This is a genomic window from Microbacterium sp. 22195, from assembly GCF_052056515.1.
Classification (GTDB): Bacteria; Actinomycetota; Actinomycetes; order Actinomycetales; family Microbacteriaceae; genus Microbacterium.
Genome location: NZ_JBQEPE010000001.1, coordinates 1,370,414 through 1,426,879, shown reverse-complemented (window position 1 = coordinate 1,426,879; position 56,466 = coordinate 1,370,414). Strand labels below are relative to the sequence as shown.

Here is a 56,466-nt window from a genome sequence, read left to right as displayed (position 1 = left end):
CCCGGCATCCGGGAGGACGCCTTTCCTTCGGCGCCGACGTCCCGTCCGCGGTGGCTCATCCCCGTGGTCGCGGCGGCCGCTCTGATCCTCGGGCTCGGCATCGGCTGGATGACGGTGCCGCATCCCGTCGTGCACGCGGCGCCCGAGATGTCCGCCGAGCAGCAGAAGATCCAGCGCGAGATCATCAAGGCGGGAGAGGTGGACGCCGACACCCTCGAGTTCGCCGGCGAGAAGTACGGCGCCTCCGTGTGGACGGCCTTCCGAGGCAAGGAGCGGTGCGTCGTCATCGCCGCACAGAAGCAGCGCAGCACCGCGTGTGGCGGCACCGAGGGCGACCCCCGCAGCGACACCATCGCGGCCGGCGTGAACGGCCTTCAGGACGGTGGCACGACCAGATCGGTGAACGCACTCCTCGCCAAGACGATGAACGGGGAGTGGACCGTGTTCGTCCAGCAGTGGGAGATGGACGTCGACGACTACTCATGGCAGCAGCAGTACTCCGACACGGAGATGCGACTGGTCGGCGCGCTGCAGGACGCGGGCTTCGACGGCCAGAACCTGACGATCCTGGGCCGCGACGGCGACCTGCCGATCTGGTTCGATTACAACGGCGGCGGCTGCGTGGCCGTCGTCGATCCGGGCACGCTCGAGGTCACGAAGGCGTGCGGGGCGGACGGGTCGACCGATACCGTCGAGCTGCCCTACCGGGGGACGACCTACAGCGTGAGATGGACGGAGCGGCGCGGACCCGTCCTGACCATGATCCGCGAGGCGAAGGCGTCGACGTTCGTCTCTTGCGATGCGGTGACCGGAGAGTGCACCTCGAACGACGACAGAACGGGCGACATCGGCTGAGCCGCGCGAGCGGGATCCCTCAGACCCGGTCCGCGAGGATCGCCACGCGTCCGTCCGGTGTCCGGGTGAGGATCAGCGTCGCCTGCTGCGAGCCCTTCAGTGTCAGCTTCTTCCGGAACACCGCCGGGTCGATGTCCATGCCGCGCTTCTTGATCTCGAGTCGCCCGATGTCGTTCGCCCTGAGCGCCGCGTTGATGGTCTTCGGATGCACGGGCATGGTCTCTCGCACCCGGAACGACTGCACGAACGGGCTCGTCACAGCGGCGTCTCCGGTGAGGTAGGCGATCTGCTCGTCGAGCATCCCGGCATCCAGCATCCGTGCCGCGTCGCCGATCAGCCGCGCACGGATCACGGCCCCGTCGGGCTCGTGCACGAATGCGCCGAGCTCGCGGACCGGCACGTCCTCGGCATCCGACTCCGCGGTCAGCTCGTGGGTCTGCCCGCCGGCGACGATCAGCGCCGAGCGGCGGATGTCGTCGCGAGCGAGCGCGCCGCTCCACAGCACCAGCTCGACCACGCTGCCGTCGGCGCTGACCCACTGCGCCTCGACGTCGTCGGGGATGAGGTCGCGGTCCAGCCCCGGGCCGAGCTTGATCCCGGTCGGGTGGCTGCGTGCGACCTCGAAGCACCAGTCCAGAGACGGTGACCAGTCGGATGCCGACAGCCGGCGCGTCTCGCCGTGCCCGGCGGTGCGTCGGGCGGGGTCCAGCCACACCGCGCCGTCGGCGGGCACGTTGTCCTCCGCGAGACCAGTCCGCACCTCGGCATCCGCTCCGAACGGCGCGAGGTTGTACGCGGCGATCCCGGCTGTGACGGCGTCGGCGTCCACGGCAGTCACGGTCAGGCCCGCACCGGCGAAGGCGAGGCTGTCGCCGCCGATGCCGCAGCCCAGATCGGTGACCGCGGTGATGCCTGCCCGTCGCATCCGCACGGCGTGCAGCGTGGCGACGTTGAGCCGCGTGGCCTGCTCGAGGCCTGCCCGGGTGAACAGCATCCGCTCCGCGAACTCGCCGAACTTCGCCGCCGCCTTCACCCGCAGGTGCGCCTGCCCGACCACGGCCGACACGAGCTCGGGGGAGTGGCCGGCCGCGCGCAGCCGTGACACGGCGCGCGCGACGTCGCCGGACGACTCGACCGGCCCGACCTCGTCGAGCAGCGCGAGGCCGTCGCGGGTGAGCAGGGCGGTCAGCTCGGACATCTCCACCCGACCAGCCTACGGTCGTGCGTCCCGGCCCGCCCGATTGGCACTCGCATTGCATGAGTGCCAGCCGTCGGCATACACTGGAGTTAGCACCCTCGGCATGAGAGTGCTAACAGTCTTCTGATCTCAGTCACGAAAGAAGAGGTACACCGTGTCGGTTTCCATCAAGCCGCTCGAGGACCGCATCGTCATCCAGCAGGTCGAGGCAGAGCAGACCACCGCAAGCGGTCTGGTCATCCCCGACACCGCCAAGGAGAAGCCCCAGGAGGGCCAGGTCGTGGCTGTGGGCCCCGGCCGCATCGACGACAACGGCAACCGCGTTCCGCTCGACGTCGCCGTTGGCGACCGCGTGCTCTACAGCAAGTACGGCGGCACCGAGGTCAAGTTCGGCACCGACGAGTACCTCGTGCTCTCGGCTCGCGACGTCCTCGCGGTCGTCGTCCGCTGACGCTGACGTTCTCCAGGGCCCGGATGCATGGCATCCGGGCCCTTCGTCGTTCCAGGCGCCACTAGGCTTGATCGGTGAGCACGAAGAGCGCGGGGACGCTGTACACGATCGGGGCGTACCTGCTCTGGGGCGTCTTCCCGCTGTACTTCCTCCTGCTCGAACCGACCGGCCCATTCGAGGTCGTCGCATGGCGGCTGCTGCTCACGCTGGTGTTCTGCATCCTGCTGCTGGCCGTGACCCGCGGATGGGAGAAGCTGCGCATCATCTGGCGCCAGCCCAAGCTGCTGGCGCTCACAGCGCTGGCCGGTGCCCTGATCTACATCAACTGGCAGGTCTTCGTGATCGCCGCCATGAGCGGGCACGTGGTCGAGACGAGCCTGGGCTACTTCATCAACCCGATTTTCACGGTGCTGCTGGGCGTGCTGGTGCTGCACGAGCGCATCAGGATGGCGCAGTGGGTCGCGATCGGCATCGCTGCGGTCGCGGTGGGCGTGATCATCGTCGCCTACGGCGCCTTCCCGTGGATCGCCCTGTCGCTGACGGCGTCGTTCGGCCTGTACGGGCTGGTCAAGAAGAAGATCGGTCCATCGGTCGACGCGGTCAGCGGCCTCACGCTGGAGTCGTTCTGGATGATCCCGATCGCCGCGGTCATCCTCATCGTCGTGGCACAGGACGGCCACGGCATCACGATGGGCGCCGTGAGCCCGCTGCACACCGTGCTGCTCTCCTGCGCGGGCATCGCGACCGCGGTGCCGCTGCTGCTGTTCGCCGCCGGCACGCGTCGCGTCGACCTGTCGCTGATCGGCATGATCCAGTTCATCACCCCGATCATGCAGTTCCTGCTGGGCTGGGCGGTGCTGGGGGAGCCCATGCCCGCCGAGCGCTGGATCGGCTTCATCCTGGTGTGGATCGCGATCGCCGTGTTCGTCGTCGACCTGCTGGTGCAGAAGGGCCGAGGTCGCCGCGAGGCCGCCGCCGAGCTGGTCTGAGGGGATGCGCGGGATCGTTAAGGGACCGAGACCCGCACGCCGACCGCCGGAGTCCCACACCGCATAGGGTAAAGGCATCCGAAAGTGGTACTCCACGTTCAGTTACGCAAGGGAGCAACATGAACGCATTGAAGGGCTCGCGTCCGGCGAGGATCTTCGCAGGGATCGCGCTGATCAGCGCATCCGCACTCGTCATCTCCGGCTGTGCCAGCACTCCGGCATCCGAGAAGCCGACCGACGGGGGCAAGAAGCCCGCCGCCGACCTCACCCTCAAGCTGGGTTCGCTGCTTCCCGAGACGGGTTCGCTGGCCTTCCTCGGCGCCCCGATGGAGGCGGGCGTCCAGCTCGCCGTCGACCGCGTCAACGAGGCGAAGGCCGGCGTCACGATCACGCTCTCCACGGGCGACGAGGGCGACACCGACACCAAGGCCTACGAGACCTCGATCACCAAGCTGCAGAGCGAGGGCATCACCGCGATGATCGGTGCGGCGTCGTCCAGCGTGACCAAGCTGATCCTCGACGGCAACGTCGGCGCCGGCATCCTGACCGTCTCGCCGTCGAACACCTCGCCCGACTTCTCGGGCCTGAACCCGCTCTACTTCCGCACGGCGCCCAGCGACCTGCTGCAGGGCGAGACGCTCGGCAACCAGATCTCCGAGGACGGCAACAAGACCCTCGGCATCATCTACCAGAACGACGGCTACGGCACGGGTCTGGCGGAGGCCATCGAGAAGACGTTCGGCGAGTCCGGCGGCAAGGTCGTCGCGAAGTCCTCGTACAACGTCGGTGACGGCCAGTTCAACGCGCAGGTCGCCGAGGTCGCGGCCGCGAAGCCGGACGCCGTCGCGGTCGTCTCCTACGACCAGTTCGCGACCATCGCACCGCTGCTCAAGAACGCCGGCGTCAACACCGGCAAGCTGTACCTGGTCGACGGCAACCTGAAGGACTGGAAGGACCAGATCCCCGTGGATCTGACCGGTTCGAAGGGAACCCGCGCGGGCGCCGACCTGCCCAAGACCTTCATCGACGACCTGAACAAGGTCTGGGAGGCCAAGGGCAACAAGCCGATCGACGCCGTGACCTACTCCGCTGAGGCCTACGACGCGGTGACGCTCATCGCACTGGCGGCGCTCGAGGCGAAGTCGGTCGAGGGCAAGGACATGGCTGCCAAGATGCGCTCGGTCTCCGGTGGCGCCGACAAGGGCACGAAGTGCAAGACGTTCGCCGAGTGCGCCAAGCTGATCAACGACGGCAAGAAGATCGACTACGACGGTCTGTCCGGCGAGATCACGTTCGACGAGAACAACGACCCGAAGGGCGCCGCCATCGGCGTCTACGAGTTCGAGACGGGCAACGTGCTCAAGCGCATCAGCTGACGCACCCCCGATCCACGAGGAGAGCCCCGGATGCCTGGCATCCGGGGCTCTCTCCGTCCCCCTTCTCGCGTGCGCTGTCTAGGCGGCGTCCTGCCCCAGCGTGCCCAGGTACAGTCCGATCACCTTCGGGTCGTTCAGCAGATCCCGTCCGCTGCCCTCGTAGGCGTCCCGGCCCTGGTCGAGCACATAGCCGCGGTCGCAGATCTGCAGGCAGCGGCGCGCGTTCTGCTCCACCATGATGGTGGTGACGCCCGCACGGTTGATGTCCGAGACGCGGATGAACGCGTCATCCTGCCGCACGGGGGAGAGGCCCGCCGAGGGCTCATCGAGCAGCAGCACGGACGGATCCATCATCAGGGCGCGCGACATGGCGACCATCTGGCGCTCACCGCCGGAGAGCGATCCGGCGCGCTGCCCGAGACGCTTGCCGAGCTCGGCGAAGATGCCCGTCACGAACTCGAGCCGCTCGTTGTAGATCCGGGGGTTCTGATACAGCCCCATCTGCAGGTTCTCGGCGATGGTCAGCGACGGGAAGACGTTGTTGGTCTGCGGCACGAAGGCCACACCGCGCTTGACGAGCTTGTCGGCCTTCAGGCCCACGATGCTCTCGCCGTTGACCGTGATGTCCCCCTCGCGCACCTGGACCATGCCGAAGATCGACTTCAGCAGCGTCGACTTTCCGGCGCCGTTGGGGCCGATGATGCCGATCAGCTCGCCCTTGCGGGCGATCAGGTTCGCGCCGTTCAGGATGTTCACCCCCGGCAGGTAGCCGGCGTGGACCCCGGTCAGCTCCACCACGACGTCGTCGGTCATGACCGGTCCTCCTCTTCCTTGTCGAGTTCGGCTTCGGCCTCGGCCTCGGCCTCGATCTTCTCCCGGATGCGGGAGGCGAGCTCCTCCGAGGAAGTGGCTGCACCGCCGTCGACGACGGACAGGCGTCCCGTGACCACGCCCAGGTCCACGTCCTGGTGCGCGCCCAGATAGGCGTCCACCACGGCCTGGTCCTCCATGACCTCTTCAGGCGGGCCCTCGGCGACCACGCGGCCCTCGGCCATCACGACCACCCAGTCGGCGATGTGCCGCACCATGTGCATGTCGTGCTCGACGAAGAGCACGGTCATGCCGCGGTCCTTCAGATCGAGGATGTGGTCCAGCAGCGACTGCGTGAGGGCCGGATTGACGCCGGCCATCGGCTCGTCGAGCATCACCAGGTTCGGATCGCTCATCAGGGCTCGGGCCATCTCCAGCAGCTTGCGCTGCCCGCCCGACAGCGCAGCGGCGAAGTCCTTCTCCTTGGCATCGAGCTTGAAGCGCGCGAGGAGCTCGCGGGCCTTCGTCTCGATCTCGGCATCCTGCTTGCGCCAGAGGAACGGGAACATCGCCGCGAAGAAGCTCTCGCCCCGCTGATGAGGTGCGCCGAGCTTCATGTTCTCGAGCACGGTGAGCAGCGACAGCGCCTTGGTGAGCTGGAAGGTCCGCACCTGACCCATCCGCGCCACCTTGAACGACGGCACCCCGGCGAGGCTCTTGCCGTCGTAGGACCAGGTCCCCGCGTTGGGCTTGTCGAACCCGCAGAGCAGGTTGAAGAGGGTGGTCTTGCCCGCGCCGTTCGGCCCGATCAGAGCGGTGATCGCACCCCTCGGGATCTCGAGATGGTCGACGTCGACCGCGGCCAGACCGCCGAACCGGCGCTCCACCCCGTCGACGATCAGGATCGGGTCGACCTTCGCCACTCCGGGCGCTGCCGGCCCCTTGGTCAGACCGGTTGACTTCTGCCGCTTCACGCTCTCGGTGACGGGCTGGTTCTCACTTGACAAAGGTCATCTCCCTCTTGTCTCCGAGGATGCCCTGCGGGCGGAAGATCACGATCAGCATCAGCACCACACCGGCCAGGATCCATCGCACGATCTCGGCCTGGATCGACGTCATGGGCAGGTATCCCGCGGTGGCCATCTGCGGCAGGAGGTTCCCGAGGAACGAGAACACGATCCAGAAGAGCACGGCGCCGAGCGTCGGGCCGAGCACTGTGGCGGCGCCTCCCAGCAGCAGGATCGTCCAGAGGAAGAAGGTCAGCGACGTCGAGTAGCTGCCGGGCACCACGGCCGAGGGAACGGCGAACACGATGCCGCCCATGGCGCCGATGACGCCGCCGATGATCAGCGCCTGCATCTTGTACGCGAACACGTTCTTGCCGAGCGATCGCACGGCGTCCTCATCCTCGCGGATGCCCTTGAGCACCCGGCCCCACGGGCTGCGCATGAGCGCCCAGACGACCAGCACCGCGATGGCGAGCATGATGAGTCCGAAGACGCGGTTCCACAGCTCCACCTCGGTGTACGTGAACGGACCGAATCCGTACGTGCCAGGGGGGAACGGGTTGATCGAGCGGAAGCCGTCGCTGTAGCCGCGCAGACCCGCCGAGGAGTTCGTGTACTCCTTGAACAGCTCAGTCTGGAACAGCAGCCGCACGATCTCGGCGGCCGCGATCGTCGCGATCGCGAGGTAGTCCGCGCGCAGCCGGAGCGTCGGGATGCCGAGGATCAGCGCGAACAGCACGCCGCCCAGCAGACCGATGAGCATGCCCATCCACCACGGCAGGCCGAAGCTGAGCACGGAGATCGCGTACCCGTATCCGCCGACGGCCATGAAGGCCGCCATGCCGAAGTTCAGCAGGCCGGAGTAGCCGAAGTGCACCGCGAGACCGGTCGCCGCCAGCGCGTACGCGATGGTGGTCGGGTGCAGGAGATACGTGACGGTGTTGCCGAAGATCTGTCCCCAGTCCATGTGTCAGCCCAGCCTTTCCTTGCGGCCGAACAGGCCCTGGGGCCTGACCAGCAGCACCACGATCAGCGCGATCAGCGCGCTGGCGTACTTCAGATCCGATGGGATCCAGAGGGTGGAGACCTCCACGGCGATTCCGACGATGATCGATCCGATCAACGCACCGAAGGCCGAGCCGAGGCCGCCGAGCGTGATCGCGCAGAACATCAGCAGCAGCATCTGCATGCCCATGTCCCACTTCACACCGGGGCGGAAGTACGCCCACAGGATGCCGGAGATCGAGGCCAGGACGCCGGCCATGATCCACACGATGCGGATCACCCGGTCGACGTCGATGCCGGATGCCGCCGCGAGCTGCGGGTTGTCGGAGATGGCGCGGGTCGCCTTGCCGATGCGGGTGCGGGTGAGGAAGTACGCGACGCCGAGGATGGCGACCAGGCTCACGCCCATGCCGATCAGGTCGATGTACGACAGCGAGATCGGCCCCAGCTTCATCGGCTCCGGGCTCGCGCCCGGCAGCTGGTAGGTGCCGCCGCCGATGATGTACTGCAGCACGAATCGGAGCGTGAGCGAGAGGCCGATGCTGACGATCATGAGCTGCACGACTCCGAGGCCGCGCCGGCGCAGCGGGCGCCACAGGCCGGCATCCATCGCCCAGCCGAGCAGCGCGCCGGCGGCGATGGACGCGATCAGGCCGGCCCACAGCGGCAGGTGCCAGACCGAGGTCACGAGCAGGGCGGCGACACCGCCCCAGGTGACCATCTCGCCGTGCGCGAAGTTCGACAGCCTCGTCGTCCCGTAGATGAGCGCGGCGCCCATCGAGGCGAGGCCGAGGAGCAGGCCGAAGTTGATGCCCCCTACCGCGCGGGAGAGCAGCTGCTCGGTGAACGAGACCGTGACGCGTTCGCCCTGGCCGAGGAAGAGGTTGACGATCTTGGTGCCGGTCAGCCCGAACGCGGCCTCGAACGAGCCGCTCGTCCCGGCGACCGCCTTCACTCCCTCGGGGAGCTGCGCGGCGTCGACGATCACGCCCTTCGGCAGGGTGTCCTCGTCGATCGAGATCGTGTACGCGGCCTTCTTCGGCACGTACAGGCGCCACTTGCCGGAGGCGTCCGTCTTGGTCTTGCCTTCGAAGCCGTTCCCCTTGACCGAGAGCTTCACGTCAGGGATCGGCTTGTCCTTGTACGTGATGTTCCCGGCGAAGTAGAACTGGGTGATCTCCTGGCCGTCGGGTGTCGTGGCGGCCTGTGCTGAACCGACGGGTACGCCGAGCACGATGAAGGCGGCCAAAAGCGTCGCAAGCAACGCGATCAGCCCGTTCTGGGGGCGCCGAAGCGCCGCGGTTCTGAGTCCCACGCATCCTCCACATCGAGTGCTGAAGAACCGACACCGGGTAGCGGTCGGTTCTGGACGTCGCACTGAGCGTATCCCGCTCCAGGCCGCATCCGCACAACCGTGTCCGGATCGGAACGAAGCCCGGGAGTGTCGGACGGCCGCCGTCGTGCAGCGCTCTCGGAATATCCGCAGGCGTCAGCCGTTTAGAATCGATACACGACGGACACCGCTCCCGTCCCCGGCTGCAGTCGTCCCGCGCACTCTCGACAATCGATCGCGCCCCCGGCGCAGAGGAGCCAGTTTTCATGCCCCAGCACGACCCGTTCGGTTTCGTCGGACTCACCTACGATGACGTGCTGCTTCTGCCCGGGCACACCGACGTCATCCCCAGCGAGGCGGACACCTCCTCCCGCATCACGCGCCGCATCTCGGTCGCGACCCCGCTGCTCTCCAGCGCGATGGACACGGTCACCGAGGCGCGCATGGCCATCGCCATGGCGCGAGAGGGCGGCATCGGCATCCTGCACCGCAACCTCTCCATCGCAGACCAGGCCGCCGACGTCGACCGCGTCAAGCGCAGCGAGTCGGGCATGATCACCGATCCGATCACCACGACCGCCGACGCCACCGTCGACGAGGTCGACCAGCTGTGCGCCAAGTACCGCATCTCGGGTCTGCCGGTCGTCGACGACGAGGGTCGCCTGGTGGGCATCATCACCAACCGCGACATGCGCTTCGTGTCGGGCTTCGAGCGCAAGACCACCCTGGTCAAGGACGTCATGACCAGCGAGAACCTGGTCACCGCTCCCGTCGGCGTCGCCGCCGGCGAGGTGATCGCGCTGTTCGCCCAGCACCGCGTCGAGAAGCTGCCGCTCATCGATGAGAACGGCAAGCTCGCCGGGCTGATCACCATCAAGGACTTCGACAAGAGCGAGAAGTACCCCCTCGCCACCAAGGACGACCAGGGCCGCCTGCGCGTGGGCGCCGCGATCGGCTTCTTCGGCGACGCCTGGGAGCGCGCCGAGGCGCTGCGCGACGCGGGCGTCGACGTGCTGGTGGTCGACACCGCCAACGGCCAGTCGCAGGGCGTGATCGACCTGGTCAAGCGTCTGAAGGCCGACCCGACCTTCGAGCACATCGACATCATCGGCGGCAACGTCGCGACCCGTGAGGGCGCACAGGCGCTGGTCGACGCCGGCGTCGACGCCGTCAAGGTGGGCGTCGGCCCGGGCTCGATCTGCACCACCCGCATCGTCGCCGGAGTCGGCGTGCCGCAGGTGACCGCGGTGTACGAGGCCTCGCTGGCCGCGGGCCCGGCAGGCATCCCGGTGATCGCCGACGGCGGCCTGCAGTACTCGGGCGACATCGCCAAGGCGCTGGTCGCCGGAGCGGACGCCGTGATGCTCGGCTCCCTGCTCGCCGGCACCGACGAGTCGCCGGGCGAGATCGTCTTCCAGTCGGGCAAGCAGTTCAAGCTGTACCGCGGCATGGGCTCCCTCGGCGCGATGCAGACCCGCGGCAAGCAGACCTCGTACTCGAAGGACCGCTACTTCCAGGCCGACGTCCCCAGCGACGACAAGCTCATCCCCGAGGGCATCGAGGGCCAGGTGCCCTACCGCGGCCCGGTCTCGGCCGTCGCCTACCAGCTGATCGGCGGCCTGCGTCAGTCCATGTTCTACGTCGGCGCGCGCACTATCGAGGAGCTCAAGTCGCGCGGCCGGTTCGTCCGCATCACCGCGGCTGGTCTGAAGGAGTCGCACCCGCACGACGTGCAGATCGTCGTCGAGGCGCCGAACTACAACAAGCGCTGAGACACGCGTCGAAGAGGGCGGATGCTGCGGCATCCGCCCTCTTCGCATCTCCGCGAGGGGGTTCCGGATGTCGGATGCTCCGCGTAGCGTGCCGGTATGTGCCGCAGCATCCACACCCTTCACAACTTCGAGCCCGCCGCCACCTCTGAGGAGGTGCACGCGGCCGCCCTGCAGTACGTGCGCAAGATCGCCGGGACGACCAAGCCGTCCAAGGCCAACCAGGAGGCGTTCGATCACGCCGTCGCCGAGATCGCGCACATCACGCAGCACCTGCTGAACGACCTGGTCGCGACGCGGCCGCCGAAGAACCGCGAGGAGGAGGCGGCGAAGGCGCGTGCCAAGGCCGTCGCGTCGGGGCGCTACGCGGCCTGAGCATTGCGTCGTGTGACGCGGCGTTGCGAGGTGTGACGGCGCGCGAGCGCGGCATCCGGCCGCCGGGTTACCGTCGCCGCATGACACTTCTCAACGACCAGTTCACCGCCATCGCAGACGTCACCGCCGACGAGCGCGCCCAGCGCCTCGCCGACGCCGGGACGACCTGGAACGAGCGCATCGCCCGCGATGCCTCCAACGCGCAGCTGACCTACCGGGTCACCGGTCGCGGGGTCGGTTCCGTCGGCACGGAGATCCGTGCGGGCAAGCACCGCTTTCTCGTCGACGAGCCCGCGGCGCTCGCGGGCGACGACGCGGCCGCCAGCCCCGTCGAGTACGCGCTCGGCGCGCTGATCTCCTGCCAGGTGGTGGTGTTCCGCCTCTACGCGCAGGCCCTCGGCCTCACCATCGACGACATCGAGGTCACCGCTGAGGGCGACCTCGACGTGCGCAAGCTGTTCGGCATCGACGAGTCGGGCCGCGCCGGCTTCCACGACGTGCGGGTGAAGGTCGACATCACCGGCCCGAACACGGCCGAGGAGTACGAGAAGCTCCGCGCCGTCGTGGAGGAGCACTGCCCGGTGCTCGACCTGTTCGCGAACCCCGTGCCGACCTCGGGCGCTCTGGTCTGAGGCATCCCGCCCGCCTGCCGCCCCTCCCGCTTCGCGGGTCGCGACACCCCGCTTCGTCCACTGCGAGGCGACCATCCGCGACCCGCGAGGCGCGGTCATCCCGCCACTAGAGTGAGCGGCATGGGTTCACGGTCGAATTCGCTCAGCCGCGGGCAGGTCACCCGCTACGCGATCGGTTCGCTCGGCACGGGCGGTTTCGCGACGCTCCCCGGGCTGGTCCTCGTCTACTACCTGACCGACTCGCTGGGCGTCACCGCGCTCGCCGCCGGCGCGATCGTGACGGCCGCGAAGGTGTGGGACGTGCTGATCGATCCCGTGATCGGCGGCATCAGCGATCGCGCCCTCGCGCACACCGGAAGTCGCCGCCGCACCATGCTGATCGGCGGCATCGGGCTGCCGATCGCCTTCATCCTGACCTTCGCCGTACCCGCCGGGCTCGGACCGGTGCCCGCGGCGCTGTGGGTGCTGGTGGCCTTCATGTTCGCCGCCACCTTCTTCAGCCTGTTCCAGGTGCCGTACATCGCGCTGCCCGCCGAGCTCACGGACGACTACCGCGAGCGCACCCGGCTGCTCAGCTGGCGCGTGGTGCTGCTGACCTTCGCCATCCTGCTGTTCGGAGCCGGCGGCCCGGAGCTGCGGGCGATGTTCCCGCACGATCCGCTGCTGGGCTACCTGGTGATGGCGATCGTCGCAGCGGTGATCCTCGGGTTCGGGATGCTGACCTCCGCCTCGGTCGCTCCGAGCCGGCCGCTGCTGCCGGTGCGCCCTGGCGCGACCATCGCCGAGCACTACCGCGACGGCATCGCGGTGCTGCGCGAGAGCCAGCCGTTCCGGGCGCTGCTGGCGACGTTCCTGCTGCAGGGGCTGGCGACGGGGATGATGCTCGCTGCCGCGCAGTACGTGGCCCGCTGGGTTCTGGGTGACGAGACCGCGGTGACCCAGCTGTTCGTGGCGCTGATCGCGCCCGCGCTGCTGATGGCGCCGGTGTGGAAGCTGATCGCCGACCGCATCGGCAAGGAGCGCGCCTTCCGGCTGGCCAGCGCGGTGTTCGTGCTGGCGACGCTCGTGCTGGGCGCGATGGTGTGGATGCCGGGCTGGTGGATCCTCGCGCCGGTCGCCCTCGCGGGCGCGGCGTATGCGGGTATGCAGACGCTGCCGATGGCAATGCTCCCCGACGTGATCGCCTACGACCGCACCCTGCGTGCAGGGGAGGGGCAGGAGGCGAAGGGGAACGGCGGCGCGAACCGCTCCGGCATCTTCGGCGGCGTCTGGACGGCGGGAGAGACGACCGGCATGGCCCTGGGCGGCACGGTGCTCACGATCGTGCTGGCCATCACCGGGTACCTGGAGACCACGGTCGGGAGGACGGTCGAGCAGCCCGAGTCGGCCGTGGTCGGCATCGCGGTGTCGTTCAGCATCCTGCCCGCGATCCTGATGATCGCGAGCATGCTCACCCTCGCCAGGTACCACCTGCGCGAGCACGACATCGTGGGCACATCCGCATGACCGGCGGCACCACGAGCGATGTCCTGACGCGGCTCCGCGCCCTGCGCGAGGGCGACGCGCCGACGCACGGCGGTCGCGTGCTGTCGTACGTCTACGACTCGGGCGTCGAGGAGCTCGACGAGCTCGCAGATGCGGCGGCGCGACTGGCCCGCCCGCTGAACGGACTCGACCCGACCGTCTTCCCCTCCATCTCGGCGATGGAGCGCGACGTGATCGGCTTCAGCCGGCGGATGCTGCACGGCGGCCGCGCCGTGGTGGGATCGGTCACCAGCGGCGGGACCGAGAGCTGCCTGCTCGCGGTGAAGACCGCACGCGACCTGTGGCGCGAAGCGCATCCGGACGGCGGACGCCCGAGGCTGCTCACGGCGTCGACCGTGCACGCCGCCTTCCAGAAGGCAGCGCACCTGTTCGACCTGGACTGGGAGCCGGTGCCGGTCGGGACCGACGGCGCCGTGCGCGCGCAGGATCTCATCGACCGGATGGACGACGATGTCGCACTGGTCGTCGTCAGCGCCCCGGCGTACCCGAGCGGCGCGCTGGACCCGGTCTCGGCGGTCGCGGGCGCTGCGGCGGATCGCGGTCTCTCCTGTCACGTCGACTCCTGCTTCGGCGGGTTCGTGCTGCCGTGGTGGCCGGATCTGCCCGCCTGGGACTTCCGGGTGCGTGGCGTCACCAGCATCTCCGCCGACCTGCACAAGTTCGGCTACGCGCCCAAGGGCGTCTCGGCGCTGCTGCATCGGGGGCGACGCCGGCACCGGGCGCAGTTCTTCGCGACCACGCGCTGGGCCGGGTATCCGGTGGTGAATCCGACCCTGCTCGGCTCGCGGTCGGCATCCCCGCTGGCCGCAGGCTGGGCGATCACGCAGCATTTGGGATCGGACGGCTATGCGGAGCTGGTCGCGTCGATCCGACGCATCGCCGTCGCCGTGTGCGCGGCGGTCGACGGCATCCCCGGTCTGACGGTGATGGGCGATCCCGTGGGTCCCGCGATCGCCCTCGTCGCGGATACCTCGGCGCCGGACGTGACCCGGGTCGACCCGCACCGGCTCGCCGACGAGCTGGCCGGGTACGGCTGGAAGATCCAGCATCAGCCCGGCCTCGTGCAGTCCGATGGCGTGCGCATCCCGCACAGTGCGCATCTCACCCTCACACCGGTGCTCGAGCAGCGGGTGGGGGAGTTCACGGACGCGCTGCGTGCAGCATCCGATGCGGTGCGCGGCAGGCCGCAGGCCGACGCGCGGATGCTCCTCGCGGGGATGCGCGTGCTCGGCTACGGCGAGGGCGGGCGCGTGCCCGGGCCGAAGGCGGCATGGAGGCTGCTGCGCCTCGCCGGGGCGGGCAGCGTGTCCGCCGACCAGCCCATGTCGGTGCTGATGGCGCTGATCGAGGCACTGCCGCATCCGGTCGCCGAGGCGCTGCTGACGGAGCTGCTCGCGAGGCTGTCCGAGCCCCGCTGACGGCGCGCGCGACACGTCCTCGACCGATGGAAGAAGACAAAGGACGGTCCTGCGCCCGGATGGCCGGCATAAAGCTTCCTTCATGGGATGGACGGTCAGCGAATCGACAGCGGTGCGGTCCTGCGCATCCGGATGCTGATAGCCTGGTCGGCTCGCTGCTCGACAGGGCGGGCGGAAGGAGCCCGCTGTGGGCCACATCGACGTCAACACGATCGCGCTGACCCTCCCCGACGGACGCCCCCTGCTCGACGAGACGACGTTCCGCGTCGGCGCCGGATCCACCAGTGCGCTGATCGGTCCGAACGGAGCCGGGAAGTCCACTCTGCTGCGGATCATCCGCGGTGACCTCGCCCCCGACGGCGGCGCCGTCGTGATCGACGGATCACTCGGCGTCATGGACCAGTTCGTCGGACACGGCGACGCCGGAACGACCGTGCACGACCTGCTCGTGCGCGTGGCGCCCGCTCGCATCCGGATGGCGGCCGAGGCGCTGGATGCCGCGGAGAACGCCCTGATCGAGGATGACACCGAGCGCACCCAGATGCGGTACGCCACCGCGATCGCCGACTACGCGGATGCCGGCGGCTACGAGCACGAGACCGTGTGGGACCAGTGCACGATCGCCGCCCTGGGCGTCCCGTTCGAGCGCGCCCGCTACCGCGACCTCGACACGCTCTCCGGTGGTGAGCAGAAGCGGCTCGCCCTCGAGGCGCTGCTGCGCGGTCCCGACGACGTGCTGCTGCTGGACGAGCCGGACAACTACCTGGACGTGCCGGGCAAGCGCTGGCTCGAGGACCGGCTGCGCGAGACGCCCAAGACCGTGCTGCTCGTCTCGCACGACCGCGAGCTGCTCGCCCGAGCCGCCGATCGCATCATCACCCTCGAACCCGGGGGAGCGGGCGCCACCGCCTGGGTGCACGGAGGCGGCTTCGCCACCTACCACCGGGCCAGGGAGGACAGGCTCGATCGGCTCGACGAGCTGCGCCGGCGCTGGGACGAGCAGCATGAGAAGCTCAGGACGCTGGTCGCGACGCTCAAGGTCAAGGCCGCGGCGAACGACGGCTTCGCCTCGCGCTACCGTGCGGCCCAGACGCGCCTGCGCTGGTTCGAGGAGGCGGGACCGCCGGAGGAGCGTCCGCCTGCCCAGGACTTCGACATGCGCCTGCGCGGAGCCCGCACGGGCAAGCGCGCCGTCGTGTGCACCCGCCTGGAGCTGACCGGGCTGATGAAGCCGTTCGACGCCGAGATCTGGTTCGGCGATCGGGTCGCGGTGCTCGGCTCGAACGGCTCGGGAAAGTCGCACTTCCTGCGTCTTCTCGCCCGCGGCGGCACCGACCCCGATCCCACGCTGGGGCACCTGGTGGCGGCATCCGAGGCCCTGGAACCCGTCGCCCACACCGGCGCGGCCGCGCTGGGCGCGCGGGTCGTGCCGGGTCTGTTCGCGCAGACCCACGCGCACCCGGAGTTCGCCGGCCGCACCCTGCTGGAGATCCTGCACCGGGGTGACGACCGTCGCGCCGGGATGCCGCGCGACGCCGCGAGCTCGGCCCTCGATCGATATGGGCTGGTGCGTCAGGCGCAGCAGGCGTTCGATCAGCTCTCCGGCGGGCAGCAGGCGCGCTTCCAGGTGCTGCTGCTCGAGCTGAGCGGTGCGACCCTGCTGCTGCTGGACGAGCCCACCGACAACCTCGACCTGGAGTCGGCCGAGGCGCTCGAGCAGGCCATCGCCCGCTTCGAGGGGACCGTCGTCGCGGTCACGCACGACCGCTGGTTCGCCAGGTCCTTCGACCGCTTCCTGGTGTTCGGCCAGGACGGCGAGGTCTACGAGTCGGACGCGCCGGTGTGGGACGAGCGACGTGTCGTGCGGGCGCGCTGAGCGCGTCGACGGCGCCGGGTAGTCTGGTGGGGTGAGCATGGACATCGAGATCGGCCGAGGCAAGCGCGCGCGTCGCGCGTACACGTTCGACGACATCGCGGTCGTGCCATCGCGACGAACCCGTAACCCGGAGGACGTCTCCACCGCCTGGACGATCGACGCGTTCTCGTTCGACATCCCGGTGCTCGGCGCGCCCATGGACTCCGTGGTCAGCCCGCGCACCGCGATCATGCTCGGTCAGCTCGGCGGCCTCGGGGTGCTCGACCTCGAGGGCCTGTGGACGCGCTATGACGACCCGCAGCCGCTGCTCGACGAGATCGCGGCGCTCCCCGCCGAGCGCGCCACGACCAGGATGCAGCAGCTGTACTCCGAGCCCATCAAGCCGGAGCTCATCAAGCAGCGTCTGGCCGAGATCCGCGAGGCGGGCGTCACCGTCGCCGGCTCCCTCACCCCGCAGCGTACGCAGGAGCTGTACGAGACGGTCGTCGCCGCCGGCGTCGACCTGTTCGTGATCCGCGGCACCACGGTGTCCGCCGAGCACGTCTCCAGCGTGGCCGAGCCGCTGAACCTCAAGAAGTTCATCTACGACCTCGACGTGCCCGTCATCGTCGGCGGTGCCTCGACCTACACCGCGGCCCTCCACCTGATGCGCACCGGCGCCGCGGGCGTGCTGGTCGGCTTCGGCGGGGGTGCGGCGTCCACGACGCGCGTCACCCTGGGCATCCACGCCCCGATGGCCACCGCCGTCTCCGACGTCGCCGCCGCGCGCCGCGACTACCTCGACGAGTCGGGCGGACGCTACGTGCACGTGATCGCCGACGGCGGCGTCGGCACGTCCGGCGACATGGTCAAGGCTCTCGCGATGGGTGCGGATGCCGTGATGCTGGGCGTCGCTCTCGCGCGCGCCACGGATGCTCCCGGCCAGGGCTTCCACTGGGGCGCCGAGGCGCACCACCCGCAGCTGCCGCGCGGGCGCCGCGTCGCGGTGGACGGCGTCGCGAACCTCGAGGAGATCCTCTATGGCCCCGCCCCCGTCGCGGACGGCACCGCCAACCTGATCGGCGCTCTGCGCAAGTCGATGGCGACGACCGGATACTCCGACCTGAAGGAGTTCCAGCGCGTCGAGGTCGTGCTCGCGCCCTACGAGCTGGGATGACGAACAGCGCGCCGCTCGCGCCGCAGGAGTTCCCGCCCACCCTGCGCGAGGTCATGCTGCGCAGGCGGTGGATCGGCGTCCTCGCGCTGTGCCTGGTCGTCGCGGGCGTGTTCGCTTGGCTCGGCCAGTGGCAGCTCGAGCGCGCCATCGACACGACGCCTCCCGCACCGGGCGCGACCGAGAAGGTGCGTCCGCTGACCGACGTGATCGAGCCGGGGAAGTACCTCGACCAGAGCCTCGGCGGGCAGCGCGTCCGGACCTCGGGGACATGGGTCGCGGGGGACTTCATCGTCATCTCGCAGCGCATCAACGACGGCACTGAGGGCTACTGGGTCACCGGTCAGCTCCGGGTCGCCGATCGCACCTCGATCGCCGTCGCGGTCGGCTGGGCCGCCACCAGGAAGCAGGCGGATGCCGCGGTCGCGGCGCTCGAGAAGCAGGGCGCCGTCGAAGCCTCGATCACCGGACGGCTGATCGACGATGAGGGCGTGGAGGTGCCCCCGCGCTCCGATCCGATGCAGCTCAACCGGATGTCGCCCGCGGCGCTGCTGAGCCGCTGGCACGACATCGACGGACTGAACGTGTACCGCCCGTACCTGGCATCCGCCACGGCGTCGGCCGGACTCGTCGACATCAGCTCGCCCCCGCCGCAGGAGCAGTCGCCGATCAACTGGCTGAACATCTTCTACGCCGCAGAGTGGGCCGTGTTCGCCGGCTTCGCCTTCTACCTCTGGTACCGGCTGGCGAAGGATGCCTGGGAGCGCGAGGTCGAGGAGTTCGAGGACGCCGCGAACGCGGGAGAGCCGGCGACCGCGCCCGAGGACGAACAGGCCCCCTGAGCGCCTCGGCTGTAGGAACGGCCATGCGCGGCTGGCCATTCGGTGACCATCGGATGACCGAAGCTCCAACAACGGCGAATCGTCTTGCCGGATGTCGGAGGCGAGCCCTATCGTCGCAACCATGCGTGTGCGCCCGGTGCACACGCCGCGCAGGTCCACGAGACCTGCGCTCTTTGCCCTGACCGAGGAGACAGCAGTGAAGATGTCCGCCCCCGGCGACGAGAACCGGACGGTTCCGCTCGCACAGCACAGAAACCGCGGGCGCACATGCGCCCTCGCCATGACCACCGTGTTCGCGCTGGGCTTCGGCTCGCTCGTCGCATCGCCTGCCTTCGCGAGCACCGACGGCACCGGCGTGGTCATCAACGAGGCGTACCTGTCCGGCGGCAGCGCCGGCGCTGCCTTCAAGAACAAGTTCGTCGAGCTGTACAACCCGACGGCGGCGGCCGTGTCGCTCGACGGCATGTCGCTGCAGTACCGCTCCGCGACGGGCACCGGCAACTTCGGCGGGGTCGTCACGCTGTCCGGCACCATTCCCGCGCACGGCTACTTCCTCGTCCAGGGCGGCACCAACAGCGGCACGTCGACTGCTCCGGCGCTGCCGACGGCCGATGTGACCGGCACCGCGCTGAACCCGTCCGGCACCACCGGCACCGTCGCGCTCGTCAAGGGGACCGCGCCCCTCGCACTGGCCGCGGGGAACGCCGCAGGCGCCGAAGGCGTGATCGACCTGCTCGGCTACGGCTCCTCGAACACGTTCGAGGGGGCAGTCGCCACGGCCCCCTCGAGCAACACCGACGTGAAGTCCCTGAACCGCACCGGCGGCAAGGACACCGACAGCAACAAGGACGACTTCTCGCTTTCGGCATCCGTCTCTCCGACCAACTCCAAGGGTGAGACCGGCGCGACCGACCCGGGCACCGACCCGGGGCCGCAGCCCGGTGAGAAGGTCTCCATCGCCGACGTGCAGGGCACGGGCGACACCTCGCCGCTGGTCGGCAAGACCGTCACCGTGGAGGGCGTCATCACGGCCGACTACCGTGTCGGCGGCTACAACGGCGTCGTGATCCAGACGCAGGGAACCGGCGGCGAGACCAAGACCTCGGGCAGGTCCGACGGCGTCTTCGTCTACCTGAACGGCAAGACCGTCCCCGGAAAGATCGGCGACCTCGTCTCCGTCAACGGCGCCGTCAGCGAGTACTACGGTCAGACGCAGATCACGCCGGCCTCGGCGAGCGACGTCTCCGTCGTCACGGCCGGTGTCGGCGTCCCCGCACCCGTCGCGCTGCCGACCTCCGTCGTCGGCACCGACCGCGAGCAGTACGAGAACATGCTCGTCGCCCCCACCGGCGACTACCTCCTCGCCTCCAGCCACCAGCTGTACAACTACGGCACCCTGTGGCTGAACCCCGGTGAGCTCAACGTCAAGAGCACGGAGCTGAAGCGGCCGGGTGCCGAGGCGAATGCCATCGCCGCGGCCAACCGCGCCGACCGCATCCTGCTCGACGACGGCTACAGCGTGGGGATCGGCAAGGCCGGTCACACCGGCGACCAGCCCTACTTCACCAAGGACGTCGTGGTGCGCAACGGCGACGCCGTGGACTTCGGCGGCAAGGGCTTCGTGCTGCAGTACGACCACGACGACTGGCGCCTGCAGCCGGTCACGCCGCTGAACAGCACCTCCCCGGCATCCGAGAAGGTCACGTTCAAGACGAACAACCCGCGTCCGTCTGTCCCGTCGGTCGGCGGTGACGTGCAGATCGCGTCGTTCAATGTGTACAACTACTTCACGACGCTCAGCTCGGAGAACCCCGATGCGCGCGGTGCGAAGGATGCCGCTCAGTTCGCGATCCAGAAGTCGAAGATCGTCGCGGCCATCAACGGCACCGGCGCCGAGATCGTCTCGCTGATGGAGATCGAGAACGGTCCCAAGCTCGGCAAGCCGATCGACACCGCCCTGGCCGATCTCGTCAGCGGCCTGAACGCCGCAGCCGGCTCCGAGGTGTGGGCCTACGTGCCGACGCCGAAGTCGCTCGACGACGCCGCGATCACCGACTACATCACCAGCGCGATCATCTACAAGAAGGCCGCCGTCACGCCCAAGGGCGCGGCGCAGACCATCATCGACGAGACCGTCTGGGGCAACGCCCGCGAGCCGATCGCCCAGGCGTTCGACATCGACGGACGCACCGTCACGGTCGTCGCCAACCACCTCAAGTCCAAGTCCGGCACCGGCACGCAGCCGGCCGACGGCCAGGGCTTCTTCAACGCAGACCGCGTCGCGCAGGCGAAGTCCCTGCTCGCATTCACCGAGAAGCTGAAGGCCGACAGCGGCAGCGACGACATGCTGCTGATCGGCGACTTCAACGCCTACGGCCAGGAGGACCCGATCGACGTGTTCACGTCGCAGGGCTGGCTCGACACCGTGCCGTCCAAGGCGAAGGGCCAGTACACCTACTCCTTCGACGGGGAGCTCGGCTCGCTGGACCACGTCATCGCCTCGCCGTCGCTCGCGGCGTCGGTCACGGGCGCCGGGGTGTGGGGCATCAACTCGCCGGAGTGGAGCGACCGCGGTTACGCGTTCGGCGCCACCGAGGCGGGCACCCCGTTCCGCTCCAGTGACCACGACCCGATCCTCGTCGGCGTCTCGGCCACGGAGCCCCCGGTGAGCATCGACATCGCCACGATCAACGACTTCCACGGTCGCATCGAGGCCGACGGTGCTGCGGCGGGTGCCGCCGTGCTCGCCGGTGCCGTGAAGTCGGTTCGCGACGCGAACCCGAACACGATCTTCGCCGCCGCCGGCGACCTGGTCGGCGCTTCGACGTTCACCTCGTTCATCCAGGACGACAACCCCACCATCGACGCGCTGAACGCCGCCGGCCTCGAGGTCAGCGCGGCGGGCAACCACGAGTTCGACAAGGGCTGGGCCGACCTGCGCGACCGCATCGTCCCCCGGGCCGACTGGGAGTACATCAGCTCCAACGTCTTCATGAAGGGAACCGACAAGACCGCTCTCGCCCCGTCGTGGGTGAAGGCCGTCGACGGTGTCCGCGTGGGCTTCGTGGGTGCGGTCACCGAGGAGCTCGACAACCTCGTCTCGCCGGCCGGCATCGCCGACCTCGACGTGCGCGACATCGTCGCCTCGGTCAATAGCGCCGCCGCGGCGCTGCGCGACGGAGACCCCAGCAACGGCGAGGCGGATGTCATCATCCTCCTGGTCCACGAGGGAGCCACCACCACCTCGGTCGACAGCATCACGCCCGACTCGGCGCTCGGCAAGATCGTCTACGGCGTCGGCAAGGACGTCAACGCGATCGTCTCGGCGCACACCCACCTCGCCTACAACCACGTCATCGACGGCCGCCCGGTCGTCTCGGCGGGCCAGTACGGCGAGAACATGGGCCTGATGAACCTGCAGGTCGACCCGAAGACGCACAAGCTGCTCTCGATCTCCAACGAGATCAAGCCGCTGGCGCACCAGAACCCCGACAAGACGTGGACGGCGAACTACCCGGCCATCCCCGAGGTCCAGACGATCGTCGACACCGCCAAGAAGGAAGCCGACGTGCTCGGCAACGTCAAGGTGGGCGAGATCACGGCCGACTTCAACCGGGCGCTGCAGAGCGACGGCAAGACGGAGAACCGCGGTGGCGAGTCCACCATCGGCAACTTCATCGCCGACGTGCAGCAGTGGTCAACCGGAGCGGAGCTAGCGCTGATGAACCCGGGCGGCATCCGCACAGTCATGGCGTACAAGGGCACCTCCGCGAGCGACCCCGACGGCAACCTGACCTACCGTGAAGCGGCATCGGTGCAGCCGTTCGCCAACACGCTGGTCACGCTCAGCCTCACGGGTGAGCAGCTGAAGGCCGTGCTCGAGGAGCAGTGGCAGCCCGCGGGCTCGTCGCGTCCGTTCCTCAAGCTCGGCGTCTCGAAGGGCCTGACCTACACCTACGACCTGAACGCCGCACAGGGCTCGCACATCACCTCGATCACCCTGAACGGCACCCCCGTCGACCCGGCGAAGTCGTACCTGGTCGCGGCGAACTCGTTCCTCGCGGCGGGTGGAGACAATTTCTTCACGCTCGCCAAGGGCACCGGCAAGAAGGACACCGGCAAGGTCGACCTGCAGTCGATGGTCGACTGGTTCACGGCCAACAAGACGGCGACCCCCGACCTCGGTCAGCGTGCCGTGGGCGCGGTCATCTCCCCGGCCGCCGGGGCCGACGGCTACAAGGCCGGCGACCAGGTGACGGTCGACCTCTCCTCGCTGGCGTTCAGCGCACGCGAGCAGGTGCCGACCGAGGTGGCGTTCTCGATCGGCGACACCCAGCTGGGCACCGCCCCGGTCACCGTCGCCGTGAAGGACGCATACGACGAGGCCGGTGCCGCGACGTTCACCTTCACCGTTCCGGCGGATGCCGCGGGCAAGACGCTCACGGCGACGCCGAACGTCGGCACGGCCGTGGTGCTGCCGGTGACCTTCGCCGCTGACGAGGAGCCCGGTGAGTTCGCCGGTACGATCTCGCTCGGGTCGAGCAAGGTGGCCGCCGGCCAGGCGCTGACGATCACCGGTGAGGGCTACCAGCCCGGCGAGACGGTGACGGTCCGGCTGCAGCCGAAGAAGGGCGACGCGATCGACCTCGGCACCGTGAAGGTCGGCGAGGACGGCTCGTTCTCGGCATCCGTCACCGTGCCCAAGGCGACCAAGCCCGGTCCGTACACGGTCTCGGTCTCGCAGGCCGACGGCGACGCCGCCACCGCGGCGGTCAACGTCAACCGCAAGGGCGGCCTCGGGAACGTCGTGCAGGGCATCGTCGACTGGGTCCTCGACCTGATCTCCGGATGGTTCTGATCGGGTTCGGCGCCAACTGACAGTGCAGACGGAGAGGCCGTCGGGAGCGATCCCGGCGGCCTCTCCGCGCATCCGGGGCCGGTCGCGCGCACGGCTCAGGGCGCGGGCGGGCGCGCCCGGCGCGGCCGCTAGACTGGTATCCATGCCCGAGCCGAAAATCGCCAGTTTCCCGGCGATCCGCGGCGCGCTGAAGTTCTATCAGATCGCGTCCATCATCACCGGCGTCATGCTGCTCCTGCTGCTGACCGAGATGATCGTGAAGTACTCGCCCATCCACCACGAGCTGTTCCTCGGCGGCTCCGGCGGATTCCTGTGGTTCGCTGACGTCATCGTGGGCGACGGATGCCAGTGGTATTCGCTGTTCGTCCCCGGTGGCATGGGCTGCAAGCTCACCAGCGTCGGCGACGGCGTGAACCTGTCGCTGGGCATCCTCGTCGCGCACGGCTGGTTCTACGTCGTGTACCTCTTCGCCTGCTTCCGGGTGTGGAGCCTGATGCGCTGGCCGTTCCGGCGCTTCATCCTGCTCGCCCTCGGCGGTGTGATCCCTTTCCTTTCGTTCTTCATGGAGCTGCGCGTCTCGCGCGAGGTGAAGAACTACCTTGCCACCCGTGAGGCCGCCGACGCCTCCCTCCCCGCCCCGGAAGGTGCCCGTTGACCGAACAGACCGAGACCCAGCAGCGCCCCGCGCTCGTCGTCGACTTCGGCGCGCAGTACGCGCAGCTGATCGCACGCCGCGTCCGCGAGGCGGGCGTGTACAGCGAGATCGTGCCGCACACGGCGACCGCTGAGGAGATCGCCGCGAAGAACCCGGTCGCGCTGCTGCTCTCCGGCGGCCCTTCCTCGGTCTACGAGGAGGGCGCCCCCAAGCTCGACCCGGCCGTGTTCGAGCTGGGTGTGCCGACGCTGGGCATCTGCTACGGCTTCCAGTACATGGCCCAGACCCTGGGCGGCGAGGTCGCCAACACCGGTCTGCGGGAGTACGGCGCGACCGACGCGCACATCCCCGAGAACGGCAGCTCGCTGCTCGCCGGCCAGCCCGCCGAGCAGAACGTGTGGATGAGCCACGGCGACCAGGTCGCCCGCGCCCCCGAGGGCTTCGAGGTGCTCGCCACCACCGACGCCACCAAGGTCGCCGCCTTCGCGAACGAGGAGCGCAAGCTCTACGGCGTGCAGTGGCACCCTGAGGTGAAGCACTCCGACCACGGCCAGGAGATCCTCGAGAACTTCCTGCACAAGAGCGCCGGGCTGTCCGCGGACTGGAACAGCGACAACGTGATCGCCGAGCAGATCGAGCGCATCCGCGAGCAGGTCGGCGACGCTCGCGTCATCTCCGCCCTCTCCGGCGGCGTGGACTCGGCTGTGTCGACGGCCCTCGTGCACAAGGCGATCGGCGACCAGCTCACCGCGGTGTTCGTCGACCACGGTCTGCTGCGCAAGGGCGAGCGGGAGCAGGTCGAGAAGGACTACGTCGAGTCCACCGGCGTGCGCCTGATCACCGTGGATGCCGTGGACACCTTCCTCGGCCACCTGGCCGGCGTCACCGACCCCGAGACCAAGCGCAAGATCATCGGCCGCGAGTTCATCCGCGCGTTCGAGCAGGTGCAGCGCGACCTGGTCGAGGAGGCCAAGGCCACCGGCGGCGCGCCCGTGAAGTTCCTGGTGCAGGGCACCCTGTACCCGGACGTCGTCGAGTCCGGCGGCGGAGCGGGCACCGCGAACATCAAGTCGCACCACAACGTGGGCGGCCTGCCCGAGGACCTCGACTTCGAGCTCGTCGAGCCGCTGCGCGCCCTGTTCAAGGACGAGGTCCGCGCGATCGGCCGCGAGCTCGGCATCCCCGAGGCGATCGTCGGACGCCAGCCCTTCCCCGGCCCCGGCCTGGGCATCCGCATCATCGGCGAGGTCACCCGCGAGCGGCTCGACATCCTGCGCGAGGCCGACGCCATCGCCCGCGAGGAGCTGACGAAGGCCGGCCTGGATCAGACGATCTGGCAGTGCCCCGTCGTGCTGCTCGCCGACGTCCGCTCGGTGGGCGTGCAGGGCGACGGCCGCACCTACGGTCACCCGATCGTGCTGCGCCCGGTCTCGTCCGAGGACGCGATGACCGCCGACTGGACCCGCCTGCCCTACGACGTGCTCTCGAAGATCTCGAACCGCATCACCAACGAGGTCAGCGAGGTCAACCGCGTCGTGCTCGACGTCACCTCGAAGCCGCCGGCGACGATCGAGTGGGAGTAAGCGCTGTGAGCGACGCCGCGCCGGGGGAGGGCATCTTCCCCGACGCGGCGTTTCTCGTCCTGTCGAGCCGGCTGATCCCCGGGCTCGACGGCGGCTACACCATCGCCACGGCCGCGCGCGCCCGGCAGATGGCTGCGCACGGCGCCGACGTGCAGGTGCTCACGGTGGATCCCGCGGATGCTGAGACGCACGCCGCGCACCGCGCCGAGTTCGCCCGTCTCGGCATGCTTCCCGCCGGCATCCCGCTCCGCAATCTCTTCGACGAGGCGTCGGCCCCCGGCGGCGGCGCCGCCGCGTGGCTGCGCACCGCAGCATCCGCCCCTGAACCTCCTCGAGTGAACCACGTGCCGCCGAGCGCACCGGTTGGCGACGTCGATATCCGGTCCACTCGTCAGGAAGTGGTGCACTCGTCGGAGGAGCCGGACTCCTACCGCGAGCTGACGGATGCCGAAGGGCGGGCGTACGCGGCTCTGCCCGTGATCCAGGGGAACCCCGATTGGCATCTGAGCACGGCGCCGGTCCGGGTGTACGACGAGGCCGGCGGGACCGTCGGCACGCTCGACGGCTTCGGCGGGCTGTACCGCGCCTGGCTCGATCATCTCGTCGAGGAGTCCGACCGCCCGGTCGTCGTGATCTGCGAGTCGCGCCAGCTCGGCGAGCTGCTCGCGGGCTGGTCGAACCCGAGGGCGCGCATCGTGCACGCGATCCACACGATGCACCTCGAGCCGCCGTACACCCCGGATGCTCCACTGAACGCGCTGTGGACGCGCTGGTTCGCCGTCAGCGACCGGTTCGACGCCGTGATCTGGCCCACTCAGGCGCAGCGCGACGACGTGCAGTCCCGGTTCGGCGGTGATGCCGTGAACCTGGTCTCGCCGCACGGCATCCGCCTTCCCGCGGTGAGCGATCACGTGCGCGAACCGGGACTGGTCGTCAGCGTCTCGCGGCTGGCCCCCGGCAAGCGCATCGACCACCTCGTGCGCGCCTTCCTCGCCGCGGACGTCCCCGGCACGCGCCTGGAGATCTGGGGCGACGGGCCGTCCACGGCATCCGTCGCCGAGCAGATCGCGGCCCTCGACGCGGGGGACCGCGTCGCGCTGATGGGTCGCACGGACGATCCGGCCGCAGTGCTCCGCCGCGCCTCCCTCATGGTCACCGCCACGGCGTACGAGGGGCAGGGCCTGTCCATCGTGGAGGCGCTCGCAGCAGGCTGCCCCGTGGTGTCGTACGACGTGCGCTACGGCCCCGGCGACGCGCTGCGCCGCGGAGGCGGTCTGCTGGTCCCGGCCGGCGACGAGCGGATGCTGGCGGACGCGATCCGCCGGGTGCTCACGGACGCCCCGCTGCGCGAGCACCTGGCCGCCGACGCGCCCGTGGCGGCATCCGCCTGGAGCGAGGACGCGGCCATGGCCGCCCTCGCCGCCGCCGCCCGCCTGGCGCTGTCCGCGCCGCCCCGTCGCTGACCGAGCCGCTGCCCGGTGGCCGAGTCGCCGCCGGGTGCGCACCTTCGCAGTTCTGCACATTCCCGCAGAGAACCCGCCGATTCCTGCGGAGCGGTGCAGATCTGCGGAGTTGTGCAGGTGCTCATCCCGACGGGCGCGGTCAGCCCAGGTGCTTCAGCGCCTCGCGACGGGACAGCGGGGAGAGCGGATGCTGTTCCGCGAACGCCCGCACCCAGTCGGGGTCGCTCTTGCCGAGGTCGCGCAGCGCCCAGCCGATGGCCTTGCGGATGAAGAACTCGTCGTCGCCGATGTTCGTGAGGATCGCGTACTCGAGCAGGTCGCGGTCGGTGGCGTCCTTCCGTCCGAGCTGGCAGATGATCGCCGCCCGCCGCACCCAGAAGTCCGCGTCGTCGGCCCAGATGCGCATCTCGAGCGCGAACCGCTCGGGATCGGCATCCAGCAGTTCGCGCAGCCGGTGCGCGACCTCGTCGACGTAGTCCCACCACGCGCCGGAGCGGATCATCTCCTCGTGCGCGGGCAGCGTGGCCGAGTCGCCGCGCAGGGCGGGCAGCGCCATCAGGGCGAGCGCGGCGTAGCGCTCCTCGCGCACGTGCGCCTCGCGCCACAGTGCGAGCGCGGATTCCTGCAGCATCGCGGCATCCGTCTCGCCCTTCGCGAGGCGCCGCACGAGTGCGCGCACGGCGGGCACCCGGACACCGAGGAACGGCATCGTGGACTTCATGTACGCCTGCTGACCCGGCGCGAGGGCCGGATCGGCGATCTCGCGCAGCTCCGCGCGGATGCCGTCGACGAGCGATGCGGTCATGGCACCAGGGTACGTCGTGTCGCAGAAGAGGTGGGTCGGATGCCTCGGCACCCGCGTGTTCTGGGACACGGGCACCGACCGGTCTCAGAAGGGAAGGGTCAAGAGCCCGTGCACCCACCCCTTGTGGGACACGCGGTCCCCCCCCCGGTGACCCGGCGCGCCTCAGAAGCGCCGACCGCCGGACCTCCCGGACGAGCGGCTCCCGCCGGAGGACCGGCTGCTGAACGATCGCGACGACGAGCTCGACCGCGACGAGCGCGAGGAACCGCCCCACGAGGAATGCGACGACCCGCCCCACCCCGAGGACGATCCGCCTCCGCCGTTGCCGCCGAAGGCCCCGGACAGCGCGCCGAACACGGCGCCGAGCACGATGAACAGGATGATGAGGCCCGCGCTGCCGTCCGCGAGGCTGAAGCCGCCCACCAGGCCGAGCAGGCCGCCGCCGAGCGCCCCGGCGATCGCCTTCCCGCCGCGCCCCTCGTCGTCCGAGCTCGATGCGGCGCGGATGGACTGCCAGCTCTGGCGCGACGAGGGTTCGTCGTACATGACCGGGCGCTCACGCTCGGAGCGAGCGTCGTCGGCCGCCGCCCTGCTGAACCTCGCGCCGGCCGGCGCGGTCGGAGCGCCGGTCAGCGCCTGCACCTGCGCGGCGACGTCCGATGCCGATGCGGCCAGACGCGCAGCCTCCTGCGGATCGCCGGATGCCGTGGCCGCCGCCAGCTGCCGCTTGGCCAGGTTCAGGCGGGTCAGCGCCAGAGCGTTCACCTCGCCCGGTCGGGCCTGCACGGATGCCTCAGCGGCACGCACGGCGGCCTTCGCCAGTTCCAGGGCATCGGCGCCCGTCTGCCCAGGAGCCGCCCCCGCAGCCAGGGCATCCGCCTGCGCCTTCACCGCATCTCGCAGGTCGCCCGCCTCGGCGAGCAGTCGCTCGATCTCGTGCACGGCCTGCGAGATCGCGCTCGGCTTGTGCGCCTGCACGGCCTTCTCCAGCGCTGCGAGCTGGGCATCGGCCGCGGCCAAGCGCCGTCCGATCTCGGCGGGGTTGCCCGTCACGCCGACCAGCGCGGCGGGAGGGAACGCCGCCGTGAGCACCGCGAGACGCTCGGCGGCGTCCTGCTGGATCCCCGTCGCCTCGGCGCGGGCGGTCCTCAGGCGGGTCAGTGTCGCAGCCGACCCCTCCGCCAGCGCGCGCAGCGAGGCGAGCTGCTGCTTGCGCCCGTCCAGGTCGCGATCGGTCTGCGCGCACATCCGGATGATCTCGTCGGTCCACGCGCGGGTCTCCGCAGGGGTGTCCTCCGTGGAGTCCTCCAGCTTCTGCAGCAGCTGGAATCCTCCGTCCAGTCGCGCGCGGCACTCCTTGAGCACCGTGGTGAACTCCGCGGTCGTCTCCTCGCCGAACTCCGCCGTGACGAAGCCCAGCTCCTGCTCGCTCGTGCGCACGGCCTCATCTGCCCGCACCAGCAGGCGCGCCGCGCGCTTCTTCTGCCCTTCCAGGGTGCGCAGCTCCGCGGCCGCGGCCGCACGACGACGCAGGTGCAGCACGAGGCGCGTCACGCCGAACACGAGGAGGGCGAGCGTGGCCACGCCCAGCACCCACACCCACCAGGGCCACGGGACCCGGTCGAGCTCCCCGGCGACATACGAGATGCCGCCCTCCCAGTCGTCATCCGCGAGGTAGTCGCCGCCGAGGTGATCCTCGATCTGCAGGATCCGGTCCTCCGAGAGCGGCCCCGCCTGCACGCCGTCACCGCCGTACTCGGCCGAGATCGCGAGGGTGCGCCCCTCGGTCGCGATGGCGAGCAGGTACTGGTCGGGGGCCAGATTGTTGCGCAGCGCGGTGGCATCCGCCCAGGCGAGCGCGTTTCCGGGGTCTTCGAAGTCAGGCACGAGGATCACGTACAGCTCCGGGCGGCCGTCCTTCGCCGCCAGGTCGCCGAGCTGCTTCTCCAGGCGGGCTTCCGCGGCGTCGCCGAGCACGCCGGAGGCATCGGTCACGAAACCGGGGTCGAGGTCCGGGGGAGTGGCGGCGGACGCCGCACCGCCGGACAGCAGAGCGCCGCCCAGTGCGATGCCGGCCGTCAGGCCGATCGCGCTCGCGACCGCAGTGATCCTCCCCAATGGTCCGCGCATGGACTGCCCTCCCGCTCGCGGGCCGATCTGCGATCGGGCCCTCCTCCGTGACCACCATCATGGCAGGAAGCGATTCTCGAAAGATTTCTCGCGAGGTTGTCGATCCAGCGCCTTCTCGTTCGACGTCTTCAATGAGAGGGTCGAGACACGGCCCGTGTGATGAACGACCGAACAAGGAGAACCACCATGAAGTACATGCTGATCATGCGCGCGACCGACGAGGGCGTGGAGCTGTTCAAGAGCATCCCGTTCGAGCAGGTGATCGAGGCCATGGGCAAGTACAACGAGTCGCTGATCAAGGCCGGCGTGATGGCCGCAGGTGAGGGTCTGACCGATGCGGAGGAGGGCGTGGTGGTCGACTTCTCGTCGCAGCCGCCGCTCGTGACCGATGGCCCCTACGGCGAGACCAAGGAGCTGTTCAACGGCTTCTGGATCCTGGACGTGGCGTCGAAGGAGGAGGCCGTGGAGTGGGCCAAGCGCTGCCCGCTCGGACCCGGCAGCAAGCTGGAGATCCGTCGCGTGACCGATGCCTCCGACTTCCCGGAGGACAACGAGTGGATCGAGAAGGAGAAGCAGTGGCGTGCGGATGCCGAGGCATCCGAGGCCTGAGATGAACGCAGACGTCACGGCGCGCCCCGCATCGCAGGAAGCGGCGGGGCGTGCCGTCGCGGCTGTGTGGCGCATCGAGTCCGCGAAGATCGTCGCGACGCTCACCCGGATGACCGGCGACTTCGCGCTCGCCGAGGATCTCGCCCAGGAGGCGCTCGCCGAGGCGCTGGAGCAATGGCCGGAGGCCGGTGTTCCCCGCAATCCGGCAGCGTGGCTGACCGCGGTGGCCAAGCGCCGCGCGATCGACGGCTGGCGCCGCCAGGAGCGGTACGACGACAGGATCGCGGCGATCGCGCACGATCTCGAGCGCGAGCAGGATGAGGCATCCGACGCCCTGCCGTGGGATCCGGATGCCATCGACGACGACGTGCTGCGCCTGATCTTCATCGCCTGCCACCCCGTGCTCTCCCGTGAGGCGCAGGTCGCGCTCACCCTCCGGGTGGTCGGGGGTCTGGGCAGCGAGGAGATCGCCCGCGCCTTCCTCGTGCCCGTGGCCACGGTGCAGCAGCGCGTCGTGCGTGCGAAGAAGACGCTCGGCGCAGCGCACGCCCCGTTCGAGCTGCCGCCGCGCGAGGAGTTCGGCTCACGCCTGAGTGCCGTACTGGGGGTGCTCTACCTGATCTTCAACGAGGCGCACACGGCCAGCGGCGGGGAGGACTGGATGCGGCCCGACCTGGGGCGGGAGGCCGTGCGACTGGCCCGTGTCCTCGCGGGCCTCGTGCCACGGGAACCCGAGGTGCACGGCCTGCTCGCGCTCATGGAGCTGACGGCAGCGCGTTTTCCCGCCCGCGTCGACCGTCGCGGCGATCCCGTGCTGCTCGCCGATCAGGACCGCACGCGCTGGGACCGCGGCGCGATCGCCCGCGGCCGCGCGGCGCTCGCACGGGTCGACGCGCTCGGGAGGGGACGAGGCGGGTACGCCCTGCAGGCGTCCATCGCCGAGTGCCACGCCGTCGCGACATCCGTCGAACAGACCGACTGGGATCGCATCGTCATGCTCTACGAGGCGCTCGGCCGGCTCACGCCCTCGCCGGTGATCGAGTTGAATCGCGCGGCCGCCGTGGCGATGGCGACGGGCGCGGCATCTGCGCTGCGCATCGTCGACCAGCTGGTCGCGGCGGGGGAGCTGCGCGGCTACCACCTGCTGCCGGCGACCCGCGGCGAGCTGCTGCTGCGGCTCGGACGCGACGACGAGGCGCGTGCGGAGTTCGCCGCCGCGGCGCGGCTGGCGGGCAATGACCGCGAGCGGGCGCTGCTGGAGGCCAAGGCGCGCTGAACACGCGGCCGGTTCCGCCGGACACGCGAAAGGGGAGGCGGACCCCTCGATCCGCCTCCCCCTCGAGTGCGACTCCTACGCGCGGCTGCGATCCCCGCGGCCCACGATGAGACCGTAGATCAGCAGCACGATGATCGATCCGCCGATGGCCAGGAGCCAGGTCGACAGGTTCCAGAACCCGTTCAGGTCGACGTTGAACAGCAGACCACCCAGCCAGCCGCCGAGCAGAGCGCCGACGACGCCGAGGAGCAGAGTGACGAACCATCCGCCGCCCTGCTTGCCGGGGAGGATCAGCTTGGCGATGGCGCCGGCGATCAGGCCGAGGAGAAGGAATCCGAGGAAGCTCATGGGAGTCTCCGTTCTGTAGGTGCGTCCGGGGTGTCCGGGCACCACCAGAATGCCTTAGACGAACGTCTAGATCTACCCCCTTGCGCACGAGTTCAGGAATGCGCTATCAGCCTGCTGTGACAAGCAGAACGGCCGCCCTCCGAGGAGAGCGGCCGTTCAGAGCGTGCGGATCGAAGGTCAGTCGTTGCCGCGCAGGATCGCGAGGATGCGCAGGATCTCGACGTACAGCCAGACCACGGTCACCATGATGCCGAAGGCGCCCATCCAGCCGTACTTGCGGGGAGCGCCGTTGCGCACGCCCTGCTGGATACTGTCGAAGTCCATCACCAGCGAGTACGCGGCGAGGAACACCACGAAGACGCCGATGATGACGCCGAGCGGGATGCCGGCGATCTCGACGCTTCCGCGCAGGCCCCAGGCGTTGTCGTTGACGCCGGTCCACATCAGGATGAGGTTCAGGATGGAGAACGCCATGTAGCCGAACATCGCGATCATGAAGATCTTGGTCATCTTCGCGCTGGCACGCACCTTGCCGCTGGCGAACAGTGCGAGCGTGACGCCGACGACGGCGACCGTCGCGAGGGTCGCCTGCATGACGACGCCGGGGTAGACCATCTCGAAGAACGCCGAGATGCCGCCGACGAAGAGACCCTCGAAGGCCGCGTATGCGAAGATCAGCGCCGGGCGGACCTTCTTGCGCGAGGTGAAGATGACGACCATGGCGAGCACGAAGCCGCCGAGCGCGCCGACGATCCACGGGGTCAGGTTCGCCTGGCCGGCAGCGGAGCCGGCGACCGTCCAGACCCAGCCGACGGCCGCGGCCACGAGCAGGATGCCGAACAGGCCGGCGGTCTTCCAGATCGTGTCCTCGACCGTCATGCGGTCGGTCTCGATGGCGCCAGCGGCCGGAGCCGCGTACATGCCCTCGAGGTTCGCCTGCGCGGCGGCGTTGATGCCCGCCTGCTGGAACGCGGCGGTCTGTCCGGCGGCGCCGGGCGGGGGCGGCGGGGCGTACTGGCCCTGCTGACCGGGCTGCTGGGGCGCGCCGGGGTACGTGGCGACGTTCCGCGGATCCTGCTGCTGGAACGCGGGGGTGTTGAAGACGAAATTGCTCATGGTGGGTGGCCTCTACTCCCGAGGGATCGGTCAACTCTTTCCTCAACGATAGTGGCGCATGCCTATGAACGGGGTGCTTTACGCTGAGAGCGTGCCCAGGACCTCCCCTCTGATCATCGGGCACCGCGGTGCGCCCGGCTACCGTCCTGAGCACAGCCGCTCGTCGTATGAGCTGGCGTTCGCGCTGGGCGTCGACGCCGTGGAACCCGATGTGGTCGCCACGAAGGACGGGGTGCTGGTCATCCGGCACGAGAACGAGATCTCCGGCACGACCGACGTCGCGCAGCATCCGGAGTTCGCCGATCGGCGCACGACCAAGCGGATCGACGGGGAGACCCTCACGGGCTGGTTCACCGAGGACTTCACCTGGGCGGAGCTGTCCACGCTGCGCGTCCGGGAGCGGCTCCCCAGGGTCCGCACGTCCAGCACGACCTTCGACGACGCGCAGCCGATCCTGCGGCTGCCCGACCTGCTCGAGCTGATCAGCGAGGCATCCGTCGAGCACGGCCGGGAGATCGGCCTGGTGCTCGAGGTCAAGCACGCGACTTACTTCGAGGGTGCGGGACTCGATCTGGTCCCGCTGATCGAGCGCGACCTGCGCGCCGGCGGCTGGGCGGCCGGAGAGCTGCCTCTGGTCATCGAGTCGTTCGAGTCGACGGTGCTGGATCGGCTGCGGGCGACCGGCATCGCGGCGACGTTCATCTACCTGATCGAGGCGAGCGGCAAGCCGTTCGACCTGGTCACCTCGATGGGCGCGTCGGCTCCGGACTACGCCTCCGTCGTCACGCCCGCGGGTCTGGACGCGCTGCGCGCGGACGGCATCAGCGTCAACAAGCGGATGCTGCTGCAGCCGGGCAACACGATCGTGCCGGACGCGCACGCCCGCGGCCTGCGCGTGTTCACCTGGACGTGCCGCCCGGAGAACCAGTTCCTGTCGCCGCGGTTCCGCGCCGGAGGCGGGAAGGCCGCCTTCGGCGATTACGAGGGGGAGTGGCGGGTGATCGCCGACACCGGCGTCGACGGCGTGTTCGTCGACCACCCCGACCTGGGCGTGGCGTTCTTCCGCTGAGGCGTCAGCGGCTGGTGACGATCTCCTTGCCGAGGGGCATCAGCGACACGGGGACGAGCTTGAAGTCGGCGATGCCCATCGGGATGCCGATGATCGTCACGCACATGGCGATGCCCGAGACGATGTGGCCGATCGCCAGCCACCAGCCGGCCAGCACGACCCAGATCACGTTGCCGAGCGCCGAGCCCAGACCCGCGGTCGGCTTGTCCACCACCTGACGGCCGAACGGCCACAGCGAGTACTTCCCGATGCGGAACGCCGCGATCGCCCACGGGATCGTGATGATCGGGATGCACAGGATGATGCCGGCGAGCATGTAGCCGAGGAAGTGCCAGAACCCGCCGAGGACAACCCAGATGATGTTGAGGATCGTGCGCATGCCGTGATTCTCGCACGCCTGCTCGGGAGGCCGCTGTCGGAGCCGCCGCCTAGACTCGAAGGGCCATGACCGACGCTCCACTCATCGTCCCCGCATCCTCCGGCCCGCGCTCCTCCGACGGGTCCGACGAGCTGCTCTCGGGCCTCAACCCGCAGCAGCTCGAGGCCGTCACCTACCGCGGGAACGCGCTGCTCATCGTCGCCGGCGCCGGATCGGGCAAGACCAGCGTGCTCACGCGCCGGGTCGCGCTGCTGCTGCGCCGCCGCGAGGCCTGGCCCAGCCAGATCCTGGCGATCACGTTCACCAACAAGGCCGCCGGCGAGATGCGCGAGCGCGTCGAGGGACTCGTCGGCGACGTCGCGCGCGGCATGTGGATCTCCACCTTCCACTCCGCGTGCGTGCGCATCCTGCGACGCGAGGCCGAGCAGTTCGGCTTCACCAAGTCGTTCACCATCTACGACTCCGGCGACTCGCGCGCGCTGCTCAAGCGCCTGGTCAAGGAGCACGAGGCGGATGCCTACGGACTCACGCCCGGGGCGGTGCAGTCCCGCATCTCCAAGCTCAAGAACGAGCTGCTCGATGCCGAGGGCCACGCCCGCCAGGCGAACATGTCCGACCCCGCCGAGCGCAAGTTCGTCGACATCTTCACCGACTACCAGCGGGCGCTGCAGAAGGCCAACGCCTTCGACTTCGACGACCTCATCGCGCAGACCGTGTTCCTGTTCCGCGCGTTCCCGAAGGTGGCGAACACCTACCGCCGACGGTTCCGGCACATCCTCGTGGACGAGTACCAGGACACCAACCACGCCCAGTACTCGCTGATCCGCGAGCTCACCAAGCCGGTCGACACCTCTGCGGAGTCGGGCACCGCATTCGAGTCGAACGGCATGATGATCTTCGAACCGGATGCCCCCGCACCGGACGCCGAGGGGGAGGGTGCCTCGCTCACCGTGGTCGGCGACTCCGACCAGTCGATCTACGCGTTCCGCGGCGCGGACATCCGCAACATCACCGAGTTCGAGCGCGACTTCCCCGGCGCGAAGGTCGTGCTGCTCGAGCAGAACTACCGCTCCACCCAGAACATCCTGTCCGCGGCGAACGCCCTGATCGGCAACAACTTCGACCGCAAGGCGAAGAACCTGTGGAGCGACAAGGGCCCGGGCGAGAAGATCATCGGCTTCACCGGCTACTCGCAGCACGACGAGGCCCAGTTCGTCGCCGATGAGGTCGAGCAGCTGCGCCGCTCGGGGGTTCCGTACGCCGAGATGGCCGTCTTCTACCGCACCAACTCGCAGTCCCGCGCACTGGAGGAGATCTTCATCCGCGCGGCCGTGCCGTACAAGATCATGGGCGGCACGAAGTTCTACGAGCGCGCCGAGATCAAGGACGCGCTGGCCTACCTGGTCGCCGTCGCCAACCCGGCCGACGAGATGGCGGTGCGCCGCATCCTCAACCGGCCGCGACGCGGCATCGGCGGCGTGACCGAGGCATCGATCGCGATGTTCGCCGAGCAGCACGGCATCAGCTTCCGCGAAGCGCTCCGGCATCCCTCCGAGCTCGGCGTGGGCCCGAAGCTGCAGGCATCGATCGCGCAGTTGGACGCCGTGCTGTCCGAGGCCGCCGAGATCCTGCAGCCGTCCTCCGGCGAGGTCCCGCCGTCGACCTCGGTCGCCGACGGGCTGACCGTGCTGCTGGAGCGGAGCGGCTACTTCGAGTCGTTGCGCGCCAGCCGCGATCCACAGGACGAGGCGCGGCTGGAGAACCTCGACGAGTTCGTCGCCGTCGCCCGCGACTTCGCCCGCAACAACCCCGACGGCACGATCGTCGACTTCCTCACCGAGGTCGCGCTGGTGTCGGATGCCGATGACCTGGACGACGAGTCGGGTGTGGTCTCGCTCATGACCATGCACACCGCCAAGGGCCTGGAGTACGACGCGGTGTTCGTCACCGGTGTCGAGGAGGATCTGATCCCGCATCGCATCTCGGCGGGGGAGCCTGGCGGCCCGCAGGAGGAGCGTCGGCTGTTCTACGTGGGCATCACCCGTGCCCGCAAGCGCCTGCACCTCTCGCTGGCGATGACCCGCGCCCAGTTCGGCGAGGTGTCCGTCGCGATGCCCAGCCGCTTCCTGCAGGAGATCCCGGCCGATCTCATCGACTGGCGGCAGTCGCCGGGCGACGTCAACTCCCGCGGGGGCATGCAGTCGCGTGCGCTGAACGCCCGCAAGTCCGGCGGGTGGGGCTCCTCCGGTGGCGGCTCGGGCGACCGGTTCGGGGTCAAGGCGCTGCCCAAGCGCGACTCCCTCAAACCGCTGTCGACCGCTATGGACCGCTTCCCGAACAAGGTCACCGCGAAGGTGAGGGACAACGGAGATCTCGAGCTGGCGGCGGGCGACCGCATCCGTCACGACGACTTCGGTGAGGGGCGCGTCGAGGCGGTCACCGGAGAGGGCGCGAAGCGCATCGCGCACGTGCGGTTCGATGCGGCCGGGCAGAAGAAGCTGCTGATCAAGATCGCACCGATCGTCAAGCTGTAATCACCCGGGGCGGAGCGGCGATTAGGCTGGCTCATATGGCCCTCTTCTCCCGCCGCAAGAAGTCCGTCGACCAGCCGGACGTCGAGACCGAAGCATCCGCCGCCGACGTGGTCTCGCAGACCGACGGCGAGCCCGAGGCTCCCGCCGAGTCGGTGCCCACGGTCGGCATCTCCGTGCAGGCGTTCCGCGGTGTCGGTGCTGAGGCAGGTCCCGAGGTGAGCGCTCCCGTCGAGTCAGGGTCGGACGCGGACGCGGACGGGGCGGTGGACGAGGGCATCCAGGTGCCGCGTCCGGCATCCGGAGCCCCGGTCATCGCCGAGGAGCAGATGGGCGGACCGCGCCTGCCGCTGGCGCCCGCGCTGCCGCCCGAGCAGACCCACACGGTCGACGGGCTCGTCGACAACGTGCTGCTGCGCACCGCCCTGGCCGAGGTCGAGGAGGGCGCCAGCAACGAGCAGCTGCTGGGCGTCATGCGCCAGTCGCTGCAAGGGCACCTGTATCTGCGCGTGCACGGCGACGCGCGTGAGCAGATGGCCGCCGGCGAGTCGCTCTCCGTCGGCATCGTGCGCGACGACGACCGCACGTTCATGCTCGCGTACAGCTCGGGCGCCGCCCTGCAGGCATCCATCCAGGACGAGGAGGATGCCGCATCCACCTCCGCCATCGCGCAGCCCGCGACCCTGGTGTACCAGCAGGTGGTCAATGGCGGGTTCACGGGCATCATCATCGACAACTCGTCCGTGCCGCACCGAGTGGTCTTCCCGACCGAGCTGCTGCAGAGGGCCCTCGAGCAGGGCGACGCCGAGATGTCGGTCAAGACGCTGCTCGCCGCCCCCCGCGACGAGCAGACGCCGGTGCGCGTCGCCGAGGCGCTCGCGAAGACCCGCAGCTGGGTGGCGATCAACGACGGCTCCAACGGGCAGCCCGTCGGCATCGCCGAGGCGCACACCACCGACGGCCGCCGGTTCCTGCAGCTCTTCTCGCACCCGCTCGAGGTCGTGGTGCTGGGCCGCAACGATCAGCCGATGCCCTTCGAGCCCGAGCAGCTGGCGAAGGTGCTCAGCGAGCACGACGAGATCGCGGGCGTGCTCGTCGACATCGCCGGCCCCTCGATCGCGATCGAGCGCGAGGACCTGAGCGCCGTCATGGTGCTCGCGGTCGATCTCGGCGACGACTGACGACGTCTGTCGCGAGGCCGCCCCGACCCCGTACGCTCGTCGCATGGCCTCTGAGCGTGTGACTCTGACCGTGACCGACGCCGACGGCGAGCGGGAGATCTCGCTGTCCAGCCCCAACAAGGTGGTCTGGCCCGTGGAGGGCGGCGACGGCATCACCAAGGCCGAGTACGCCGACTACGTGCAGCAGGTCTCCACGCCGTTCCTGGCGGCCAACGGGCATCGACCGGTCTCGCTGGAGCGGTTCCGCGACGGCATCGCCAGTTCCGATCCGGATGCCGCACCCGGAGCCGGCGGATTCTTCTCGAAGAACCCGCCCAAGGGCACGCCGGACTTCGTGGACGCGGTGGACGTCACGTACAACAGCGGCCGCAGCCACCCGCAGATCGTGCTGAACCGCACGAGCGCGATCGTGTGGGCGGTGCAGATGAACACGATCGTGTTCCATCCGTGGGCCTCGCTCGCCTCGAACACCGACAACCCGGTCGAGCTGCGCATCGACCTCGACCCCCAGCCGGGCACCGGCATCGCCGAGGCGATCGTCGCCGCGCACGGCCTGCGCGAGGTGCTGCAGGAGGCGGGTCTCGAGCCGTTCATCAAGACCAGCGGCAACCGCGGGCTGCACGTGTTCTGCCCGATCGTGCCGGAGTGGGAGTTCCTCACCGTCCGGCACGCGGTGATCGCGGCCGGACGGGAGCTGGAGAGGCGGATGCCGGAGAAGGTCACCATGAGCTGGTGGAAGGAGGAGCGCGGCGAGCGCATCTTCGTCGACTTCAACCAGGCGAACCGCGACCGCACGATGGCGGGCGCGTACAGTCCACGGGCCAAGGTCGGCGCGCCGGTGTCCACGCCCATCCAGTGGGACGAGCTCGACGATGTCGACCCGACGCGATTCACGGTGCGGACGATCCCCGGCCGGCTCGAGGAGATCGGTGATCCGTGGGCCGATCTGCAGGCATCGCCGGGCCGCATCGACACGCTGCTGGAGTGGTGGGAGCGCGACGTGTCGAACGGTCTCGGCGAGCTCTCGTTCCCGCCCGAGTTCCCCAAGATGCCGGGAGAGCCGCCGCGGGTGCAGCCGAGCAAGAAGGTCGCCGCGAACTGGGACGCCGAGGGCAACCCCGTCGAGGACTGAGAGTCAGGCCAGAACGTCGGCGAGGTCGTAGCCGGCGACCGTGTCCAGCTGCTCGTAGGTGCACGAGCGCGCGTCGCGGTCGGGGCGCCAGCGCTCGAACTGCACGGTGTGCCGGAACCGGGCGCCCTCGAGCTGGTCGTAGCGCACCTCCAGCACGCGCTCCGGGCGCAGCCGCACGAACGAGACGTCCTTGGCCCCGCTGAAGCGGGAGCGCTCGCCCTCGCCGACGACCGCCTCGCCGGACTCGTCGCGCTCGACCAGGGGGGAGAGGTCCTCGACGAGTTGAGCCCGCATGGCATCCGACCAGGCGGCGACACCGCCGACCTGTCGCAGCACCCCGTCGTCGCCGTACAGCCCCACCAGCAGAGACCCGACGCCCGAGCCGCTCTTGTGGATGCGGTAGCCGAGCGCGACGACATCGGCGGTGCGGGCGTGCTTGATCTTGATCAGGGTGCGCTTGCCGGGGGCATACGGATCGTCGAGCGGTTTGGCGACCACGCCGTCGAGCCCCGCGCCCTCGAACTCGGAGAGCCAGTGCCGGGCGAGCTCGGCGTCCTCGGTCGTGCGCGTGAGATGCAGCGGCGAGGCGGCGCCCGCCAGCATCCGCTCCAGCCGTGCCCTGCGCTCCCGGAACGGATGCTGCTGCAGATCCTCCTCGCCCTCGGCGAGCAGATCGAAGGCGATGAACATCGCCGGCGTCTCCGCGGACAGCTTCGCCACGCGCGATGCGGCCGGATGGATGCGCTGGCTGAGCGCCTCCCAGTCCAGGCGCTGCGCGCCCGCCGGACCCGTCGCGACGACGATCTCGCCGTCGAGCAGGCACGGACCCGGCAGGATCCGCGGCAGCTGCTCGACGAGCTCGGGGAAGTACCTGGTGAGCGGCTTGGCGCCGCGCGAGCCGATCTCGAGCGTCTCACCGTCCCAGGCGACCAGCCCGCGGAATCCGTCCCACTTCGGCTCGTACAGCATCGGCTTCTTCGCGTCGTCGGGCACGGCCGCGGCCGCCTTCGCGAGCATGGGCGCGGGGATCTCGTACATGCACCCCATCCTGCCCCGCCCCAGGACTCCCGTCGAGAGCGCCGGATGCCGCCGAGCGCACGGTACGTCCGCGGCGATCGCGCTGCTCGCCGGATGAGAGAATCGAGGTGATGAACGAAGTACAGGGTCCGACCCCCGCAGGAACCTCTCGCCCCTACCGATCCCTCGCCGAAGCGCTCCGCGCGCACCGGATCCCCGTCGAGAACCACGAGTTCATCGGCGCCGTCACGGATGCTGTCGGCATCCTCAGCTACATCGATCGAGGCCGCTACATCGAGGCGCTGCGCCGCGACGGCGCCGCGCTGCACATCGGACGCACCTACATCAACGGCTTCACCGAGGACGAGCAGATCACCGTCGCAGGGCGCGTGCTGCCCCTGTTGCCCAGCGAGGGGCGCGCACCGTACTTCTACGTGAACCAGCCCAGCGGACTGCCCTCGCTCACCGTCGCGGCCAAGCGGCCCGCCGGAACCCGCACCTCCGCACCGCGCGCCGCGAAGCCGGCATCCGCTCCCCGCACGCCCAAGGCGACCCCGGTGGAGGAGCGCGACTACGGCGTGTGCGGCACCTGCTTCATGGTGCGCAACGCCGCAGGCAAGTGCGGCTGCGACGAGTGACGCCCTCCGTCTCCTGACCGGGAGCGGCCGGGCTCAGGAGAGCTCGGCCTGCACCCGGCGCGAGATCTCGGCGATAGGCATCGACCGCGGGAACACCGCGACCACCACGTCGTCGGGTGCGGCATCCGATCCGCCGGGCAGCACGCCGTAGCGGCGGCGCACATCGTCGAGGGCGGTGCGCAGCGTGGAGAGCGGCACCTTCCGTCCGCGCAGCAGCTGGCGCAGCACGTGATTGTGCACGGCGGTGACCAGCGCCGAGAAGCCGACCGCGTCGATCGGGGCGAGACCGGGCAGTGCGTCGCGGAGGTACTCGTCGAACAGGCGCTCGTACCGGAAAACCGTCACGATCTCGCGATCGCGCAGCACCGGCACCTGCCGCACGATCTCGTAGCGGCGGCGGGCGAGCTCGGGGTCGCGCGCGAAGTGGTCGAAGACGCGCTCGGATGCCTCGCAGACGGCCGCCCACGGATCCTCATGCGGCTGCTCGAAGAAGGTGCGCAGATCGTCGAGCATCTGCTCGTGATCGGTGAAGACCACGTCCTCCTTGCCGCCGAACTGGCGGAAGAAGGTGGAGCGCGAGACGCCGGCGGCCTTGGCGATCTGCTCGACCGAGGTCGCCTCGAATCCCTGGGCGGCGAAGAGGTCGAGCGCGGCGGCGACCACACCGGTGTGGAGCTGAGCGGGATTCTGCATAGTGGAAGCCTAGTCTCGGCCGTTCTGGTGATGTCGTCGGCGGTAGTAGGCTTTTGGATCGGGTCGAATGATATCGACACCCGACAGAACTGTCGCGTCCCACCCGCCGCAACCAGCGAAGGACTGCACTGTGGATCTCTACGAGTACCAGGCACGAGACCTTTTCGAGAAGTACGATGTGCCGGTTCTCGCCGGCATCGTCGCCGACACCCCTGAGGAGGTGAAGGCAGCAGCCGAGAAGCTCGGCGGCGTGGTCGTCGTCAAGGCTCAGGTCAAGACCGGTGGTCGTGGCAAGGCGGGCGGCGTCAAGGTCGCCAAGAACCCCGACGAGGCGTACGAGGCCGCCAAGGCGATCCTCGGTCTCGACATCAAGGGCCACATCGTCAAGCGCGTCATGGTCGCCGCCGGCGCCCGCATCGCCGAGGAGTTCTACTTCTCCGTGCTGCTGGACCGCGCCAACCGCTCCTACCTGTCGCTGTGCAGCGTCGAGGGCGGCATGGAGATCGAGCAGCTCGCCGTCGAGAAGCCCGAGGCTCTGGCCCGCGTCGAGGTCGACCCGCTGGTCGGCATCAACAAGACCAAGGCGATCGAGATCGCCAAGGCCGCGAACTTCCCCGACGAGCTCGTCTCGAAGGTCGCCGACGTGTTCGTCAAGCTCTACGACGTGTACAAGGGCGAGGGTGCCACGCTCGTCGAGGTGAACCCGCTGGTCCGCACCGAGGACGGCGAGATCATCGCCCTCGACGGCAAGGTCTCGCTCGACGAGAACGCCTCCGAGGTCCGCCACCCCGAGCACGAGGCGCTGGAGGACAAGGCCGCGGCCGACCCGCTCGAGGCCAAGGCCAAGGCATCCGGCCTGAACTACGTCAAGCTCGACGGTCAGGTCGGCATCATCGGCAACGGCGCGGGCCTGGTCATGTCCACGCTCGACGTGGTCGCCTACGCCGGCGAGAAGCACGGCGGCGTCAAGCCCGCCAACTTCCTCGACATCGGTGGCGGCGCGAACGCGCAGGTCATGGCCAACGGCCTGGACGTCATCCTCGGCGACCCGCAGGTCAAGAGCGTGTTCGTCAACGTCTTCGGCGGCATCACCTCCTGCGTGGCCGTGGCCGAGGGCATCGTGAAGGCCCTCGAGATCCTGGGCGACTCCGCCACCAAGCCGCTGGTCGTGCGCCTGGACGGCAACCAGGTCGAGGAGGGGCGTGCGATCCTCGCCGCCGCGAACCACCCGCTGGTCACCTCGGCGTCGGGCATGGACGAGGGCGCCGACAAGGCCGCCGAGCTGGCGAACGCCTGAGATTGTAAGGACGAGAGAAACATGTCGATCTACCTCAACAAGGACTCCAAGGTCATCGTCCAGGGCATCACGGGCGGTGAGGGCACCAAGCACACCGCCCTCATGCTCAAGGCCGGCACCAACATCGTCGGCGGCGTGAACGCCCGCAAGGCCGGGACCACGGTCACCCACGACAAGCCCGGCTCGGGCGAGGTCGAGCTGCCCGTCTTCGGCTCCGTCGCCGAGGCGATCCAGAAGACCGGCGCCGACGTGTCGGTCGCCTTCGTGCCGCCGGCATTCGCCAAGGACGCGATGATCGAGGCCATCGACGCCGAGATCCCGCTGCTCGTGGTCATCACCGAGGGCATCCCCGTCGGCGACTCGGCCGAGGCCTGGGCCTACGCCAAGTCCAAGGGCAACAAGACCCGCATCATCGGCCCGAACTGCCCCGGCATCATCACCCCCGGTGAGGCGCTGGCCGGCATCACGCCCGCCAACATCACCGGCACCGGTCCGATCGGCCTGGTCTCGAAGTCGGGCACGCTGACCTACCAGATGATGTTCGAGCTGAAGGACATCGGATTCTCGACCGCCATCGGCATCGGCGGCGACCCGATCATCGGCACCACGCACATCGATGCGCTAGCCGCGTTCGAGGCCGACCCGGCCACCAAGGCGATCGTCATGATCGGTGAGATCGGCGGCGACGCCGAGGAGCGCGCGGCCGAGTTCATCAAGGCGCACGTCACCAAGCCGGTCGTCGGCTACGTGGCCGGCTTCACCGCTCCCGAGGGCAAGACCATGGGCCACGCCGGCGCCATCGTGTCGGGCTCCGCTGGCACCGCGGCCGCCAAGAAGGAGGCCCTCGAGGCCGCCGGCGTCAAGGTCGGCAAGACGCCGTCCGAGGCCGCTGCCCTGATGCGCGGCATCATCGAAGGTCTCTGACCTGTAAGCTGTATGTCGAAGGCCCCGGGCTCCACCCCGGGGCCTTCGTCATGTCCGGGCAGCCTGCAGAAGGACGAGCCTTCTCGGAAGTGCGCGGATCCCGGCCCGAGGAGATCCTGACCAGGGCAGGATGGAGGCATGACCACGCCGATGACCTTCACCCTGGTGGGCGGCCCGACGGCCGTGATCGAGTACGCAGGGCTCCGGATGCTGACCGATCCGACCTTCGATCCTCCGGGTGTCTACGAGGGCGGCATCCCGCTGCACAAGCTCGTGGGACCGGCCCTGAGTCCTGACGAGGTCGGCGGCATCGACGTCGTGCTGCTGTCGCACGACCAGCATCCCGACAATCTCGACCATGCCGGGCGCGACTTCCTGTCCCGGGCGAGTGCGGTGCTCTCCACGCCCGAGGCGGCAGCGCGGATCCCGGGCGTGATCGGGCTGGCGGCGTGGGAGACGCATTCCGTCGGCGACGTCGAGATCGTCGCCGTCCCCGCCCTGCACGGTCCCGAGGGCGCGGAGGCCCTCTCCGGGCCGGTCACCGGCTTCCTGCTCCGGGCGCCGGAGCAGCCGACCGTCTACGTCTCCGGGGACAACGCGTCAGTGGCGCTCGTCGCCGAGATCGTGGCGCAGGTCGACGTCATCGACATCGCCGTGCTGTTCACGGGCGCGGCGAACGTCGGTCGCTTCGGCGACAGCGACCTCACGCTGAACGCGCGCACCGCGGTCGCCGCGGCTCGGGCGCTGGGTGACGCCGTCATCGTTCCCGCCCACGCCGAGGGATGGCATCACTTCAGCGAGATCCGCGAGAGGCTCGTGCGGGAGTTCGAGTACTCCGGGCTCGCCCACCGGCTGCGGGTGCCGCAGCACGGCGTGCCGCTGGAGCTCTCGTAGCATCCCCTTCTGAAGGACGATCGCGCTTCTGAAGGATGCTGCGCGCCTGAGGGCTCCTTCAGAAGCGCGGATCTCCTTCAGAAGCGACGGGCTTCCAGATGCGACGGGGTTCCGCCGCGCCGGGATCGCACCTATCCTGAGCGGATGCCCGGGACCACGCCGACCACCGAGCTGCGCCGCCGGTGGCGCGTCTCGGTCCTGCCGGGGCTGCGCGGCGTCGTGCTCGACCTCGGGGCCGGATCGGGGATCGCGGCGGACCACCTGGCATCCGGTGTCTCCTGGCTGGCACTGGAACCGCGTCGCCGGATCGAGCCCGCGCTGCGTGCGCGCCTGGCGCACCGCGGCGGCTCCCGTCTGATCACGGCGCCGGCCGAGGCGATTCCGCTCGAGAGCGACTCGGTGGATGCGGTGATCGCGTCGACCGTGCTCTGCTCGGTGAGCGACCCCGCCCGCGCGCTCGAGGAGGTGCGACGGGTGCTGCGCCCCGGCGGGCGGCTGGTGTTCTTCGAGCACGTCGCGGGGCAGCGCGGCAGCTGGACCTCGGCGATCCAGGCCGTCTACGCCCCGCTGTCGCGGCTGATCGATCACGGCTGCGATCCGCACCGCGACACCGCCGCCTCGATCCGGGCCGCCGGGTTCGCGTCGGTCGAGGTGAAGCGGATGCTGGCGCCGGGCGTCCTCGGCACGGTGGAGCCGCTCATCGAGGGCGTCGCCGTCGCGTGACGCGGGCAGAGGCATCCGCTTCTGAAGGATGATCGCGCCTCTGAAGGATGCTGCGCGGCCGGGCATCCTTCAGAACCGCGGACCTCCTTCAGCACGGCGTCCTGCGGCGGGGGAGCACCCCGCGTGCGTCAGGCCGTGAAGGCGTCCAGCAGCCTGTCCAGCGCGTCGTGCGCGCTCGCGCGGGCGGCGGCGTCGCCGGGGTGCTCCGAGAGCCACAGCGCGGCCTCGTTCATCGCCCCGGAGAGCAGCGCGGTCGTCGCATCGACGGCATCCGCCGCGACGCCGGCGGAGAGCAGCGCCTCCCGCAGGTGCACGGCCGACGCCTCGGCATCCGTGCGTCGCCAGACGTCCCAGCCGAGCGCGGACGGGGCGTCGGCGAGCAGGACACGCGCGTGCCCGCCGGTCGTGATCGCGTCGAGGAAGGCGTGGCTGCCGAGGCGCAGCGAGTCGGCCGGGGCGGCATCGCCGGCGGCGGCGACCACGGCATCGGCCACCTGCTGCTGCATGCGCTGCACGACGGCCAGGAACAGGCCGGGTTTGGAGTCGTAGTGGTGGTAGACCGCCCCGCGCGTCACGCCGGCGTCGGCAGCGATGTCGTCGACGGATGCTGCCCCGAAGCCCTGAGCGATGAAGCGCCTCTCGGCGGCGTCGAGCACTCGCGCGGCGGTCGCCGCGGCTTCTGCGGCTGAGGCTCTGGGCATGGGGATTCCTTTACGTGCGCTGTGCATGTATCCTAGCCTCACCAGATACAAACACAGAGTATGTAAAGGATGACCCATGGAGATCACCTCGTTCTACCCCGTGCTGATGGTCGAGGACGTCGCCGCCGCGGCGCGGTTCTACCGCGAGACGCTCGGCTTCGAGACGACCTTCGAGGCGGACTGGTACGTCAGCCTGCGCTTCGACGGGGGAGAGCTCGCCGTCCTGGACAGCGCGCACGAGACGATCCCGGAGGGCTTCCGCACACCGGTGACCGGACTGCTGCTGAACATCGAGGTCGAGGATGCGAAGGCGGAGCACGACCGGCTCGTGGGCGCTCTCGGGCTCACGGAACGACTGACGCTGCGCGACGAGGCCTTCGGCCAGCGGCACTTCATCGTCGAAGCGCCGGGCGGCGTGCTGCTCGACGTGATCGAGCCCATCGCGCCGACTGCGGAGTTCGCCGACGCCTACGCCTGAGCGGCGGGGTCCGCGTGAGAACGACGGAGGGGCCGGATGCTCGGCATCCGGCCCCTCCGTCGTGATCTGACGCGCTCAGGCGAGCAGCGCCTCGATCGGCCCGCGGGCGAAGAAGATCACGAATCCGGCCGTGACGATCCACAGCAGCGGGCTGATCTCCTTCGCCTTGCCGGAGAACGCCCGGGCGGCCACCCAGCCGATGAAGCCCGCGCCGATGCCGTTGGCGATCGAGTAGGTCATCGGCATGACGGCGACAGTGAGGAAGACGCCGAACAGGGCCGAGAAGTCGGTCAGGTCGATGAACCGGATCTGGCTCATCATCAGCGCGCCGACGATCACCAGCGCCGCGGCTGCCACCTCTGTCGGCACGATCGAGACCAGCGGCGTGAAGAACATCGCGATCAGGAACAGGGCGCCCGTGACGACGTTCGCGAGCCCGGTGCGGGCACCCTCGCCGATGCCGGCGCCCGACTCGATGAACACGGTGTTCGACGAGCCCGAAGTGGCGCCGCCGACCACGGCGCCGACACCCTCGACGATCAGCGCCGACTTCAGGCGCGGGAAGTTGCCCTTCTCGTCCGCGAGCCCGGACTCCTTGGCAAGACCGGTCATGGTTCCCATGGCGTCGAAGAAGTTGGTGAACACGAGCGTGAACACGAGCATCAGGGCGGCGAGCGCTCCGATCCGGCCGAACGCGCCGAACAGGTCCACCTGGCCGACCAGCGAGAGATCGGGAAGGCTGACGAGCTCCTTGGGAAGCGCGGGCACCGACAGGCCCCAGCCGCCGGGGTTCTTCTCGCCCTTGGCGCCGATGTGCCAGATCGCCTCGACGATCACGGCGAGCACCGTGCCCGAGACCAGGCCGATGAGGATGCCGCCCTTCACCTTGCGGGCGACGAGGATGCCGGTCAGCAGCAGCGTGAAGACGAAGATCACGGTCGGGACCGTGCTGACGGATCCGCCGATGCCGAGCGTGACGGGAGGGGAGCCCGCGGCGGTGACGAAGCCGGCGTTGACGAAGCCGATGAACGCGATGAACAGACCGATGCCGACCGTGATCGCGATCTTCAGCTGCATGGGGACCGCGTCGAAGATCATGCGGCGCAGACCGGTGGCGCTGAGCAGCACGATGATGAGGCCGTTGATGACCACGAGGCCCATCGCCTCGGGCCAGGTGACCTCGCCGACCACCGAGAAGGCGAGGAAGGCGTTGATGCCCAGGCCCGCGGCGAATCCGAACGGCAGGCGCGCGATGAGACCGAACAGGATCGTCATCACCGCGGCGGTGAGGCCGGTGACGGCGCTCAGCTGCAGGAAGCCCAGCTTGTGGTCATCGATGTCAGCGGTCGTGGACAGGATGATCGGGTTCAGGATGACGATGTACGCCATCGTCACGAAGGTGACCACGCCACCGCGGATCTCGGCGCCGAAGCTCGACCCCCGCTTCGTGATCTCGAAGAATCGGTCGAGCGCGTTGCGCGGCTCGGTGTCGGAATCGGGGTGCGCAGGGGCAGTTGTCATCGTGACCTCCGCAGGAGAATCTATCGTGTTGCGCCCCTCTCGCGTGGGCTCGGCTGTCCCATCGGATGCGGGCCGTAGGCTCGTGGAGTCATGCAACGCGTCATCGTCCTGCTCCTCGCCGCCCTGGACGCCGCCATCGCGGCCGCCATCGGCCTGGCCGCCGTGCTCGCGCCGTTCACGCTGCTGTGGGTGCTGTCGTTCGGCGTGGACGCCGACTGGGGTGCGCTGTGGCCGGTCAGCGGCACACTCTGGCAGTTCGGGCACGGGGTGCCGCTGCAGGTCGTGCTGCCGGATGCGGTGCTGTCCGGGCTCGCGATCCCCAAGGAGGCGGCGACCTTCGCGCTGTCCGTGCCGCCGCTGGCGATGCTGCTGTTCACCGTGATCTTCGCGGCCCGCTCCGGACGCCGTGCGGCGATCGCGGGGGCCTGGCTGAGCGGGGTGCTCTCCGGCGCGGTGGTCTTCGCGCTGATCAGCGCGGTGGTCGGCCTGACGGCGCACTCCAGCGTGCTGCGGGCGCCGCAGTGGGCGGCCATCCTGATCCCGGCCGCCGCGTACCTCGCGGGTCTCCTGATCGGCGCCGTCCGGTACGCCTGGGCGGAGGGCGACGGGGGCCTCGTCGACCGCGTGCACGACATCGTGGACGGCTGGGGCGACTGGTCGCCGGTCCCCGCCGAGACGCTGCGCGGAGCGGCTGCGGCCGTGGTGGCACTCACCGGCGCCGCCGCGCTCGGGGTCGCGGCGATGACCCTGCTGCGCGGGGGAGAGGTGATCGCCCTCTTCGAGGCGGCCCGCGTCGACGTGCTCGGCGCGACGATGCTCACCCTCGCGCACCTCGTGTACCTCCCCACCCTGCTGGTGTGGTCGGCGAGCTGGCTGGCCGGCCCCGGCTTCGCGCTCGGCACCGGCACAGCAGTGTCGCCCGCCGGCACCAGCGTGGGCGTGGTCCCCGGCATCCCGGTGCTCGGCCTCGTGCCCGCGAACTCGTCGATGTGGATGCTCGTGGCGGTGCTCCTCCCGATCGCATGCGGTGCGCTGGCCGGATGGATCGTGCGGTCCCGCCTGGTCTGGGAGCGCGTCGGCACCGGGATCTGGCCCCGCACGGCGATCGCCGTCGGCATCGCCGCCGTCTCCGCAGGCGTGGTCGCGCTCGCCGCGGTGCTGGCATCCGGGTCCATCGGACCGGGGCGACTGTCCGAGGTCGGCCCCGCCGTCGGCCCCTTCGCGCTGGCGATCGGCATCGAGGTGCTGATCGGCGCCGGCATCCTGCTCCTCACGCCTCGCCACCGCGACGAGCTCGCCGAGGAGCGGACCGACCGCTGGCGCGAGCAGATGGGCGGCGACGTCTCCGACCTGACCGCCCCGGTAGACTGACCGGGTGCTGACGCTCGCCGTACTCATCTCCGGTACCGGCTCGAATCTCCGAGCCCTGCTCGAGGCCGCGAGCCACCCCGACTTCCCTGCACGCGTGGTGGCGGTGGGCGCCGACCGCGACGCCGACGGCCTGGCCCACGCCGAGGAGTTCGGCATCCCGACCTTCACCGTGCCGTACTCCGCCTACCCCTCGCGGGAGGCGTGGGGTGAGGAGCTCGCCGAGCAGCTGGATGCCTGGCAGCCCGACCTCATCGTGCTGAGCGGGCTGATGCGCCTGCTGCCCGCCGCGGTCGTGGCGCGCTATGCGCCGCGCATCGTCAACACCCACCCGGCCTACCTGCCCGAGTTCCCCGGCGCGCACGGTGTGCGCGACGCTCTGGCCGCCGGTGTCGAGCAGACCGGTGCCAGCGTGATCGTCGTCGACGACGGCGTCGACAGCGGCCCCATCCTCGCCCAGGAGCGCATCGCGGTGCTGCCCGGCGACACCGAAGCCACGCTGCACGAGCGCATCAAACCCGTCGAGCGGCGGCTGCTGATCGACGTCGTGGAGCGCATCGCCACCGGCGACCTCGTTCTCTGACCACCCCCTCATAACGCACGTCTGAAGGAGCATCATCATGGCCGGCCCCCGCCTCGATCCCTCGCTGTACCGTCACCGCGACCTGGTGCCGATCAGGCGCGCGCTGGTCTCGGTGAGCGACAAGACCGGGCTGGTCGAGCTCGCCTCCGCACTCGCCGAGGCGGGCGTGGAGATCGTCTCCACCGGCTCGACCGCGCAGACGGTTCGGGACGCCGGCTTCGAGGTCACCGACGTGGCCTCCGTCACCGGAGTCGCCGAGATGCTCGACGGACGCGTGAAGACCCTGCATCCCAAGATCCACGGCGGCCTGCTCGCCGACCTGCGGCTGGAGGACCACGAGCGTCAGCTCGCCGACCTCGGCATCGAGCCCTTCGAACTGGTCGTGGTCAACCTCTACCCGTTCGTGGAGACCGTCGCCTCGGGCGCCGAGCCCGACGCGATCGTCGAGCAGATCGACATCGGCGGCCCGGCCATGGTGCGCGCAGCGGCCAAGAACCACGCGAACGTGGCCATCGTCGTCTCGCCGGAGTCGTACCCGGCGATCATCGAGTCGGTGAAGGGCGGCGGCACCGACCTCGCCCAGCGCCGTGAGCTCGCAGCCCGCGCCTTCTCGCACACCGCGACCTACGACACCGCCGTGGCCCAGTGGTTCTCGGAGGGCACCCTCAGCGACGGCGCCGACCTGCCCGCGCACCTGACGATCAAGGCGGAGCGCCTGGAGACCCTGCGCTACGGCGAGAACTCGCACCAGCGCGCCGCGATCTACACCCGCACCGGCGGCCACGGCATCGCCCAGGCCACGCAGCTGCAGGGCAAGGAGATGTCGTACAACAACTACGTCGACGCGGACGCCGCTCTGCGCGCCGCCTACGACATGGTGCTGCCCTCGGTCGCGATCATCAAGCACGCCAACCCGTGCGGCATCGCCACGACCGCGCCGAACGCGCTCGACCCGATCGCCAGCGCGCACCTGCGCGCGCACGAGTGCGACCCGGTGTCGGCCTACGGCGGCGTGATCGCCGCGAACGGCACGGTCACGCTGAAGATGGCCGAGAACCTCAAGGACATCTTCACCGAGGTCATCGTGGCGCCCGACTTCGAGCCCGCCGCGCTCGAGGTGTTCAAGGCCAAGAAGAACCTGCGTCTGCTCAAGCTGCCCGAGGACTGGCAGCAGGAGCGCATGGACGTGCGCCTGGTCTCGGGCGGCCTGCTGCTGCAGGACGCCGACCGCTTCCCGGACGACATCGTCTCGGTCGCCAAGGACTGGGAGCTCGTCTCCGGTGAGCGTCCCGACGAGGCCGCCATGGAGAACCTCATCTTCGCGTGGAAGGCGTGCCGCGCGGTCAAGTCGAACGCGATCGTGCTCGCCAAGGACAACGCCACGGTCGGCGTGGGCATGGGCCAGGTCAACCGCGTCGACTCCTGCCGCCTCGCGGTGGAGCGCGCCGGCGCACGCGCGGCCGGGGCGGTCGCGGCATCCGACGCCTTCTTCCCGTTCGCCGACGGCCCGCAGGTGCTGCTGGACGCGGGCATCACGGCCATCGTGCAGCCGGGTGGGTCGGTACGCGACGGCGAGGTCATCGACGCCGCGCGCAAGGCCGGCGTCACGATGTTCTTCACGGGGGAGCGCCACTTCTTCCACTGAGCCGGTCCTTCGTCTCGTCGCTGCGCTCCTCGCTCAGGAACCGGAGTCTTCCGATCCCTGAGCGAGCGCAGCGAGACGAAGGTTGCGGGCTCAGACCGTCGCCGAGCTCAGCAGGATGCTGGTCTCGCTGTCGCGGATGCCGTCGATGCCGCGGATGGTGCCGAGGGTCTCGTCGAAGGACGCCAGGCCGTCGCAGCTGATCTCGGCGACCAGATCCCATCGCCCGTTCGTGGTGTGCAGTGCGGCGATCTGCGGAACGCCGCGCAGGCTGCGGATCACCTCGCGGGTGTTGCGCCCCTCCACGGCGATGAGCATCACCGCGCGCACCACGGATGCCGCGGCGGGGTCGCGGACGCGCACCGAGAACCCGACGATCACGCCGCTGTCGACGAGCCGCTTGAGCCGGCTGTCGACGGTGGCGCGGGTCACGCCGAGGCGCCTGGCGAGGTTCACGACCGACTCGCGGCTGTTGGCGCGCAGCAGTGACAGCAGGCGGCGGTCGAGATCATCTAGAGAACTCATGCACAGAATGTACCCCATCGATGCTCACAATGCTGGTTTCGTTGTGAAAATGACTCATGATGATGAATGAAAGTGACATCGGACGCGCGTAGATTGGAGGGACGAAGAGTGAAGGGATGGACGATGGTCCGTTTTGTCGATGTTCCGAACATGCGCCGCTGGCTGGTCGACACCGGTATCGAGCGCGCGATCGAGGGGATCGCCGAGACGCTCGTCGAGGATTTCAAGCGCTGGGAGGACTTCGACAAGACCCCGCGCGTCGCCAGCCACTCCCACATCGGCGTGATCGAGCTGATGCCCGCCAGTGACGGCCGCCAGTACGGCTTCAAGTACGTCAACGGCCACCCGAGCAATCCCGCGCGCGGTCTGCAGACCGTCACCGCGTTCGGCGTGCTGGCCGACGTGGACAGCGGCTATCCGACGCTGTGGTCCGAGATGACCATCCTCACCGCGCTGCGCACCGCCGCCACCTCGGCCATGGTCGCCCGCGTGCTCGCGCCCGAGGGCGCCACGACGATGGCCATGATCGGCACCGGCAGCCAGTCCGAGTTCCAGGCGCTGGCGTTCCGCGCGCTGCTCGGCATCCGCAGCCTGCGCATCTGGGACACCGACCCGCACGCCATGGACGTGTTCGAGGCCAACATGCGCCCGCTCGGCTTCGACATCGTGCGCGCCGCGAGCGGTGCGGAGGCCGTGCAGGGTGCGCAGATCATCACCACCTGCACCGCGGACAAGGCCAACGCCACCGTGCTGACCGACGACATGGTCGGCCCGGGTGTGCACGTGAACGCGATCGGCGGCGACTGCCCGGGCAAGACCGAGCTCGACGCCCGCATCCTGCACCGCGGCGACATCTTCGTGGAGTACCCGCCGCAGACCCGCATCGAGGGTGAGATCCAGCAGCTCGACCCCGAGTACCCGGTCATCGAGCTGTGGCGCGTGCTCCGCGGCGAGGCCGCCGGACGCACCTCGGCCGAGCAGATCACGATCTTCGACTCCGTGGGCTTCGCGATCGAGGACTTCTCCGCGCTGCGGTACCTGGACTCCGCGATCGACGGCACCGACTACTTCACCGAGGTCGACATCATCGCCGAGCCGGCCGATCCGAAGAACCTCTTCGCGCTGGTCGCCGAGGGCGCCTCGGCGCACAGCCTGGCGTGAGAGCGGCATCCGCTCAGGCCCCGAACGCGGTGGTGCTGATCCGGCCCCACCACTTCCGGCCCAACCCGCAGACCGCGGCGGACAACACCTTCCAGAGCGAGGCCGACCACGACGTGTCGCGCGAGGCCTATGACGCGTGCACGCGCGTGGCCGAAGTGCTGCGCGCCGAGGGCGTGCGCGTGCACCTGTTCGAGGACGAGACCGACACGCATCCCGACAGCGTGTTCCCCAACAACTGGTTCTCCACGCACGCCGGCGGCCGGGTCGCGGTGTACCCGATGTACGCACCGAACCGTCGCGGCGAGCGCCGGGCCGACGTGATCGAGATGCTCAAGTCCGAGTACCGGGTGCAGGAGGTCATCGACTACTCCGGTCTGGAGCCCGACGACCTGTTCCTGGAGGGCACAGGGGCGATGGTGCTCGACCACGTGTCGCGGATCGCCTATGCGGTGCGCTCGCACCGCTGCGACCCGGTGCTCGTGGAGCGGTTCTGCACAGTGTTCGGCTATGAGCCGGTGGTCTTCGACGCCGCGGATCCGGACGGCGTGCCGATCTACCACACCAACGTGATGATGTGCATCGGCACCGACATCGCCCTGATCGGCCTGGACAGCATCGTCGGCGACGTGCGCCGCGAGCAGATCGCCCAGCGCATCCGCGACACCGGCCGCACACTGGTTCCGCTCACCGCCGACCAGGTGGCCTCCTTCGCGGGCAACGCGATCGAGCTGCGCGACCACAACGGCGAGCGCATCCTCGTGATGTCGGAGACCGCCCGCCGCAGCCTCAGCGACGAGCAGGTGCAGGTGATCTCGGCCTCGTGCCGCATCCTGGCGCTGGACGTCGCGCCGATCGAGCTGGCCGGAGGGTCGGCGCGCTGCATGATCGCCGGCATCCATCTCGACCCGCGCTGACCGGCTTCCGGTCGCGGCACTGCCGTGTCCGATTTCCGCCAGCCAGCGGCATTCGGACGTGACAGCATGGAGGCATGACCGAAGCCACGATGACCTTCGACGAGCGGTACCGCGCGATCAGCGCGCGTGACACGCGCTTCGACGGGCAGTTCGTGACGGCGGTGCGCTCGACCGGCATCTACTGCCGCCCGAGCTGCCCTGCGCGCACGCCGAAGCCCGCGAACGTCACGTTCTATCCGACCAGCGCGGCGGCGCACGAGGCGGGGTATCGCGCGTGCAAGCGCTGCCTGCCCGAGGCGACGCCGGGTTCGCCCGCGTGGAATCTGCGCGGCGATGCGGCGGCACGGGCCATGCGCCTGATCGCCTCGGGAGTGGTCGAGCAGGAGGGCGTTCCCGGGCTCGCGAACCGCCTCGGCTATTCGCCGCGTCACCTCACCCGCCTGCTCACCGCGGAGCTCGGGGCGGGCCCGCTCGCCCTGGCCAGGGCGCACCGCGCGCACACCGCACGCATGCTGCTGGTCGGCACCGACATGCCGGTGTCCGAGGTCGCCTTCTCGGCCGGGTTCGCCAGCATCCGGCAGTGCAACGACACGATCCGCGAGGTGTTCGAGATGACTCCGGGCGAGCTGCGCGCCACTCGCCGTGCGACGGAGCGGGGAGGCGCGACCACGGCCGCGGCGACGGCGGATGCCGAGGCGCAGGGCGCCATCGACCTGCTGCTGCCGCATCGCGCTCCCATGGACGCCTCGGGCATCTTCGCCTGGATGGCCGCGCGAGCGCTGCCCGGGGTGGAGACTGCGACCGCGACCTCTTTCGCGCGCCACCTCCGGATGCCAGGGGGACCCGCGCACCTGGAGATCCGCCAGGACGCCGACGGCCGTCTGCGTCTGCGTGCGCGTGTCACGCGGCTCGGAGACCTCGCGCCGCTCGTCGCCACCGCGCGACGGCTCTTCGACCTCGACGCGGACCCGACCGCGGTCGACGAGGCGCTCTCCGCGCACGCCGAGCTCGCGCCGCTCGTCGCGGCGCTGCCCGGCATCCGCGTGCCCGGCGCCGCCGACCCGCACGAGATGCTCATCCGCGCGATGGTCGGTCAGCAGATCACCGTGGCCGCCGCGCGCACCGCGCTGACCGCCCTCGCCGACCAGCTGGGGGAGCGCACCGCGGACGGCGGGATCCTGTTCCCGACCATGACCGCGATCGCCGAGCACGGCGCCGAGGTGCTGCGCGGTCCCGCAGCCCGCATCCGGGCGATCACGGGCGCCGCTGCCGCGCTCGCCGACGGTTCGCTCGTGCTGACCGTCGGCGACGACGCGGCCGAGCAGAGGGCGCGCCTCCTGGCGATGCCCGTCATCGGTCCGTGGACTGCCGACTACGTGCGGATGCGCGTGATCGGCGACCCCGATGTGCTGCTGCCCGGTGACGTCGCCATGCGTGCCGGAGCCGCGGCATCCGGCCTGCCCGCGGAACCCGCGGCCCTCGCAGCCTGGGCCGAGCGCATCGCCCCCTGGCGCAGCTATCTCACCGCCCATCTCTGGCGCGCGGCACCCGTCCGCGCCGTCCGAACCGCGAAACCGAAGACCCCGAGCAAGGAGCTCTCATGACCGCTCTCATCCAG

The 56,466-nt window shown here is 69.8% G+C and carries 50 protein-coding genes (2 of these 50 only partly in view); 35 read left to right on the top strand and 15 right to left on the bottom strand.

What is annotated here, in order from left to right:
- Positions 1-855, top strand: partial view of a hypothetical protein gene (locus ACTJJ4_RS06920; protein WP_440942585.1) — the 3' portion only. 240 nt of this gene lie to the left of the window's left edge; the window shows 855 of its 1,095 coding nt (coding positions 241-1,095); its start codon lies off the left edge, out of view; it ends in the stop codon at positions 853-855.
- A gap of 19 nt (positions 856-874) precedes the next feature.
- Here ACTJJ4_RS06920 and ACTJJ4_RS06915 read toward each other — a convergent pair whose 3' ends face one another.
- A complete protein-coding gene (locus tag ACTJJ4_RS06915) occupies positions 875-2,059 on the bottom strand; it encodes a THUMP-like domain-containing protein (protein WP_440942584.1) in 1,185 nt (394 codons plus the stop codon).
- Between the two features lie 148 nt (positions 2,060-2,207).
- Between ACTJJ4_RS06915 and groES the strand changes: the two genes are divergently transcribed.
- The 3 genes from groES to ACTJJ4_RS06900 all read left to right on the top strand — a co-directional run bounded on the left by groES (position 2,208) and on the right by ACTJJ4_RS06900 (position 4,869).
- Positions 2,208-2,504 carry a co-chaperone GroES gene (gene groES, locus ACTJJ4_RS06910; RefSeq protein WP_440942583.1) on the top strand — a complete coding sequence of 99 codons (297 nt, stop codon included), beginning with the start codon at positions 2,208-2,210 and terminating at the stop codon, positions 2,502-2,504.
- Positions 2,505-2,578: 74 nt separating this feature from the next.
- Positions 2,579-3,493, top strand: a complete 915-nt coding sequence (rarD, locus tag ACTJJ4_RS06905; RefSeq protein ID WP_440942582.1) for an EamA family transporter RarD — start codon at positions 2,579-2,581, stop codon at positions 3,491-3,493.
- 119 nt (positions 3,494-3,612) lie between these two features.
- A complete protein-coding gene (locus ACTJJ4_RS06900) occupies positions 3,613-4,869 on the top strand; it encodes an ABC transporter substrate-binding protein (RefSeq protein ID WP_440942581.1) in 1,257 nt (418 codons plus the stop codon).
- A 78-nt stretch (positions 4,870-4,947) separates the two neighbouring features.
- On the opposite strand, the gene ACTJJ4_RS06895 is transcribed toward ACTJJ4_RS06900, so the two are convergent.
- The 4 genes from ACTJJ4_RS06895 to ACTJJ4_RS06880 are packed head-to-tail and all read right to left on the bottom strand — an operon-like array spanning position 4,948 to position 9,006.
- Positions 4,948-5,682 (bottom strand): ABC transporter ATP-binding protein, encoded by a 735-nt coding sequence (locus ACTJJ4_RS06895; RefSeq protein ID WP_285634693.1) that lies wholly within the window; start codon positions 5,680-5,682, stop codon positions 4,948-4,950.
- Entirely contained in the window at positions 5,679-6,653 is a 975-nt protein-coding gene (locus ACTJJ4_RS06890) for an ABC transporter ATP-binding protein (protein WP_440942835.1), read from the bottom strand. The genes ACTJJ4_RS06895 and ACTJJ4_RS06890 overlap by 4 nt, the downstream gene beginning before the upstream one ends.
- A 22-nt stretch (positions 6,654-6,675) precedes the next feature.
- Complete coding sequence (locus tag ACTJJ4_RS06885; protein WP_440942580.1) at positions 6,676-7,653, bottom strand: branched-chain amino acid ABC transporter permease; 978 nt, start codon at positions 7,651-7,653, stop codon at positions 6,676-6,678.
- A gap of 3 nt (positions 7,654-7,656) precedes the next feature.
- Positions 7,657-9,006 carry a branched-chain amino acid ABC transporter permease gene (locus ACTJJ4_RS06880; RefSeq protein WP_440942579.1) on the bottom strand — a complete coding sequence of 450 codons (1,350 nt, stop codon included), beginning with the start codon at positions 9,004-9,006 and terminating at the stop codon, positions 7,657-7,659.
- A gap of 284 nt (positions 9,007-9,290) precedes the next feature.
- Between ACTJJ4_RS06880 and guaB the strand changes: the two genes are divergently transcribed.
- From guaB to ACTJJ4_RS06820, 12 genes are all read left to right on the top strand, one after another.
- Positions 9,291-10,796 carry an IMP dehydrogenase gene (guaB, locus tag ACTJJ4_RS06875; RefSeq protein WP_440942578.1) on the top strand — a complete coding sequence of 502 codons (1,506 nt, stop codon included), beginning with the start codon at positions 9,291-9,293 and terminating at the stop codon, positions 10,794-10,796.
- 96 nt (positions 10,797-10,892) lie between these two features.
- Entirely contained in the window at positions 10,893-11,168 is a 276-nt protein-coding gene (locus ACTJJ4_RS06870; protein ID WP_440942577.1) for a DUF2277 domain-containing protein, read from the top strand.
- 80 nt (positions 11,169-11,248) lie between these two features.
- The gene (locus ACTJJ4_RS06865; protein WP_440942576.1) at positions 11,249-11,800 is read left to right on the top strand and encodes an OsmC family protein; all 552 of its coding nucleotides are present in this window, start codon (positions 11,249-11,251) and stop codon (positions 11,798-11,800) included.
- Between the two features lie 120 nt (positions 11,801-11,920).
- A complete protein-coding gene (locus ACTJJ4_RS06860) occupies positions 11,921-13,306 on the top strand; it encodes an MFS transporter (protein WP_440942575.1) in 1,386 nt (461 codons plus the stop codon).
- Complete coding sequence (locus ACTJJ4_RS06855) at positions 13,303-14,763, top strand: pyridoxal phosphate-dependent decarboxylase family protein (RefSeq protein ID WP_440942574.1); 1,461 nt, start codon at positions 13,303-13,305, stop codon at positions 14,761-14,763. Before ACTJJ4_RS06860 ends, ACTJJ4_RS06855 begins: the two co-directional genes overlap by 4 nt.
- Positions 14,764-14,950: 187 nt before the next feature.
- Complete coding sequence (locus ACTJJ4_RS06850) at positions 14,951-16,639, top strand: ABC-F family ATP-binding cassette domain-containing protein (RefSeq protein ID WP_440942573.1); 1,689 nt, start codon at positions 14,951-14,953, stop codon at positions 16,637-16,639.
- 37 nt (positions 16,640-16,676) lie between these two features.
- Positions 16,677-17,795, top strand: a complete 1,119-nt coding sequence (locus tag ACTJJ4_RS06845; protein ID WP_292700848.1) for a GuaB3 family IMP dehydrogenase-related protein — start codon at positions 16,677-16,679, stop codon at positions 17,793-17,795.
- Positions 17,792-18,634 carry an SURF1 family protein gene (locus tag ACTJJ4_RS06840; protein ID WP_440942572.1) on the top strand — a complete coding sequence of 281 codons (843 nt, stop codon included), beginning with the start codon at positions 17,792-17,794 and terminating at the stop codon, positions 18,632-18,634. The genes ACTJJ4_RS06845 and ACTJJ4_RS06840 overlap by 4 nt, the downstream gene beginning before the upstream one ends.
- 202 nt (positions 18,635-18,836) lie before the next feature.
- The gene (locus ACTJJ4_RS06835) at positions 18,837-23,492 is read left to right on the top strand and encodes an ExeM/NucH family extracellular endonuclease (protein WP_440942834.1); all 4,656 of its coding nucleotides are present in this window, start codon (positions 18,837-18,839) and stop codon (positions 23,490-23,492) included.
- 142 nt (positions 23,493-23,634) lie between these two features.
- Positions 23,635-24,147, top strand: coding sequence for a DUF3817 domain-containing protein (locus ACTJJ4_RS06830; protein ID WP_285634658.1), 513 nt, complete (start codon positions 23,635-23,637; stop codon positions 24,145-24,147).
- A complete protein-coding gene (gene guaA, locus ACTJJ4_RS06825) occupies positions 24,144-25,730 on the top strand; it encodes a glutamine-hydrolyzing GMP synthase (protein ID WP_440942571.1) in 1,587 nt (528 codons plus the stop codon). The genes ACTJJ4_RS06830 and guaA overlap by 4 nt, the downstream gene beginning before the upstream one ends.
- A gap of 5 nt (positions 25,731-25,735) precedes the next feature.
- Positions 25,736-27,193: a glycosyltransferase gene (locus ACTJJ4_RS06820; RefSeq protein WP_440942570.1), complete on the top strand. Its 1,458-nt coding sequence runs from the start codon at positions 25,736-25,738 to the stop codon at positions 27,191-27,193.
- 139 nt (positions 27,194-27,332) lie between these two features.
- Here ACTJJ4_RS06820 and ACTJJ4_RS06815 read toward each other — a convergent pair whose 3' ends face one another.
- The gene (locus ACTJJ4_RS06815) at positions 27,333-27,998 is read right to left on the bottom strand and encodes a DNA alkylation repair protein (protein ID WP_440942569.1); all 666 of its coding nucleotides are present in this window, start codon (positions 27,996-27,998) and stop codon (positions 27,333-27,335) included.
- 162 nt (positions 27,999-28,160) lie between these two features.
- On the bottom strand, positions 28,161-30,128 hold the full coding sequence (locus tag ACTJJ4_RS06810) for a TPM domain-containing protein (RefSeq protein WP_440942568.1): 1,968 nt from the start codon (positions 30,126-30,128) through the stop codon (positions 28,161-28,163).
- Positions 30,129-30,314: 186 nt separating this feature from the next.
- Here ACTJJ4_RS06810 and ACTJJ4_RS06805 point away from each other — a divergent pair, with 186 nt between their 5' ends.
- Together ACTJJ4_RS06805 and ACTJJ4_RS06800 are read left to right on the top strand one after the other, a co-directional pair.
- Positions 30,315-30,737: a YciI family protein gene (locus tag ACTJJ4_RS06805; protein ID WP_440942567.1), complete on the top strand. Its 423-nt coding sequence runs from the start codon at positions 30,315-30,317 to the stop codon at positions 30,735-30,737.
- 1 nt (position 30,738) lies between these two features.
- Complete coding sequence (locus ACTJJ4_RS06800) at positions 30,739-32,013, top strand: RNA polymerase sigma factor (protein ID WP_440942566.1); 1,275 nt, start codon at positions 30,739-30,741, stop codon at positions 32,011-32,013.
- 75 nt (positions 32,014-32,088) lie between these two features.
- Here the strand turns inward: ACTJJ4_RS06800 and ACTJJ4_RS06795 are convergent, their stop codons facing one another.
- Together ACTJJ4_RS06795 and ACTJJ4_RS06790 are read right to left on the bottom strand one after the other, a co-directional pair.
- A complete protein-coding gene (locus ACTJJ4_RS06795) occupies positions 32,089-32,361 on the bottom strand; it encodes a GlsB/YeaQ/YmgE family stress response membrane protein (protein WP_285634638.1) in 273 nt (90 codons plus the stop codon).
- Between the two features lie 177 nt (positions 32,362-32,538).
- The gene (locus tag ACTJJ4_RS06790) at positions 32,539-33,477 is read right to left on the bottom strand and encodes a Bax inhibitor-1/YccA family protein (RefSeq protein ID WP_440942565.1); all 939 of its coding nucleotides are present in this window, start codon (positions 33,475-33,477) and stop codon (positions 32,539-32,541) included.
- A 91-nt stretch (positions 33,478-33,568) separates the two neighbouring features.
- On the opposite strand from ACTJJ4_RS06790, the gene ACTJJ4_RS06785 reads away from it, so the two are divergent.
- A complete protein-coding gene (locus ACTJJ4_RS06785) occupies positions 33,569-34,546 on the top strand; it encodes a glycerophosphodiester phosphodiesterase family protein (RefSeq protein ID WP_440942564.1) in 978 nt (325 codons plus the stop codon).
- 4 nt (positions 34,547-34,550) lie between these two features.
- Here the strand turns inward: ACTJJ4_RS06785 and ACTJJ4_RS06780 are convergent, their stop codons facing one another.
- Complete coding sequence (locus tag ACTJJ4_RS06780) at positions 34,551-34,925, bottom strand: YccF domain-containing protein (RefSeq protein ID WP_292700593.1); 375 nt, start codon at positions 34,923-34,925, stop codon at positions 34,551-34,553.
- A gap of 65 nt (positions 34,926-34,990) precedes the next feature.
- Here ACTJJ4_RS06780 and ACTJJ4_RS06775 point away from each other — a divergent pair, with 65 nt between their 5' ends.
- Genes ACTJJ4_RS06775 through ACTJJ4_RS06765 form a run of 3 tightly spaced genes read left to right on the top strand, consistent with a single transcriptional unit; the run spans position 34,991 to position 39,769 of the window.
- The gene (locus tag ACTJJ4_RS06775; protein ID WP_440942563.1) at positions 34,991-37,459 is read left to right on the top strand and encodes an ATP-dependent helicase; all 2,469 of its coding nucleotides are present in this window, start codon (positions 34,991-34,993) and stop codon (positions 37,457-37,459) included.
- 35 nt (positions 37,460-37,494) lie between these two features.
- Positions 37,495-38,637 carry an SseB family protein gene (locus tag ACTJJ4_RS06770; RefSeq protein WP_440942562.1) on the top strand — a complete coding sequence of 381 codons (1,143 nt, stop codon included), beginning with the start codon at positions 37,495-37,497 and terminating at the stop codon, positions 38,635-38,637.
- Between the two features lie 43 nt (positions 38,638-38,680).
- The gene (locus ACTJJ4_RS06765) at positions 38,681-39,769 is read left to right on the top strand and encodes a DNA polymerase domain-containing protein (protein WP_440942561.1); all 1,089 of its coding nucleotides are present in this window, start codon (positions 38,681-38,683) and stop codon (positions 39,767-39,769) included.
- 3 nt (positions 39,770-39,772) lie between these two features.
- On the opposite strand, the gene ACTJJ4_RS06760 is transcribed toward ACTJJ4_RS06765, so the two are convergent.
- Positions 39,773-40,807: an ATP-dependent DNA ligase gene (locus tag ACTJJ4_RS06760; RefSeq protein WP_440942560.1), complete on the bottom strand. Its 1,035-nt coding sequence runs from the start codon at positions 40,805-40,807 to the stop codon at positions 39,773-39,775.
- Positions 40,808-40,917: 110 nt separating this feature from the next.
- Here ACTJJ4_RS06760 and ACTJJ4_RS06755 point away from each other — a divergent pair, with 110 nt between their 5' ends.
- Positions 40,918-41,424 carry a hypothetical protein gene (locus ACTJJ4_RS06755; RefSeq protein ID WP_292700602.1) on the top strand — a complete coding sequence of 169 codons (507 nt, stop codon included), beginning with the start codon at positions 40,918-40,920 and terminating at the stop codon, positions 41,422-41,424.
- 33 nt (positions 41,425-41,457) lie between these two features.
- Here the strand turns inward: ACTJJ4_RS06755 and ACTJJ4_RS06750 are convergent, their stop codons facing one another.
- Positions 41,458-42,117 carry a TetR/AcrR family transcriptional regulator gene (locus tag ACTJJ4_RS06750; RefSeq protein ID WP_292700605.1) on the bottom strand — a complete coding sequence of 220 codons (660 nt, stop codon included), beginning with the start codon at positions 42,115-42,117 and terminating at the stop codon, positions 41,458-41,460.
- Between the two features lie 130 nt (positions 42,118-42,247).
- Here ACTJJ4_RS06750 and sucC point away from each other — a divergent pair, with 130 nt between their 5' ends.
- From sucC to ACTJJ4_RS06730, 4 genes are all read left to right on the top strand, one after another.
- Entirely contained in the window at positions 42,248-43,414 is a 1,167-nt protein-coding gene (gene sucC / locus ACTJJ4_RS06745; RefSeq protein WP_292700608.1) for an ADP-forming succinate--CoA ligase subunit beta, read from the top strand.
- A 21-nt stretch (positions 43,415-43,435) separates the two neighbouring features.
- Positions 43,436-44,338, top strand: coding sequence for a succinate--CoA ligase subunit alpha (gene sucD / locus ACTJJ4_RS06740; RefSeq protein WP_292700610.1), 903 nt, complete (start codon positions 43,436-43,438; stop codon positions 44,336-44,338).
- 138 nt (positions 44,339-44,476) lie between these two features.
- Positions 44,477-45,232, top strand: coding sequence for an MBL fold metallo-hydrolase (locus ACTJJ4_RS06735; protein WP_440942559.1), 756 nt, complete (start codon positions 44,477-44,479; stop codon positions 45,230-45,232).
- Positions 45,233-45,376: 144 nt separating this feature from the next.
- Positions 45,377-45,955: a class I SAM-dependent methyltransferase gene (locus tag ACTJJ4_RS06730; RefSeq protein WP_440942558.1), complete on the top strand. Its 579-nt coding sequence runs from the start codon at positions 45,377-45,379 to the stop codon at positions 45,953-45,955.
- A gap of 128 nt (positions 45,956-46,083) precedes the next feature.
- Here the strand turns inward: ACTJJ4_RS06730 and ACTJJ4_RS06725 are convergent, their stop codons facing one another.
- Positions 46,084-46,656, bottom strand: coding sequence for a TetR/AcrR family transcriptional regulator (locus tag ACTJJ4_RS06725; protein ID WP_440942557.1), 573 nt, complete (start codon positions 46,654-46,656; stop codon positions 46,084-46,086).
- A 76-nt stretch (positions 46,657-46,732) separates the two neighbouring features.
- On the opposite strand from ACTJJ4_RS06725, the gene ACTJJ4_RS06720 reads away from it, so the two are divergent.
- A complete protein-coding gene (locus ACTJJ4_RS06720) occupies positions 46,733-47,134 on the top strand; it encodes a VOC family protein (protein WP_440942556.1) in 402 nt (133 codons plus the stop codon).
- Between the two features lie 75 nt (positions 47,135-47,209).
- Here the strand turns inward: ACTJJ4_RS06720 and ACTJJ4_RS06715 are convergent, their stop codons facing one another.
- Positions 47,210-48,655, bottom strand: a complete 1,446-nt coding sequence (locus ACTJJ4_RS06715; protein WP_440942555.1) for an NCS2 family permease — start codon at positions 48,653-48,655, stop codon at positions 47,210-47,212.
- 90 nt (positions 48,656-48,745) lie between these two features.
- Here ACTJJ4_RS06715 and ACTJJ4_RS06710 point away from each other — a divergent pair, with 90 nt between their 5' ends.
- Genes ACTJJ4_RS06710 through purH form a run of 3 tightly spaced genes read left to right on the top strand, consistent with a single transcriptional unit; the run spans position 48,746 to position 52,251 of the window.
- Positions 48,746-50,026, top strand: coding sequence for a cell division protein PerM (locus ACTJJ4_RS06710; protein ID WP_440942554.1), 1,281 nt, complete (start codon positions 48,746-48,748; stop codon positions 50,024-50,026).
- A 4-nt stretch (positions 50,027-50,030) separates the two neighbouring features.
- Positions 50,031-50,606, top strand: coding sequence for a phosphoribosylglycinamide formyltransferase (gene purN, locus ACTJJ4_RS06705; RefSeq protein ID WP_292700631.1), 576 nt, complete (start codon positions 50,031-50,033; stop codon positions 50,604-50,606).
- Positions 50,607-50,643: 37 nt separating this feature from the next.
- Positions 50,644-52,251 carry a bifunctional phosphoribosylaminoimidazolecarboxamide formyltransferase/IMP cyclohydrolase gene (gene purH / locus ACTJJ4_RS06700; RefSeq protein ID WP_440942553.1) on the top strand — a complete coding sequence of 536 codons (1,608 nt, stop codon included), beginning with the start codon at positions 50,644-50,646 and terminating at the stop codon, positions 52,249-52,251.
- 90 nt (positions 52,252-52,341) lie between these two features.
- Here the strand turns inward: purH and ACTJJ4_RS06695 are convergent, their stop codons facing one another.
- Complete coding sequence (locus ACTJJ4_RS06695; protein ID WP_285634578.1) at positions 52,342-52,773, bottom strand: Lrp/AsnC family transcriptional regulator; 432 nt, start codon at positions 52,771-52,773, stop codon at positions 52,342-52,344.
- A gap of 123 nt (positions 52,774-52,896) precedes the next feature.
- Here ACTJJ4_RS06695 and ACTJJ4_RS06690 point away from each other — a divergent pair, with 123 nt between their 5' ends.
- From ACTJJ4_RS06690 to ACTJJ4_RS06675, 4 genes are all read left to right on the top strand, one after another.
- Positions 52,897-53,934 (top strand): ornithine cyclodeaminase, encoded by a 1,038-nt coding sequence (locus ACTJJ4_RS06690; RefSeq protein WP_292700640.1) that lies wholly within the window; start codon positions 52,897-52,899, stop codon positions 53,932-53,934.
- On the top strand, positions 53,931-54,848 hold the full coding sequence (gene ctlX, locus ACTJJ4_RS06685; protein ID WP_440942552.1) for a citrulline utilization hydrolase CtlX: 918 nt from the start codon (positions 53,931-53,933) through the stop codon (positions 54,846-54,848). The genes ACTJJ4_RS06690 and ctlX overlap by 4 nt, the downstream gene beginning before the upstream one ends.
- Positions 54,849-54,922: 74 nt before the next feature.
- Positions 54,923-56,452, top strand: a complete 1,530-nt coding sequence (locus ACTJJ4_RS06680; RefSeq protein WP_440942551.1) for a DNA-3-methyladenine glycosylase 2 family protein — start codon at positions 54,923-54,925, stop codon at positions 56,450-56,452.
- Positions 56,449-56,466, top strand: the 5' end (the start) of a protein-coding gene (locus tag ACTJJ4_RS06675) for a methylated-DNA--[protein]-cysteine S-methyltransferase (protein WP_440942550.1). Its footprint extends 486 nt past the window's final position; 18 of the gene's 504 nt are visible here — the first part of the coding sequence; the start codon lies at positions 56,449-56,451; the stop codon falls past the right edge of the window. Before ACTJJ4_RS06680 ends, ACTJJ4_RS06675 begins: the two co-directional genes overlap by 4 nt.

Bases quoted from the DNA above. Each gene is read 5' to 3' on its own strand.
- ACTJJ4_RS06760 (WP_440942560.1), bottom strand. From the start codon at position 40,807: ATGTACGAGATCCCCGCGCCCATGCTCGCGAAGGCGGCCGCGGCCGTG.
- ACTJJ4_RS06795 (WP_285634638.1), bottom strand. From the start codon at position 32,361: ATGAGCTTCCTCGGATTCCTTCTCCTCGGCCTGATCGCCGGCGCCATC.
- ACTJJ4_RS06730 (WP_440942558.1), top strand. From the start codon at position 45,377: ATGCCCGGGACCACGCCGACCACCGAGCTGCGCCGCCGGTGGCGCGTC.
- ACTJJ4_RS06710 (WP_440942554.1), top strand. From the start codon at position 48,746: ATGCAACGCGTCATCGTCCTGCTCCTCGCCGCCCTGGACGCCGCCATC.
- sucD (WP_292700610.1), top strand. From the start codon at position 43,436: ATGTCGATCTACCTCAACAAGGACTCCAAGGTCATCGTCCAGGGCATC.
- ACTJJ4_RS06835 (WP_440942834.1), top strand. From the start codon at position 18,837: ATGTCCGCCCCCGGCGACGAGAACCGGACGGTTCCGCTCGCACAGCAC.
- ACTJJ4_RS06870 (WP_440942577.1), top strand. From the start codon at position 10,893: ATGTGCCGCAGCATCCACACCCTTCACAACTTCGAGCCCGCCGCCACC.
- ACTJJ4_RS06805 (WP_440942567.1), top strand. From the start codon at position 30,315: ATGAAGTACATGCTGATCATGCGCGCGACCGACGAGGGCGTGGAGCTG.
- ACTJJ4_RS06770 (WP_440942562.1), top strand. From the start codon at position 37,495: ATGGCCCTCTTCTCCCGCCGCAAGAAGTCCGTCGACCAGCCGGACGTC.
- ACTJJ4_RS06780 (WP_292700593.1), bottom strand. From the start codon at position 34,925: ATGCGCACGATCCTCAACATCATCTGGGTTGTCCTCGGCGGGTTCTGG.
- ACTJJ4_RS06695 (WP_285634578.1), bottom strand. From the start codon at position 52,773: ATGAGTTCTCTAGATGATCTCGACCGCCGCCTGCTGTCACTGCTGCGC.
- ACTJJ4_RS06900 (WP_440942581.1), top strand. From the start codon at position 3,613: ATGAACGCATTGAAGGGCTCGCGTCCGGCGAGGATCTTCGCAGGGATC.
- ACTJJ4_RS06810 (WP_440942568.1), bottom strand. From the start codon at position 30,128: ATGCGCGGACCATTGGGGAGGATCACTGCGGTCGCGAGCGCGATCGGC.
- ACTJJ4_RS06860 (WP_440942575.1), top strand. From the start codon at position 11,921: ATGGGTTCACGGTCGAATTCGCTCAGCCGCGGGCAGGTCACCCGCTAC.
- ACTJJ4_RS06765 (WP_440942561.1), top strand. From the start codon at position 38,681: ATGGCCTCTGAGCGTGTGACTCTGACCGTGACCGACGCCGACGGCGAG.
- ACTJJ4_RS06755 (WP_292700602.1), top strand. From the start codon at position 40,918: ATGAACGAAGTACAGGGTCCGACCCCCGCAGGAACCTCTCGCCCCTAC.
- ACTJJ4_RS06790 (WP_440942565.1), bottom strand. From the start codon at position 33,477: ATGAGCAATTTCGTCTTCAACACCCCCGCGTTCCAGCAGCAGGATCCG.
- ACTJJ4_RS06855 (WP_440942574.1), top strand. From the start codon at position 13,303: ATGACCGGCGGCACCACGAGCGATGTCCTGACGCGGCTCCGCGCCCTG.
- ACTJJ4_RS06815 (WP_440942569.1), bottom strand. From the start codon at position 27,998: ATGACCGCATCGCTCGTCGACGGCATCCGCGCGGAGCTGCGCGAGATC.
- ACTJJ4_RS06680 (WP_440942551.1), top strand. From the start codon at position 54,923: ATGACCGAAGCCACGATGACCTTCGACGAGCGGTACCGCGCGATCAGC.
- ACTJJ4_RS06720 (WP_440942556.1), top strand. From the start codon at position 46,733: ATGGAGATCACCTCGTTCTACCCCGTGCTGATGGTCGAGGACGTCGCC.
- ACTJJ4_RS06690 (WP_292700640.1), top strand. From the start codon at position 52,897: ATGGTCCGTTTTGTCGATGTTCCGAACATGCGCCGCTGGCTGGTCGAC.
- purH (WP_440942553.1), top strand. From the start codon at position 50,644: ATGGCCGGCCCCCGCCTCGATCCCTCGCTGTACCGTCACCGCGACCTG.
- ACTJJ4_RS06725 (WP_440942557.1), bottom strand. From the start codon at position 46,656: ATGCCCAGAGCCTCAGCCGCAGAAGCCGCGGCGACCGCCGCGCGAGTG.
- ACTJJ4_RS06885 (WP_440942580.1), bottom strand. From the start codon at position 7,653: ATGGACTGGGGACAGATCTTCGGCAACACCGTCACGTATCTCCTGCAC.
- ACTJJ4_RS06735 (WP_440942559.1), top strand. From the start codon at position 44,477: ATGACCACGCCGATGACCTTCACCCTGGTGGGCGGCCCGACGGCCGTG.
- ACTJJ4_RS06715 (WP_440942555.1), bottom strand. From the start codon at position 48,655: ATGACAACTGCCCCTGCGCACCCCGATTCCGACACCGAGCCGCGCAAC.
- ACTJJ4_RS06775 (WP_440942563.1), top strand. From the start codon at position 34,991: ATGACCGACGCTCCACTCATCGTCCCCGCATCCTCCGGCCCGCGCTCC.
- ACTJJ4_RS06895 (WP_285634693.1), bottom strand. From the start codon at position 5,682: ATGACCGACGACGTCGTGGTGGAGCTGACCGGGGTCCACGCCGGCTAC.
- ACTJJ4_RS06840 (WP_440942572.1), top strand. From the start codon at position 17,792: ATGACGAACAGCGCGCCGCTCGCGCCGCAGGAGTTCCCGCCCACCCTG.
- ACTJJ4_RS06845 (WP_292700848.1), top strand. From the start codon at position 16,677: ATGGACATCGAGATCGGCCGAGGCAAGCGCGCGCGTCGCGCGTACACG.
- guaB (WP_440942578.1), top strand. From the start codon at position 9,291: ATGCCCCAGCACGACCCGTTCGGTTTCGTCGGACTCACCTACGATGAC.
- ACTJJ4_RS06830 (WP_285634658.1), top strand. From the start codon at position 23,635: ATGCCCGAGCCGAAAATCGCCAGTTTCCCGGCGATCCGCGGCGCGCTG.
- ACTJJ4_RS06750 (WP_292700605.1), bottom strand. From the start codon at position 42,117: ATGCAGAATCCCGCTCAGCTCCACACCGGTGTGGTCGCCGCCGCGCTC.
- ACTJJ4_RS06865 (WP_440942576.1), top strand. From the start codon at position 11,249: ATGACACTTCTCAACGACCAGTTCACCGCCATCGCAGACGTCACCGCC.
- ACTJJ4_RS06800 (WP_440942566.1), top strand. From the start codon at position 30,739: ATGAACGCAGACGTCACGGCGCGCCCCGCATCGCAGGAAGCGGCGGGG.